This window comes from Microbacterium sp. (genome assembly GCF_035556355.1).
Lineage (GTDB): Bacteria > Actinomycetota > Actinomycetes > Actinomycetales > Microbacteriaceae > Microbacterium.
Genome location: NZ_DATMFG010000009.1, coordinates 1 through 44458 on the forward strand (window position 1 = coordinate 1; position 44458 = coordinate 44458).

At 70.8% G+C, this 44458-nt stretch carries 38 protein-coding genes; 19 read left to right on the forward strand and 19 right to left on the reverse strand.

All coding sequences use genetic code 11. The features are described from left to right. From VNR19_RS01770 to VNR19_RS01790, 5 genes are all read left to right on the forward strand, one after another. The coding region (locus tag VNR19_RS01770; RefSeq protein WP_325723313.1) for an ABC transporter permease at positions 1-961 on the forward strand (961 nt) is incomplete at its 5' end. Between the two features lie 29 nt (positions 962-990). Continuing rightward, on the forward strand, positions 991-2253 hold the full coding sequence (locus VNR19_RS01775) for an ABC transporter permease (protein ID WP_325723361.1): 1263 nt from the start codon (positions 991-993) through the stop codon (positions 2251-2253). 74 nt (positions 2254-2327) lie between these two features. Next, complete coding sequence (locus VNR19_RS01780) at positions 2328-2729, forward strand: cytidine deaminase (RefSeq protein ID WP_325031920.1); 402 nt, start codon at positions 2328-2330, stop codon at positions 2727-2729. Then, positions 2726-4033, forward strand: coding sequence for a thymidine phosphorylase (locus VNR19_RS01785; RefSeq protein ID WP_325723315.1), 1308 nt, complete (start codon positions 2726-2728; stop codon positions 4031-4033). Before VNR19_RS01780 ends, VNR19_RS01785 begins: the two co-directional genes overlap by 4 nt. A gap of 107 nt (positions 4034-4140) precedes the next feature. After that, a complete protein-coding gene (locus tag VNR19_RS01790) occupies positions 4141-5256 on the forward strand; it encodes an adenosine deaminase (protein WP_325723317.1) in 1116 nt (371 codons plus the stop codon). Between the two features lie 87 nt (positions 5257-5343). Here the strand turns inward: VNR19_RS01790 and VNR19_RS01795 are convergent, their stop codons facing one another. From VNR19_RS01795 to VNR19_RS01840, 10 genes are all read right to left on the reverse strand, one after another. Then, complete coding sequence (locus tag VNR19_RS01795) at positions 5344-6156, reverse strand: endonuclease domain-containing protein (protein ID WP_325723319.1); 813 nt, start codon at positions 6154-6156, stop codon at positions 5344-5346. Positions 6157-6610: 454 nt separating this feature from the next. Continuing rightward, positions 6611-7639 carry an SDR family oxidoreductase gene (locus tag VNR19_RS01800; protein ID WP_325723321.1) on the reverse strand — a complete coding sequence of 343 codons (1029 nt, stop codon included), beginning with the start codon at positions 7637-7639 and terminating at the stop codon, positions 6611-6613. Then, complete coding sequence (locus tag VNR19_RS01805) at positions 7636-8613, reverse strand: bile acid:sodium symporter family protein (protein ID WP_325031925.1); 978 nt, start codon at positions 8611-8613, stop codon at positions 7636-7638. The genes VNR19_RS01800 and VNR19_RS01805 overlap by 4 nt, the downstream gene beginning before the upstream one ends. After that, positions 8610-9980: a flavin-containing monooxygenase gene (locus VNR19_RS01810; RefSeq protein ID WP_325723324.1), complete on the reverse strand. Its 1371-nt coding sequence runs from the start codon at positions 9978-9980 to the stop codon at positions 8610-8612. The genes VNR19_RS01805 and VNR19_RS01810 overlap by 4 nt, the downstream gene beginning before the upstream one ends. A 190-nt stretch (positions 9981-10170) precedes the next feature. Then, positions 10171-11325 (reverse strand): mannitol-1-phosphate 5-dehydrogenase, encoded by a 1155-nt coding sequence (locus VNR19_RS01815; protein WP_325031927.1) that lies wholly within the window; start codon positions 11323-11325, stop codon positions 10171-10173. After that, a complete protein-coding gene (locus tag VNR19_RS01820) occupies positions 11322-11759 on the reverse strand; it encodes a PTS mannitol transporter subunit IIA (RefSeq protein ID WP_325031928.1) in 438 nt (145 codons plus the stop codon). The genes VNR19_RS01815 and VNR19_RS01820 overlap by 4 nt, the downstream gene beginning before the upstream one ends. A 145-nt stretch (positions 11760-11904) precedes the next feature. Then, the gene (locus VNR19_RS01825) at positions 11905-13479 is read right to left on the reverse strand and encodes a PTS mannitol transporter subunit IIBC (RefSeq protein WP_325723326.1); all 1575 of its coding nucleotides are present in this window, start codon (positions 13477-13479) and stop codon (positions 11905-11907) included. Further along, complete coding sequence (gene ptsP / locus VNR19_RS01830; protein WP_325723329.1) at positions 13476-15200, reverse strand: phosphoenolpyruvate--protein phosphotransferase; 1725 nt, start codon at positions 15198-15200, stop codon at positions 13476-13478. The genes VNR19_RS01825 and ptsP overlap by 4 nt, the downstream gene beginning before the upstream one ends. 2 nt (positions 15201-15202) lie before the next feature. Then, complete coding sequence (locus tag VNR19_RS01835) at positions 15203-15478, reverse strand: HPr family phosphocarrier protein (RefSeq protein WP_325032890.1); 276 nt, start codon at positions 15476-15478, stop codon at positions 15203-15205. A 29-nt stretch (positions 15479-15507) separates the two neighbouring features. Further along, positions 15508-15897, reverse strand: a complete 390-nt coding sequence (locus tag VNR19_RS01840; protein WP_325723331.1) for a PTS sugar transporter subunit IIB — start codon at positions 15895-15897, stop codon at positions 15508-15510. Between the two features lie 190 nt (positions 15898-16087). On the opposite strand from VNR19_RS01840, the gene VNR19_RS01845 reads away from it, so the two are divergent. After that, positions 16088-18046 (forward strand): BglG family transcription antiterminator, encoded by a 1959-nt coding sequence (locus VNR19_RS01845; protein ID WP_325723333.1) that lies wholly within the window; start codon positions 16088-16090, stop codon positions 18044-18046. A gap of 108 nt (positions 18047-18154) precedes the next feature. Here VNR19_RS01845 and VNR19_RS01850 read toward each other — a convergent pair whose 3' ends face one another. The 4 genes from VNR19_RS01850 to VNR19_RS01865 all read right to left on the reverse strand — a co-directional run bounded on the left by VNR19_RS01850 (position 18155) and on the right by VNR19_RS01865 (position 22893). Further along, complete coding sequence (locus VNR19_RS01850; protein WP_325032887.1) at positions 18155-18739, reverse strand: GNAT family N-acetyltransferase; 585 nt, start codon at positions 18737-18739, stop codon at positions 18155-18157. A gap of 40 nt (positions 18740-18779) precedes the next feature. Then, positions 18780-20294 carry an MFS transporter gene (locus VNR19_RS01855; RefSeq protein ID WP_325723336.1) on the reverse strand — a complete coding sequence of 505 codons (1515 nt, stop codon included), beginning with the start codon at positions 20292-20294 and terminating at the stop codon, positions 18780-18782. Between the two features lie 80 nt (positions 20295-20374). After that, a complete protein-coding gene (locus VNR19_RS01860) occupies positions 20375-22063 on the reverse strand; it encodes a phospho-sugar mutase (protein ID WP_325723338.1) in 1689 nt (562 codons plus the stop codon). Beyond that, positions 22060-22893, reverse strand: a complete 834-nt coding sequence (locus VNR19_RS01865) for a purine-nucleoside phosphorylase (protein ID WP_325723340.1) — start codon at positions 22891-22893, stop codon at positions 22060-22062. Before VNR19_RS01865 ends, VNR19_RS01860 begins: the two co-directional genes overlap by 4 nt. Positions 22894-22982: 89 nt before the next feature. On the opposite strand from VNR19_RS01865, the gene VNR19_RS01870 reads away from it, so the two are divergent. Further along, positions 22983-24434, forward strand: coding sequence for an NAD(P)H-quinone dehydrogenase (locus VNR19_RS01870; protein WP_325032883.1), 1452 nt, complete (start codon positions 22983-22985; stop codon positions 24432-24434). Positions 24435-24597: 163 nt separating this feature from the next. Here VNR19_RS01870 and VNR19_RS01875 read toward each other — a convergent pair whose 3' ends face one another. The 3 genes from VNR19_RS01875 to VNR19_RS01885 all read right to left on the reverse strand — a co-directional run bounded on the left by VNR19_RS01875 (position 24598) and on the right by VNR19_RS01885 (position 27829). Further along, entirely contained in the window at positions 24598-25116 is a 519-nt protein-coding gene (locus tag VNR19_RS01875) for a hypothetical protein (RefSeq protein ID WP_325032882.1), read from the reverse strand. 170 nt (positions 25117-25286) lie between these two features. Further along, entirely contained in the window at positions 25287-27053 is a 1767-nt protein-coding gene (locus tag VNR19_RS01880) for an acetyl/propionyl/methylcrotonyl-CoA carboxylase subunit alpha (RefSeq protein ID WP_325723343.1), read from the reverse strand. A gap of 101 nt (positions 27054-27154) precedes the next feature. Next, on the reverse strand, positions 27155-27829 hold the full coding sequence (locus VNR19_RS01885) for a Maf family protein (protein ID WP_325723345.1): 675 nt from the start codon (positions 27827-27829) through the stop codon (positions 27155-27157). Between the two features lie 67 nt (positions 27830-27896). Between VNR19_RS01885 and VNR19_RS01890 the strand changes: the two genes are divergently transcribed. From VNR19_RS01890 to VNR19_RS01905, 4 genes are read left to right on the forward strand one after another with little or no spacing between them, the layout of a single operon-like run. Beyond that, entirely contained in the window at positions 27897-29291 is a 1395-nt protein-coding gene (locus tag VNR19_RS01890) for a class I SAM-dependent RNA methyltransferase (RefSeq protein ID WP_325723347.1), read from the forward strand. 9 nt (positions 29292-29300) lie between these two features. Next, entirely contained in the window at positions 29301-29981 is a 681-nt protein-coding gene (locus VNR19_RS01895; protein WP_325032357.1) for a response regulator transcription factor, read from the forward strand. Then, entirely contained in the window at positions 29971-31236 is a 1266-nt protein-coding gene (locus VNR19_RS01900; protein WP_325723349.1) for a sensor histidine kinase, read from the forward strand. Before VNR19_RS01895 ends, VNR19_RS01900 begins: the two co-directional genes overlap by 11 nt. Further along, complete coding sequence (locus tag VNR19_RS01905; RefSeq protein ID WP_325032355.1) at positions 31233-32321, forward strand: hypothetical protein; 1089 nt, start codon at positions 31233-31235, stop codon at positions 32319-32321. Before VNR19_RS01900 ends, VNR19_RS01905 begins: the two co-directional genes overlap by 4 nt. A gap of 304 nt (positions 32322-32625) precedes the next feature. On the opposite strand, the gene VNR19_RS01910 is transcribed toward VNR19_RS01905, so the two are convergent. After that, entirely contained in the window at positions 32626-32868 is a 243-nt protein-coding gene (locus tag VNR19_RS01910; RefSeq protein WP_325032354.1) for an acyl-CoA carboxylase subunit epsilon, read from the reverse strand. After that, on the reverse strand, positions 32865-34463 hold the full coding sequence (locus VNR19_RS01915; protein ID WP_414684109.1) for an acyl-CoA carboxylase subunit beta: 1599 nt from the start codon (positions 34461-34463) through the stop codon (positions 32865-32867). The genes VNR19_RS01910 and VNR19_RS01915 overlap by 4 nt, the downstream gene beginning before the upstream one ends. Before the next feature lie 154 nt (positions 34464-34617). Here VNR19_RS01915 and VNR19_RS01920 point away from each other — a divergent pair, with 154 nt between their 5' ends. The 8 genes from VNR19_RS01920 to VNR19_RS01955 form a co-directional block, all read left to right on the forward strand. Further along, positions 34618-36831, forward strand: a complete 2214-nt coding sequence (locus tag VNR19_RS01920) for a serine hydrolase (protein WP_325723354.1) — start codon at positions 34618-34620, stop codon at positions 36829-36831. Positions 36832-36851: 20 nt separating this feature from the next. Continuing rightward, positions 36852-37646, forward strand: a complete 795-nt coding sequence (locus VNR19_RS01925) for a biotin--[acetyl-CoA-carboxylase] ligase (protein WP_325723356.1) — start codon at positions 36852-36854, stop codon at positions 37644-37646. Between the two features lie 82 nt (positions 37647-37728). After that, positions 37729-38295, forward strand: coding sequence for a PH domain-containing protein (locus VNR19_RS01930; RefSeq protein ID WP_325034591.1), 567 nt, complete (start codon positions 37729-37731; stop codon positions 38293-38295). A gap of 72 nt (positions 38296-38367) precedes the next feature. Then, positions 38368-39504 (forward strand): 5-(carboxyamino)imidazole ribonucleotide synthase, encoded by a 1137-nt coding sequence (locus VNR19_RS01935; protein ID WP_325034592.1) that lies wholly within the window; start codon positions 38368-38370, stop codon positions 39502-39504. A 117-nt stretch (positions 39505-39621) separates the two neighbouring features. Next, the gene (gene purE / locus VNR19_RS01940; RefSeq protein WP_325723363.1) at positions 39622-40089 is read left to right on the forward strand and encodes a 5-(carboxyamino)imidazole ribonucleotide mutase; all 468 of its coding nucleotides are present in this window, start codon (positions 39622-39624) and stop codon (positions 40087-40089) included. Continuing rightward, complete coding sequence (locus tag VNR19_RS01945; protein WP_325723359.1) at positions 40086-41525, forward strand: LCP family protein; 1440 nt, start codon at positions 40086-40088, stop codon at positions 41523-41525. The genes purE and VNR19_RS01945 overlap by 4 nt, the downstream gene beginning before the upstream one ends. A gap of 47 nt (positions 41526-41572) precedes the next feature. After that, entirely contained in the window at positions 41573-42700 is a 1128-nt protein-coding gene (locus VNR19_RS01950) for a glycosyltransferase (protein WP_325034594.1), read from the forward strand. Between the two features lie 168 nt (positions 42701-42868). Beyond that, the coding region (locus tag VNR19_RS01955; protein WP_414684110.1) for an LGFP repeat-containing protein at positions 42869-44458 on the forward strand (1590 nt) is incomplete at its 3' end.

The following is a 44458-nucleotide window of genomic DNA, read 5'->3' on the forward strand; positions in this document are numbered from 1 at the left end:
CCCGCTCATCGCGGCCGGCCTCGGCGTCGCGCTGACGTTCCGCATCGGCATGTTCAACATCGGCGGTCGCGGCCAGATGCTGCTGGCCTCGGCGGGCGCGGGATGGATCGCCTTCGGGTTCGACCTGCCGTGGGGAATCCACATGATCCTGGCGCTGATCGTCGGAATGGCGGCCGGCGCGCTGTGGGCGGGCATCGCGGGCTTCCTCAAGGCGAGGACCGGCGCGCACGAGGTGATCGTGACGATCATGCTCAACTACGTCGCGTTCTACCTCATCTCGTGGATGCTGCGCACGCCCGGGCTCCTCCAGGCGCCGGGCTCGAGCAACCCGAAGACACCCCCGATGAAGGACACCGCGATCTTCCCCGACCTGCTCGGCCCGCAGTACAACCTGCACTTCGGGTTCATCCTCGTGATCGGCGCGACCGTGCTCGTGTGGTGGATCCTGAGCCGTTCGAGCCTGGGCTTCCAGTTCCGGGCGGTCGGCGAGAACCCGAACGCCGCACGGGTCGCCGGCATCAACGTGAAGAACATGTACATCTACGGCATGCTCATCTCGGGCGCGCTCGTGGGTCTCGCCGGCGTCAACCAGGTGCTCGGCACGATCACGACGGGCTTCACCGCGGGAATCGACGCGGGCATCGGCTTCGACGCGATCACGGTCGCGCTGCTCGGCCGGTCCACGCCGTGGGGCACGTTCGCGGCAGGCATCCTGTTCGGCGCGTTCAAGGCGGGCGGCTTCGCGATGCAGGCGGGCGAGCAGATCCCGATCGAGATCGTGACGGTCGTGCAGTCGCTCATCGTGCTGTTCATCGCCGCACCGCCTCTCGTGCGCGCGATCTTCTTCCTGCCGTCGCCCGAACGCGATCGCCGCCGGGCCGAGAAGGCGCGGTTGAAGGCTCTCAAGGCCGCGACCGAGGCCGACACCGCCGACGCCGAGCTCGAGGGGGCAGCGAAGTGAGCGCGCCGCACGTCGACACCGCGGGCCTCATGCCCGAGACGCCCGTCACCGTCGAGAAGGCGGTGCTGCGCAGCTGGAAGCCGCCGATCGCGCTCGGCATCTTCGCGCTGCTGTTCGGCATTCTCGTGTTCTTCGCGCCGCGCAGCGGAGACACGAACTTCCGACTGTCCACGCAGGCCGACGTCATCCAGCTCGGCGACGTCGCGGTCCCCGTGTTCCTCACGACGCTGATCTGCTTCCTGCTGCTCGCGCTGCTGGCTGCGGGATCCGCCTATTTCGTCCAGAGGTTCGCACGCACGCCGCTGTGGATCATCATCGTGTTCGTGATCGTGGCGGTCATCGGGTTCCTCACGTGGGCCGCCGCCGGTGCGACGATTCCCGTCGCGGGCCTTCTCGCCGGATCCCTCGGCCTCGCGGTGCCGCTCATCTACGGCGCGCTGTGCGGTGTGATCGGCGAGCGCGCGGGTGTCGTGAACATCGCGATCGAGGGTCAGCTGCTCGCAGGAGCGTTCACAGCCGCGGTCGTGTCCTCGATCACGAAGCAGCCGTTCCTCGGGCTATTGGCCGCGATGGTCGCGGGCATGCTCGTGGCGGCGGTGCTCGCGGCGTTCGCGATCAAGTACCTCGTCGACCAGGTCATCGTCGGTGTCGTGCTCAACGTGCTCGTGATCGGCCTGACCGGCTTCCTCTTCTCGCAGGTGCTCGCGCCGAACGCGGCCCTGCTGAACACGCCGGCGCGGTTCGACCGCATCCCGATCCCGATCCTGAGCGACATCCCGATCATCGGCCCGGTGTTCTTCCGGCAGACGATCATCGTCTACATCATGTACTTCGCCGTCGCGCTGGTGTACATCGGCATGTTCCACACCCGCTGGGGACTGCGTCTGCGGGCCGTCGGTGAGCACCCGCAGGCCGCCGACACCGTCGGCATCAAGGTGAACCAGACCCGATTCTGGAACGTGCTGCTCGCGGGCGCCATCGCCGGGCTCGGCGGCACGGTGTTCACGATCGGCGCAGGCATCGCCTTCAACAAGGAGATGACCGCTGGCGCAGGCTTCATCGCGCTCGCCGCCGTCATCTTCGGCCAGTGGGATCCGATCAAGGCGACGCTCGCGGCGCTCCTGTTCGGGTTCGCGTCGAACCTGCAGAACACCCTCAGCGTCATCGGCTCGCCGGTGCCGAGCGAGTTCATGCTGATGGTCCCGTATCTCGTGACGATCTTCGTGGTCGCCGGTGTCGTCGGGAAGTCGCGCGCGCCGGCCGCCGACGGAAAGCCGTACATCAAGGGGTGATCCATGCCTGAACGACGACGCGCGGGCCGGGCCGCCTCCGACCCTCCCGATACCGACCCGAAAGGTGGCCGTTCGTGACCGACATCGACTGGGATGAGCTCCGCGCTGCGGCGACCGACGCGATGCGCCGCGCCTACGCGCCATACTCGCGGTACCGGGTGGGCGCCGCCGCGCTGGTCACCGACGGGCGGATCGTCACCGGATGCAACGTCGAGAACGCCTCGTACGGAGTGGGCCTGTGCGCCGAGTGCGGCCTCGTGAGCGAACTGGCCAATACCGGCGGCGGCAACCTCGTCGCGTTCGTGTGCGTCAACAACGACGGCCACACGATCATGCCGTGCGGCCGGTGCCGACAGCTGCTGTACGAGTTCGCGATCCCCGGAATGCTGCTGGAGACCGTGTCGGGCATCCGCACGATCGACGAGGTGCTGCCCGACGCATTCGGTCCGCGAGATCTCGAGGAGGCTGCGAGATGACCAGCCCCGAGGCCGGCCGAGTCGAGCCGTTCGACGCGGTCGACGTCATCCGCGCGAAGCGCGACGGCGGGGCGGTGCCCGAAGACGCGCTGCGTTGGATGATCGACGCCTACACGCGCGAGTACGTCTCGGATGCGCAGATGGCCGCGTTCGCGATGGCCGTGCTGCTCAACGGCATGACCCGCGACGAGATCCGTGTCATGACCGACGCGATGATCGCATCGGGCGAGCGCATGAGCTTCGAGGGGCTCGGCAAGCCGACCGCCGACAAGCACTCGACGGGCGGCGTCGGCGACAAGATCACCCTCCCGCTCGCACCGCTCGTCGCCTCGTTCGGGGTCGCGGTGCCGCAGCTTTCCGGCCGTGGCCTCGGGCACACGGGCGGCACGCTCGACAAGCTGGAGTCGATTCCCGGGTGGCGCGCCTCGCTCACCAACGACGAGCTCTTCGCTCAGCTGCGCGACGTCGGCGCCGTCATCTGCGCCGCCGGCACCGGCCTCGCCCCGGCCGACAAGCGCCTCTACGCGCTGCGCGACGTCACGGGCACGGTCGAGGCCATTCCGCTCATCGCGTCGAGCATCATGTCGAAGAAGATCGCCGAGGGCACGGGCGCGCTCGTGCTCGACGTGAAATTCGGCTCAGGCGCCTTCATGCGCGACGTCGACCGCGCACGCGAGCTCGCGCGCACGATGGTCGAGCTCGGCACGGACTCGGGCGTCGCGACCACCGCACTGCTCACCGACATGAACACGCCGCTCGGGCTTGCGATCGGCAACGCGAACGAGGTCCGCGAGTCGGTCGAGGTGCTCGCCGGCGGCGGTCCCGCCGATGTGGTCGAGCTCACCGTCGCGCTCGCCCGTGAGATGCTGGCCCTCGCCGGGCAGCCCGACGCCGACGTCGAGGAGGCGCTGCGCGACGGGCGCGCGATGGACACGTGGCGTGCCATGATCCGCGCGCAGGACGGCGACCCCGATGCCCCGCTCCCGACGCCTCGCGAGACGCACACGGTCACCGCGCCGACTTCCGGCATCGTCACCCGCATGGACGCCCTCGCGTTCGGCATCGGCGCGTGGCGTCTGGGCGCGGGCCGCGCCCGCGCGCAGGACCCCGTCGTCCACGCGGCCGGCATCGATCTGCACGCGAAGCCAGGCGACGAGGTGACCGCGGGTCAGCCGCTGTTCACCCTGCTCGCAGACGATGAGGCGCGGTTCGCGCGCGCCCTCGAGGCCGTCGAGGGGGCGTGGGAGATCGGGCCGGATGCTCCGCCGCCCGCTCCGCTCGTCCGGGAGCGCATCACGGGCTGAGCGGAGTCGCCAGATCGACTAGCGTCACCAGTGGCTCACCGACCGCCGCAGCGCCGCACATCCGCCGTAGAACGTCCTTCACACCAATCGCCGCAGAGGAGCACCACATGCCCATCGACCAGCACGGGGACGCGGTCCTCGACGGTGTCTCGATCCGGAGCCTTCCGAAGGTGTCGCTGCACGACCACCTCGACGGCGCCGTCCGTCCCGCGACGATCATCGAGCTCGCCGACGAGATCGGGCTCGATGTGCCCGAGACGGATGCCGACGCGCTCGCGGACTGGTTCGCCGACAGGAGCGACTCGGGCTCGCTGGTCGAGTACCTCAAGACGTTCGATCTGACGACCGCCGTCATGCAGACGCGCGAGGGCCTCACGCGCGTCGCGCGCGAGTTCGTCGAGGACCTGGCCGAGGACGGCGTCATCTACGGCGAGGTGCGCTGGGCGCCGGAGCAGCATCTGGCGCGCGGCCTCTCGCTCGATGAGGCCGTGAAGGCGGTGCAGGAGGGGATCGAAGAGGGCGAGGATGCGGCGGCGGCCGCCGGCCGCGACATCCGCGTCGGCCAGCTCATCACGGCGATGCGCCACACCGACCGCTCCCTCGAGATCGCGCGTCTGGCCGTCGACTGGCGCACGCGCGGCGCTGTGGGCTTCGACATCGCGGGTCCGGAGGACGGCTTCCCGCCGTCGCGTCACCGCGAGGCGTTCGACTACCTCGCGTCGGAGTTCTTCCCGACCACCGTGCACGCGGGCGAGGCGGCAGGGCTCGACTCGATCCGCTCGGCGCTGCTCGACGGGCGCGCTCTGCGCCTCGGGCACGGCGTGCGCGTCGCGGAAGACCTCGAGATCGTGTCGCGCGAGGGCGAGGAGGTGCTCGTGCAGTTCGGAGACCTCGCACGCTGGGTGCGCGATCGCGAGATCACGCTCGAGCTGTCGCCGTCGTCGAACCTGCAGACCGGCGCGATCGCCGCGTGGGGCACGACCCTCGAGGACCACCCATTCGACCTTCTGTACCAGCTCGGGTTCTCCGTCACGGTGAACGTCGACAATCGCACGATGAGCCGCACGTCGCTCACGCGCGAGCTGGCGCTGCTCGCCGAGACCTTCGACTACGGGCTCGACGACCTCGAGGAGTTCCAGCTCAACGCCGCCGCGGGCGCATTCCTCCCCGTCGAGCAGCGCGAGGAGCTCATCGATCTCATCTCGGAGGGCTTCAGCGACTGACCCGGGCCGCGGGGCTTCGCGCCCGCGCGGGGTGTGCCGAACTCCGGAGAATTCGGCCCGCCTTACGGCGCGGCGCCGGATCGCCGGTCATCGCGGAACCGACGTCGCGAATTCTCCGGAGTTCCGCACGGATACGGGTCCGCCCGGCCCGCGCGCGATGATCTCCCGAAGCGCCGACAGCACGGCGTCGCCCCGCCACATGACGTCTTCGGCGAGCAGCCGCACCGTCGAGTAGCCGAGTCGGGCCGCGGCGAGGTCTCTCCTCCGATCGCGCTTCTGCGCCTCCCAGTCGGAGTGGAACTGCCCGCTGTCGCACTCGATGATGAGCCATCCGTCGACCACGAAGTCGACCCCGCCGACGCCCGCGAGCTGCACCTGCACGTCGAAAGGACAGCCGATCGCGCGGAGCATGAGCCGCACGAACGTCTCGGGCCCGGACTCACTCCGATCGTCGAGAAGTCGGCGGAGCACACGGTGGCGACGTGGCAGTCTCGAGAAGATCACCGCGAGATCGCCTTCGTCGATGAGGCGGAGGTGCCACGCGCTGTCGAGTGTCGCGACGGCGGCTCGAAGGTCCTGGCACCGGGTGGCCCGTACCAGCGCTTCCACGACAGGTGTCGCGAGGGCCTCGCTTGACGCGCCGGTCGGCCGCCAATGCCGAACGACGTCGTCCGGACGAGAGGGCACGCGGCTGGCATCCGGCTCCATCTGGATGTGGAGGTGAGGCGCGTCGCGGACGAACACACCAAGGCGCTGCAAGAGGGAGAGGCAGTCCACCCGCCCGCCCAGGCGTGCCGCTCGAACGAACACGGAGTCGGTTCCCGCCCTCACGTACCGCCCCTTGCGCACGCGGATGAGGCTGCCGTCGGCCACGGCGCTCGCGAGCCGGCGTCGAGTCATGCCGCGCTCGATCAGCGCCCGTGTCGAGAGCAGGGTCGGCGGTCTCGGCCGCACCGGCCGTGTCGTCGTTCGCACCGTTCCACGGTGGGTGCGCGCGCCCGGCGCCGCGCCGCGAAGCCGCTCGGATGTGGAGAGTCGGCGACGAGCGGGGCGTGGAGGAGGAGCGGAGGGGAGCGGAGGAGCGGAGGGGAGCGGAGGGGAGCGGAGGAGGAGCGGAGGAGGAGCGGACGGAACTCCGGAGAAAGTCGCTCGAAGGCCGTCGTCGGGCCCGGAACTGCTCCCTCTACGCCGGATTCTCCGAAGTTGGGCACGCGCGGCGCGGTGACCCGCGGCCCCGAGCCGAGCCGCGCGCGGCGCGGCCGAGCCGCGCCGCGGCGCGCGCAGGCCGAGCCACGCGCCCGGCCAAAACAACGCGCGGCCGAGCCGCGCCGCGGCGCGCGGCACCCTGCGCGCGTCAGCCCCGCACGACCTCCGGGTGCGTCGCGACGTAGGCATCGAACGCCTCGGCCGACGTCATGCGGGGGGTGTAGCCGAACTCCTGCTTGAGCGCGTCGTTCGCCAGCACGGGCCGGTAGCGCAGGAAGCCGACCTGCTCGGGCCCGTGCACCGTGAGGCGCAGCGCGCGCCCGACGCGGAGCGCGAACGCGAGCACGCCCGCCGGCACCGTGAACACCCGCTTGCCGAGCCGCGCCGCGAGCTCGTGCACCGTGACCTTGCCGTCCCCGGCGACGTTGTAGACGCCCGGAGGACCGTCCGTCGCGCCGCGGGCGATCGCTGCGGCGACGTCGTCGACCCACACGAACACGAAGGGCGAATCGGAGCCGCGGATCGCGAGGATGCGGCGCCCCTTCCACAGGGCTGTGATCTGGTTCTCGACCGTCGGGCCCAGGATCGTGCCGATGCGGAAGACGACCTGCTCGAGCTCGGGGTGGGCGAGGCGGTAGCCGGCGAGCATCTGCTCGACGAGCCGCTTGTGCTTCGAGTAGGGGAACTCGTCGTTGCCGCGCACGGGGTCGCTCTCGCGCAGCCACTCGGGGTTGTCGGGGTGGTAGCCGTATGCGGCCCCCGACGATGACACCACGATGCGCCGCACGCCTGCCTCGACGCACGCCTCGAGCACGTGCCGCGTGCCGTCGACGTCGACGCGGTATTCGAGATCGTGGTCGCGGCCCGGGTTCACGATCGCGGCGAGATGCACGACCACGTCGATGTCGTGGCGGCGCATCAGCTCGACGAGCCCGTCGGGACGCGTGACGTCGCACTCCTCGTACTGCACACCGTCGATCGGATGCCCCGGCCGCCGCACATCGCCCGCGACGACGAGCGACACCTCGGGTCGCGCCCCGAGCGCCTCGGCGACGTGCGATCCGAGGAATCCGGCGCCGCCCGTGATGAGCACGCGCACGTCCTTCACCTCCGTCGTGTCGCGCCCGCGCGCGGCGTTCCGCGCGATGGGCCGGACGTCGTGTCCGTCGATCGTCATGATGTCGCCTCCGCCGCGGCATCCGTCGGCTCCGTCGGCTCGGCGTGCCGCGAAGCGTCTCCCTTCACCGAGCCGGTGCGCCGCTTCGTGTGACGCGCCCACAGTGCGGCGACGATGAGGCCCGCGATGATGTCCCAGATGCCCCACCATCCGGCCACGATCGCCATGCCGCCGAGCCCGCCGAAGAACGTGAAGACGAGGCCGAGGCCCAGACCCGCGTTGCGGATGCCGACCTCGAACGTCATGGCCTTGCGCTCACGCGTCCCGAGGCCGCCGACGACCGCGGTGCTGTAGCCGATGGCGAGTGCGACCGCGTCGTGCACCGTGACCACGAGCACGATGATCCCGAGGAACGCGACGAAGTACGCCCAGTTGCCGGCAAGGGCGGCGACGATGAATCCGAGCAGCGCGATGAGCGAGAACCACTTCACGAACGGCTGCACCTTCGCCGCGAATTTCGGGAATCGTGCGCGCACGACCAGGCCGATCACGAAGGGCAGACCGATGATCAGGAAGATCTCGAGCAGCATCTGCCACGGGTTGAGCGACACCGCCTCGAGCAGCTCGCGCGCGGTGGGGTGCAGCGACCCCCAGAACGCGATCGACAGCGGCAGCATGAAGATGTAGATCGCGTTGCCGACGGCGGTCATCGACACCGACAGCGCGACATTTCCGCCCGCGCGGTGCGTGAGCACCTGCGAGATGTTGCCGGGCGGACAGCACGCCACGAGGATCATGCCGAGTGCCATCGACGGCGTCACCGGCAGGATGAGCGTCAGCCCGAACGTCACCGCCGGCAGCACGACGAGCTGCGCGAGGATCGCGATCACGAACGGCTTCGGCTTGCGCACGACGACCTTGAAGTCCTCGGGCGTCGTGTCGAGGGCGATCCCGAGCATGATCAGCCCGAGCACGACGTTAAGGATGATGAGCGTTCCGGGCGTGAAGTTCAGGACGACGTCGTCGGGGTTCATGCGGTCACCTTCTCGGGTGCGCGGCGAGCGTGGGAGGACGAACGGATGCCGCGGCCCCCACCCGCGACGTCGCCGCGCAGTTCGGCCGTCGCCTCGCGCACCGCGCGCCGGTATGCGTCTTTGTTGACGTAGTACGACATGCGCTCGAGGCCGAGGTACCTGTACCCCGCGGTCAGGTCGGGCCACGGGGCATCCGTGATCCGTCGCCGGAAGGCGGCGCGCCGGTCGGGCGTCGCGGTGAGATAGGCGGCGATGAGCTCGGCTTGCTCGTAGCGGCCCTGCCACCCGATGCCTGATGCCTCGATCATGCCCATCACGAAGAGCCCGTTGAAGGCGCCGTCGACGGGCGGCGGGAAGATGTTGAGGAAGAGCTTCGGCGCCCACCCGCTCCAGTTGAGCTCCTCGCGCGCGACGAACGGGTAGTCGAGTGTGTAGCCGGTGGCGAGCAGGACGAGGTCGTATTGTCCGATCGTCCCGTCGCGGAAGTGCACCGTGTCGCCGTCGAACCGGTCGACGTCGGGGCGGATGCGCAGGTCGCCCTGTCCGAGGTGGTTCAGGATGAGCGTGTTGACGATCGGGTGCGACTCGTAGATCTTGTAGTCCGGCTTCGGGAAGCCGAACCGCGTCGGGTCGCCCGTGAAGGCGCGCAGCACGCGGGCGTCGATGAACTGCTTGATGGGGCGGGGGAGCGGGCGGCCTTGGTTGAGCGTGTCGGACGGCTTGCCGAAGATGTAGCGCGGCACGAAGTAATAGCCGCGGCGCACGCTCATGTCGACGGATGCCGCGTGGTGCACGGCATCGACGGCGATGTCGCACCCCGAATTGCCCGCGCCGATGATGAGCACGCGCTTGCCGGTGAGCTGCGTCGCGCGCTTGTACCTCGACGTGTGCATGATCTCGCCGGTGAACTCGCCGCGGAACTCGGGCACGTTCGGCTCGGCGAGCGTGCCGTTCGCGAGGATCACACCGTCGTACCTCGCCTCGATCGGACCGTCCGGTCCGTCTGCGCGCAGCGTCCACAGGCCGTCGACTCCACGTTCGAGCGCGGTGACCTTCGTCTCGAACGTGAAGTGCTCGGTGAGGCGGAAGTGCTCGGCGTAGTCGCGGAAATACTCGATGAGCGTGCGGTGGCTCGGGTAGTCGGCATCCGTCTTCATCGGGAACTCGGCGAACTCGGTCGTCGTGCGCGACGAGATGAGGTGCGCCGACTCGTACATCGTCGAGCGCGGGTTCTCGATGTCCCACAGGCCGCCGACGCCGCGGGAGGCCTCGTAGCCGTCGAACTCGATGCCCGCCTTCTGCAGCGCCCGCGCCGCGGAGAGTCCCGATGGCCCGGCGCCCACGATGGCATAGCGGTGCTGTTGCATTTCTCCCCAGACTCCGTCGTCCCGGTGTTTCGGCCTTGGATACCCTACGGCGTTAGAGGCCGCTAACCGAAATCATCCGCCCACAGGGTGAGCGCGCTCCGTCTCGTCGCGCCGCTCCTCGCTCGGCGTGCGGAAGGACACGGAGACGGAGCGGGCGCAGCGGACGACGCCCCGCCCCGACGGGGGACGGTCAGCCCGCGATCGCCGCCTGCCGCTTCTCGACCTCGGCGCGCACCTTGGCGAACAGCGGATGCTCCGGCTCGAGCCCCGTGACCTCGGACGTGAAAGCGGCCGCGTCGAGCTCGCGCAGCATCCGCTGCATGTCGACCGACTGCGGGTCCTCTTCGTCTTCGAACGCGAGGGCCGCGCCCATCGCCGCGACCAGAGCGTCGACGGGGAGACCGCGCTCCGCCGCCTCGGCCGCGGGTCCGACGAACCGCTCGTGGCGCGAGAGCTTACGCAGCGGCTGACGACCGACGCGCCACACGGTGTCGGGGAGCGCGGGATTGCGGAACCGCTTGAGGATCGTCTCGCGGTACGACCCGAGGTCGTGCGGATCGAGCTCGTGCTTGGCCACGAGCAGCTCCGACGTCTCCTCGAGGGTCGCTGCGACCTTCGCGGCGATGTCGGGGTCGGCGAGGGCGTCCGAGATCTTCTCGACACCCGCCTGCGCGCCGAAGTACGCCGTCGTCGCGTGGCCGGTGTTGACGGTGAAGAGCTTGCGCTCGATGTAGGGCGCGAGATCGTCGACGAAGTGCGCGCCCGGGATGTTGGGCGGATCGTCGCCGAACGGCGGCCGCTCGATCGCCCACTCGTAGAAGGGCTCGACCGTGACGTCGACGCCGGCGCCCTCGGCCTGCGCCGGCACGATGCGGTCGACCGCCGTGTTCGCGAACACGGCGCGCGCGGTGATCGCATCCCACGCGTCGCCCGCACGCTCGCGGATCTCGTCGCGCAGCAGGTCGGTCGCGTTGATCGCGTTCTCGCACGCCATGATCTGGAGAGGCGGCGATTGCGGGTCGCGCAGTGCGAGCCCCGACAGGATCAGCGGCGCGACGAACTTCAGCACGGTCGGCCCGACCGCGGTGGTCACGACATTGGCGCCGGCCACCTCTTCGATGACGTGATCCGGATGCTCCGCGCTGTTGATCGCGCGGAACCCCGTCACGACGATGTCGCGGCCACCCTCGCCCACCTCGTGCACGGTGTACGAGTCGACCGCGTTGATCGCGTCGACGAGGGGCGCTGCGACGTCGGAGAAGACGAGCTCGTAGCCGCCCTCGTGCAGCAGCAGGCCGACGAACCCGCGGCCGATGTTGCCCGCCCCGAAATGAACGGCCCTCATGACACTTCTGCCGAGACGAGGGCGAACAGCTCCTCGGGGGTCTCGGCCTGCTTGAGCTTGGCGACCTCGTCCTCGTCGGAGAAGAGGATCGCGATCTTCGACAGGATCTCGAGGTGCTCGTCGCCCTTGCCGGCGATGCCGACCACGAACGTGACCGGATCGCCGTCCCAGTCGACGCCGCCGTCGTATCGCACGACCGACAGGGCCGAGTCGAGGATCGCGTCCTTCGTCTCGTTCGTGCCGTGCGGGATCGCCAGCTCGTTGCCCATGTACGTCGACACCGTCTGCTCGCGCTGCTGCATCGCGTCGAAGTACGCCGACGTGACCGCGCCCGCCGCCTCGAGGATGTCGGCCGCCTCCTTCATCGCCTGCTCGCGCGTCGCGCTGCCGGAGTGGATGCGCACCTGCCCGATGCTGAGGACCTCACGTGCCATGTCAGTCGCCTTTCTCTGTCGATGCGGATGCCGCGGACCGAGGGCCACGGGGTGGGGGGCTGTCGCCCGCCCCACCCCGCAGCGGTCATGTGTTCTCTTCTGTCGCGGGGGATCGCGCGACGACGCGCTGGGCTCAGCTCGTCGCTTACGGTGCCCCGCCCTCCGAACCATCCTCGTGCTGCGCACGCACGAGGTCTACGACCTCGTCGTACCTGGGGGAGTTCATGAAGTTGTCCACAGACACATGGATGGCGTCGGGTGCCGTCTGGCGCGCCCGGTCGGTGAGCTGATTCTGCGTGATGACCAGGTCGGCCGACGAGTCGAGGGCGGCGATGGCCTTGTTGGTCACCGTGACGTCCTCGATGCCCGCCTTCTTGATCATGTTGCGCAGAACGCTCGCGCCCATCGCCGACGAGCCCATGCCCGCGTCGCACGCGAACACGATGTTCTTCACCTCGCGCTCGGTCATCGTCGCGGGCTCGATTCCGCCGTCCGCCTGGGTGGCCGCGCCGCCGCGAAGCCCTGCGAGCGTGTCGGAGGACTTGCCCTTCGCGGCCTCGGTCTGTGTGATCGCCGCACCGAACGCGTCGTCGGTCGCCGCCATCGCCTCCAGATCCCGCTTGCGCGACGCGCGCAGGATCGCCCACGAGATGAGGAAGGTGACCGCCGCCGACAGGACCACCGACAGGATGACCGCGAAGTACGCGCCGGGCGCGGTCTGGAGTATCACCGCGATGATGCTGCCCGGGGCAGCCGGTGCGCGCAGCGCGCCGCCCAGGAGCATGTTCGTGGTGACGCCCGTCATGCCGCCCGCGATGAGCGCGAGGATCAGGATCGGCTTCATGAGCGCGTACGGGAAGTACACCTCGTGGATGCCGCCGAAGAACTGGATCACCGCAGCACCGGGAGCCGATGCGCGCGCCGCTCCGAGCCCGAAGAACGTGAACGCCAGGAGGAGGCCCACACCGGGGCCGGGGTTCGCCTCGAGCAGGAACAGGATCGACGAGCCGTTCTCGGTCGCCTGCTGGATGCCGAGCGGGGTCAGCACACCGTGGTTGATGGCGTTGTTCAGGAAGAACACCTTCGCCGGCTCGATGAGGATGCTCGTGAGCGGAAGCAGGTTCGCCTCGACGAGCCAGTTGACCGCGTTCCCGAGGATCTGCATCAGGCCGTTGACGAGCCACGCGATCGGGTAGAACCCGATGATGGCCAGGACGAAGCCCCAGATGCCGGCCGAGAACATGTTGACGAGCATCTCGAAGCCCGCGCGGATCTTGCCCTCCCACAGGCTGTCGAGCCACTTCATCGTGTAGGCGGCGAGCGGGGCCATGATCATCGCGCCGATGAACATGTGCACGTAGCCGAGCCCGCTGTCACCCTCGGGGAGGGTCGCGTTGAACTTGTCCACGAGCAGGTCGGACCCGACGATCGCACCCATCGTCGCGATCGATGCCACCACGCCACCGCGGATGCCGTACACGATGTTGCCGCCCGTGTACGCGATGAGGATCGGCAGCAGGTAGTGGATGAACGGGAACACGATGGTCGCGAGGTCCGCGTTCGGGGTCCACCCCACCTCGATGAAGAACGCCGTGAAGATGCCCCACGCGATGAGCGCGGGGATGTTCGGCATGATCATGCCGGACAGGAACGTGCCGAAGCGCTGGACTCCGACGCGCGCCTTGCTCCCGCCCTTCGTGGGCGTAGACGCCGTTGTCATTGCTCTGTCTCCTTCTCTCGGGTCGCGGCCGCCTCAGCCGCGGGGGAGCTGGTCGAGGCCGCGGCACTCTGGGCTGCGGCCCTGGCCGAGGCCGCGTCGTTCGCGGCCAAGGCGGCTTCGGCGATGGCCTGCGCCTCGCCGAGGGTGTACTGCAGAAGGGTCGCCCGCACGTCGGCGAGCGCGGTCGGCGCCATCGACAGGCTGGTGGCGCCGAGTCCCACGAGCACGACCGCGAGCATCGGGTCGGCGGCGGCTTCGCCGCAGATGCCGACCGGCTTGCCGTTGGCGCGTCCCGCCTCTCCGACCTCCCGCACGAGGCGGAGCACGGCCGGGTGCCACGGGTCCTGGAAGGCCGCGACCGAGCCGAGCAGCCGGTCCGCCGCCATCGTGTACTGGGTGAGGTCGTTCGTGCCGATCGACGCGAAGTCGGCGACGGCGAGGATGCGGTCGGCCAGAAGCGCCGACGACGGCACCTCCACCATGACGCCTGCGGTGCGGATGCCGTACTCGCGTGCGATCGAGGTGAAGTACTCGGTCTCCTCGACGGTGGCCACCATGGGGGCCATGACCCACAGGTCGGCGCCGTCGCCCGCGGCGCGGGTCGCCGCATCCGCCTCGGCCAGAGCCGTCAGCTGCTCGCGCAGGATGTCCTCGCTCGCGCGCAGCGCGCGCAGGCCGCGGAGCCCGAGGGCCGGGTTCTCCTCGTGCGCGTCGTTGAGGAACGGCAGGGGCTTGTCGGCTCCCGCGTCGAGCACGCGCACGACGACCTTCTTACCCGGGAAGGCCGCGAGCAGCTTCTCGTACACGACGCGCTGCTGCTCGACGGTCGGCGCCTGGCTCGAGCTGAGGAAGAGGAACTCGGTGCGGAACAGCCCGACGCCCTCCGCGCCGAGCGCGACCGCCTCGGCCGCGCCCTCGGCGTTGCCGAGGTTCACGAGCAGCGGAACCTCGAAGCCGTCCTTCATGGCGCCCGGCGTGATGGGGGCGGATGCCGCAGACGCACGTGCGTCCGCGCGATTCTTCGCCCGCGCGAGCTCCTCGTCGGTCGGCTGCGTCACGACGACGCCCGCCGCCGCGTCGACGATCACCGTCTCGCCGTCCTTCAGGCCCGCCGCATCCGCGACGCCCACCACCGCGACGATCGCCTTCTCGCGCGCGAGGATCGCGGTGTGCGACGTCGGGCCGCCCTCCGTCGTGACGAGGGCGAGCACCTTGTCGAGGTCGAGGAGCGCCGTGTCGGCGGGCGCGAGATCCTTCGCGACGAGCACGAACGGATGGCCCGGGTCGGGCACGCCCGGAGCCGGGAGCCCGCGCAGCCGTGCGATCACCCGCTGCGCGACGTCGTCGAGGTCGGCCGCGCGCTCGCCGAGGTATCCGCCCAGCGCCGTGAGCTGCTCGCGGAACGAGGCGAACGCGTCGTAGACGGCGAACTCTCCCGTCTTGCCCTTCGCGATGCGGTCGTCGACCTCTTGCTCGAGCGTCGGATCCTCGGCCATCATGGCCTGCGCCTCGAGCACGTCCCGCGCCTTGCCGCCGGCTTTCTCGCCCCGCTCCTCCAGCTCGCGCGCGACGGCCGAGACCGCTTCGCGCACGCGGGCCGTCTCCTCCTCGACGCTGCGCGTGCTCTGCTCGTCGGGCGGCGGGGGCAGGGGCTCGGCCATGCGGGCGACGGGGCCCTGCGCGACGCCGAGGCCGATGCCGACTCCTCTCAGCTCAGGCATCCTCACTCCGCGTCGTGGTCGGTCGTGAGCAGTTCGCTCAGCTTGTCGAGCGCCGCTTCGGCGTCGTCGCCGTCGGCCGTGAGCGTGACGTAGTCGCCCTGCTCGACGCCCAGCGCGATGACCCCGAGGATGCTCGCGGCGTTCACGGGCGAGCCCGAGTCCTTCGCGATCGTGATCGGGATGCCGGCGTCCTTCGCCGCCTGGGCGAAGATCTTGGCGGGTCGTGCGTGCAGACCGTGCGACGATCCGATGCGGACCGTCCTGGAGACCTGGGGCATGTCTTGACCTTTCTCGATGTCGATCGGACTCACGTGTCGACGTCTGCGGAACCCTGCCTCTCGACGGGGGTCGTCGTGTGCGGGGGAGCCCCCGCGGCCGGAGAAGTCCCCCCGGAATCTCCGACCGCGTCGCGGACCAGTGTGAGGGTCCGCGTGCCGTCCAGGTCCGAGAAGACGTCGGGCGGCAGCAGAACGACGGCGGTGCCGCGCAGGGCGGCGTCGCGCTTGATGCGCGCGACCGAGTCGGAGAGGTGCGGGCCGACCAGTACGACGTCGGCGGCGTCGAGGTCGATGGGCAGCGACTGCTCGGTGCCGGCGAACGCGGTGTACGGAAGACCCTGGTCGTGCGCGGCGTGCCGCACGCGCTGAGCGACGAACGTGCTCGATGCGCCAGCTCCGCAGACCACCAGGATCCTCATCGACCCGCCTCCTCGTCTTCGCCATTCTTGTGAAAACGCTGAGAGGCGACAACCACCCCTTCTTCCGCGGGGGAGGAAATCCGCGACAGGCGCTCCCGTCGGGCGCAACGGGGCGGCCCCGCCCGTCGCGGCTCGTGGTTGACTGATTCGAAGGGCGGCGCGACGCTGCGCCGGTTTCGGAGGGGACGGCGTGACGCGAGCGAGACAGGACCGGCTGCTGGGCCTTCTCGTGCGCGACGGAGACTGGGTCACGGCCGCCGCGCTGGCCGACTCCCTTGGGGTCACCCCGCGAAGCGTGCGCTCGTACGTCACCGCGATCAACGCGCGGGTGGCGCCCTCCGTCGCGGTCGAGTCCGGGCCGCGCGGCTATCGGGCGACGACGGATGCCGCAGCCGCGCTGCGCGCGGGTCCCGCCGACGAGGGCACCCCGCGTGACCGCCTCCACACGCTCGTGCGCCGCCTGCTCGACGACCCCGACGGCATCGACGTGTTCGAGACCGCCGACTCGCTGTTCGTGAGCCCCGCGACCCTCGACGCCGACCTCGCTCGCGTACGCGGACTGCTCGGCGGGACGGAGCTCACCCTCGAGCGCTCGCAGTCGCGCGCGCGGCTGGTCGGCACCGAGGTCGCGCAGAGGCGGCTGCTGAGTCGTCTCGCGCACGACGAGATGGACGCCGGCTCGTTCGACCTCGCCGCGCTGCGCCGCTCGCTGGGCGAGGACTCGGTCGGGGCGCGCGCGTTCGGCCCGTTCAAGACCGAGCTGGTCGAGAGGCTCGGCGGGCTCGGGTGGTTCGTCAACGAGATCGGCATCGCCGATGTCGTGATGCACATCGCCATCGCGGCAGACCGCGTCGCCCACGGGCGCCCGCTCGAGAACGCGGGCGCCGCCGACAGCGCGCCGCAGGGCGAGGTCGCCGACATCATCGGCGCCCTCGCCGAGAAGCACCTCGGCGTGCGGCTGGGCCGGGGCGACCTCCAGCACCTCTCGACGCTCGTGCTCACGCGGGTCGTGGCGCCCGGGGCATCCGGCTCGGCACCTGGAGAGCGCGCCCGCGCGCGGGTCGATGCCGAGATCGAGGCGGCCGTGCGCGAGGTCGTGGAGCGGGCGGCCGCGGAGTTCCTCGTCGACATCGTCCACCCCGACTTCGTGCTGCGGCTCGCGCTGCACGTGCAGAATCTCGCGCAGCGCGCCCGCGAGCGCGCGTGGTCGCGCAACCCGCTCACCAGGTCGCTCAAGTCGACGTACCCGATGATCTTCGAGGTCGCGGTGTTCATCGCGGTCGGCCTGCAGGAGCGCCTGGGCATCCCGCTGCCCGACGATGAGATCGCGTACATCGCGATGCACATCGGCGGGCAGCTCGAGCGCAACCGCCGCGCCGAACAGCTGCTGACGGCCACGATCGTGTGCCCCGGGTACTACGAGCTGCACGAGCTGCTGCGCTCGAGCGTCGACCGTTCGCTCGGCCGCGCGGTGGAGGTCGTGGGGGTAGAGACGCGCGTCGACCCCGACTGGGACCGCATCGACTCGGACATCGTCCTCACGACGATCGATCCGCCCCCGGGCCACGGGGAGCGGTTCGTGCGGATCAAGCCGTTCCTCACGGAGGCCGACATCGAGCGCGTGCAGACGGTGGCGAGCCGCATCCGCCGTTCCCGACGCCTGCGGCGCCTCCGCGCGGAGCTCGAGCGGTACTTCGAGCCTTCGGCGTTCCTTCGGCTGCCCGACGACCTCGACCCGGATGCCGCCGAGCGCGGCCCGCGCGAAGAGGATGTGATCCGCGCGCTCGGCGCACGCCTCGTCACCCTCGGGGTCATCGACGACGAGTACATCGAGCGCTCGATCGAGCGCGAGCGGCTGTCGTCCACAGCCTTCACCGACGCGCTCGCGGTGCCGCACGCGCTCGCGATGACGGCGGCGCGCACGTCGATCGCGATCGGGATCGCCGAGCCGTCGATGCCGTGGGGCGAGGGGCGTGTGCAGGTCGTGGCGCTCGTCGCCTTCTCGGAAGCCGACCGCGAGGCGTTCCAGACCGTTTTCGAGCAGTTCGTCGAGGTGTTCAGCGAACGCGACAGCGTGCAGCGGATCGTCCGGCGTGCGACCGACTTCGGCGGCTTCCTCGACGAGCTCGTCGCCGTGATCGACGGCTGAGCCGCCGCATCCGGACTCGTGTTGTTCGGGGCGCGTTCCCGGCTTCGGGGCGCAGGATATCCGCCCCGAAGTCGGATATCCGCCCCGAACGGCGGAATCACGAAGGGGCTACCCGCGACGGAGCCGCTCCTGGAGACCGCGCCGGACCGTCGGCCACTCGTGCGGGAGGATCGAGAAGACGACCGTGTCGCGCAGCGTTCCGTCCGGGCCGAAGCGGTGGTTGCGCAGCACGCCGTCCTGCTTCGCGCCGAGCCGCGCGATCGCCTCGCGGGACTGACGGTTGTGCCAATGCGTGCGGAACTCGACCGCGATCGCGTCGCACTCGTCGAACGCGTGGCCGAGCAGGAGCAGCTTCGCGGCCGTGTTGACGGCGGTGCGCTGCGCCGAGAGCGCGATCCACGTGGAGCCGATCTCGACGTGACGGTTGGGCTGGTCGATGTGGCAGTACGTGGTCATGCCCACGACCCGGCCCGTCTCGAGCCGCCGGATCGCCCACGGGTTCATGTGCCCCTCGGCGTGCCACGCGAGCCGCTGATCGATCTCGGCGTGGACCTCGCTCGGCGCGGGGACCGAGGTGTACCAGGCGCGGTCGAGGCCTTCCGCGGCGACGGCGAGATCGGCCGCATGGTCGTGCGAGAGGGGCTCCAGGCGCACGAAGTCGTTCTCGAGCGCGATCGGGGTGTTCAACAGCACGAATCGAGCCTAGAGCCGACGGATGCCGCACCCAGCCGCATCACGGATCGGAACGCATCGCCGCCTCGGCGGCCGCGGCCCCCTTCGCCGGGTCGCCGGACGCGGCCGCCACGCGCGCGGCGGCGAGCGCCCGCCGGCCCGCGGGCAGGCCCACCGCCGCGCCGACGGCGACGAACGTCAGGAGGCCCGCCGCGACCAGCAGCGCCTCGATCGAGACGACATCGGCGAGCGGCCCGAACACGAGCATGCCGATCGGCATCGCGACGGCCATGACGATGCCGACGAACCCGAACACTCGTCCCTGCCGCTCGGGCTCGACGGTCTCCTGCAGGAGCGTCATCGACGGCGTCGAGAAGAACGGCACGGCGAGGCCCACGAGGAACATGAAGCCGAAGAACACCCACACGGTCGGCGACAGCCCGAGCCCCACCGACAGCACGCCGAACACGAGCGACGAGGCGACGATGAGCCGGATGCGACTGCGCTTCGCGAAGAACGACGCCACGAGGATGCCGCCGAGCATCATGCCGATGCTGAAGGCGACCTCGAGGATCGCGAGGTTCACGACGTCCTGCGTCTCGCCCGCGGGGAACGAGCGTACGATCATGAGCGGCGTGAGGTTCGAGGGCGCGACCATCAGCAGGAAGATGATCGCGAACAGCACGAGCAGCCACCGCACGAACGCGTGGTGGACGATGTAGCGCACACCGTCGACGAGGTCGGCGAAGTAGCCCACGTGCGCGTCGGCAGCGCGGCGGATCGTCGGCACCGGGATGAACGCGAGGATGCCGATGCCGATGACCGCCGTCACGACGTCGATGAAGAAGATCGGCACGAGGGATGCGGCAGCGCCGTCCGAGGCGGCGGACGCCCACGCATAGATGCCGCCGGCGGCGGCCGGGGCGAGCAGCGCGAGCGCCGACTGGATCGACCCGTTGATGCCGTTGACGCGGATGAGGTTGCGCGTCGGCACGATCTGCGGCACGAGCGCCGACACGGCGGGGAGCTGGATGCCCTGGCCCACCGAGCGGATCGCGAGCGTCAGGAAGATGAGCCACACCGCGTCGTAGCCCGTCATCATGATGAGCGCGAGGGCGAGCGTGGAGGCGGCTATCGCGGCATCCGCCCCCATGATGATGAGCTTGCGGTTGTGCCGGTCGGCCCACACGCCTGCGAAGATCGACACGACCGCCTGCGGGAGGAACCCGAACACGGCCGCGAGCATCATGATGAGCCCCGACTGGTATGTGATCGTGAGGTACCAGAACACCGCGTACTGCACGAGCATCGACCCGAACAGGCTCACCGTCTGGCCGCTCAGGAACATGACGATGCGCCGCAGCCAGTGCGGCGGATCCGGCTGCTCCGGCTCGTCGGACCGCTCGGACTGCTCCGGCGGCTCGACGGTCGGCGTCGCGCCGGTCTCGGCTGCCACCGCGTCCGGTGCGCCGGCCAGGGCCGGGGCCGTCAGCGGGGACTCGGGTGTCGCGGGCGGCCGGTCGTGCGAAGGGCGAGCGGATGCAGCATCCGGGTCGTCATCTCGTTCCGTGACCATCGATTCGCTCTCTTGGGGACAATCCGAGGTCAGTCACGATATATCGCGTTTTGTCCATTGCGCAACTTCGGCGCGCTGCCTCACGAGAGATCGTCGAGCAGGCTCTTGACACCGGCCGCGAGCGCCGCGATGCGGGCCCGCGCATCGTCGGCCGACTCGCCGCGCGCGTCGAGGTAGAGCTTGAGCTTCGGCTCCGTGCCGCTCGGCCGCACGACGAGCCGTGAGCCGTCGGCGAGCGTGTACCGCAGCACGTCCGCGGGCGGCACGCCGTCCGACCCTTCGAGCAGGTCGTCGACGCGCTCGACGTCGACATCGCCGATGGACGACGGATGCTGCGCCCGCAGCGCCCCCATGATGCGACCGATCACCGACAGGTCGTCCACGCGCACCGACACCTGGTCGCTCGCGAAGAAGCCGAACGTCTCGTCGAACTCGTCGAGGAGGTCGGAGAGGGTCTTCCCCCGCTCGCGCGCTTCCGCCACCATGCCGAGGAGCGCGACCGCGGCCGAGATGCCGTCCTTGTCGCGCACGGTCTCAGGGTTCACGAGGTATCCGAGCGCCTCTTCGTAGCCGAACACGAGACCGGGCGCGCGCGAGATCCATTTGAACCCCGTCAGCGTCGCGTGGAAATCCAGCCCGTAATGGCGCGCGACCACCTCGAGCCCCGGCGACGACACGAGCGAGCATGCGAGTGAGGCACCGTCGATGTGGCCGGACTCGGCCGCGAGGCGCGCCGCGCGCCAGCCGAGCAGCAGTCCGACCTGGTTGCCCGTGAGGCGCCGCCAGCCGCCTTCGGCGGACTCGTCGGGGACGGCGACGGCGAGCCGGTCGGCGTCGGGGTCGTTCGCGATGATGAGCTCGGCGTCCGCTTCGCGGGCCGTCTTGTACGCGAGGTCCATCGCACCCGGCTCCTCCGGATTGGGGAACGCGACGGTAGGGAACGTGCCGTCCGGCTCGAGCTGCTCCGGGACGGTCGTCGGCTGCGGGTAGCCTGCTGCGTCGACGATGCGCGAGAAGGTCTCCCACCCCACGCCGTGCATCGCGGTGTAGACCCACGTGAGTCCGTCCGCCCCCGCGGGCGCGGGCGCGACCGCGGCGGTCGCCTCGACGTACGCGTCGACGAGCGACTCGGGCGCCGTCTCGAATGCGACCGAGCGCGGGAGGGATGTGATGTCGCCCTCGGCTGCGACGCGCTCGATGTGCGCGGAGATCTCGGCGTCGGCGGGCGGGACGATCTGCGCGCCGTCGTCCTCGCCTCCGAGGTACACCTTGTAGCCGTTGTCGTCGGGCGGGTTGTGGCTCGCCGTGACCATGACGCCCGCCGCGGCTCCGAGCTCGCGCACGGCGAACGCGAGCACCGGCGTCGGGAGCTTGCGCGGCAGTATCACGGCGCGCAGCCCCGCACCCGTGAACAGCTCGGCCGAATCGCGTGCGAACACGTCGGAGTTCCGCCGCCCGTCGTAGCCGATGACGACGAGCGGGGGGTCTGCGGCATCCGGATCCGCCTTCTCGAGCACATAGGCGGCAAGGCCCGCCGCCGCCTGCGCGACCAGCACGCGATTCATGCGGTTGCTGCCGGCGCCGAGCGCCCCGCGCAGCCCCGCCGTGCCGAATTGCAGGCGAGTTCCGAAGCGGTCCTCGAGGTCGGCGATCGCGTCGGAGTCGCCCGACTCCGCGCGCTCGATGATCTCCCGGAGCTCGGCGCGGGTCTCGCCGTCCGGATCCTGCGCGAGCCACGCCCGCGCCTTCTCGAGCACCGACTCGTTCACAGCGCCCCGACGATTCCGGCCAGGAGCTTGGAGATGACCGGCTCCGCCTGGCGGCCCGCCTCGATCACCTCCTGGTGGCTCAGGGGAGTGGTCTGGATGCCGGCGGCCATGTTCGTGATGAGCGACATGCCGAGCACCTCCATGCCCGCCTCTCGCGCCGCGATGGCCTCCAGCGCGGTCGACATGCCGACGATGTGACCGCCCATGGTCTTCGCCATGCGCACCTCGGCGGGGGTCTCGTACTGCGGGCCGCGGAACTGGCAGTACACGCCCTCGTCGAGGGTCGGGTCGATCGTGCGCGCGAGGTCGCGCAGACGGATCGAGTACAGATCGGTGAGGTCGACGAAGGTCGCGCCCTCGAGCGGGCTCGCGGCGGTCAGGTTGATGTGGTCGCTGATGAGCACGGGCTGGCCGGGACGCCACGTGCTCTTTACACCACCGGCGCCGTTGGTGAGCACCATGATGCGTGCGCCCGTCGCGGCGGCCGTGCGCACGCTGTGCACGACGCGCCGCACCCCGTGGCCCTCGTAGAAATGCGTGCGCGATCCGATGACCAGCACGCGCTTGCCGCGCGGTGTGACGATGCTGCGGAGCGTGCCGGCGTGACCGACGACCGCGGACTTCCCGAAGCCGGTCACCTCGGTGGCAGGGATCTCGACGGTCGTCTCGCCGATGAGGTCCGCCGCCTTGCCCCATCCGCTGCCGAGGGTGACGGCGATGTCGTGGCGCTCGACCCGGGTGAGTCGCGCGATGTCTCCTGCGGCCTCCTCGGCCACGGCGAACGGATCGGCGGCGGGATCGTCGAGCGGATTGTCGATGGTGTTCGGCATGCCCTTACGGTAGCGCCGCGGACCGCCCCGGGCCACGGATGCCGCCCCCGCGGTCGTGGCGACGCGTCGCGACTGAAAGAATGGTCGTCATGTCTGTGAGCTTCGAGCGCACCCAGAGCGTCGCGATCATCGGCGGCGGCCCCGGCGGCTACGAAGCGGCTCTCGCCGCAGCCCAGCTCGGAGCGGAGGTCACCGTCGTCGAACGGGCCGGTGTCGGAGGCTCGGCGGTCATCACCGACGTCGTGCCCTCGAAGTCGCTCATCGCCACCGCCGACGCCGCCGTCGCGATCGCGGGAGCGAGCGACCTCGGCGTGCAGCTGTTCGCCAAGGGCAAGGACGGAAAGCCGCTCAAGCCCGAGATCGCGATCAACCTGGGCGCGGTCAACCGGCGGCTCCTCTCGCTCGCGCGGCAGCAGTCCGACGACATGCGCGCGTCGCTCGTCGAGGCGGGCGTCCGCATCGTCTCGGGCCACGGACGCCTCGAGGGCCCGCACGCGGTCGTCGTGTCGACCGGCCCGGGCGGCACCGACTTCGACCGCATCGAGGCCGACACGCTCGTCGTGTCGACGGGCTCGTCGCCGCGCATCCTGCCCAGCGCGGTGCCCGACGGTGAGCGCATCCTCACGTGGACCCAGCTCTATGACATGACGGCGCTGCCCGAGCACCTCATCGTGGTCGGCTCGGGCGTCACGGGAGCCGAGTTCGCGGGCGCCTACATGAACCTCGGCGCGAAGGTCACGCTCGTGTCGAGCCGCGAGCACGTCCTCCCCGGCGAGGACCGCGACGCGGCGGCCGTGCTCGAGAAGGTCTTCAAGCGCGGAGGCATGACCGTGCTCGGCAAGTGCCGCGCGCAGAGCGTCGAGCGGCACGGCGACACCGTCGTCGTGACGCTGTCGGACGGTCGCACCGTCGAGGGCAGCCACTGCCTCATGGCCGTCGGCTCGATCCCCAACACGCAGGGGATCGGCCTCGAGGAGGCGGGCGTGCAGATGACCGAGTCGGGCCACATCCAGGTCAACCGCGTCGCGCGGACGTCGGTGCCGAACATCTACGCCGCCGGCGACTGCACGACGTTCATCCCGCTCGCGTCGGTCGCCTCGATGCAGGGCCGCACCGCGATCTTCCACGCTCTCGGTGACGCCGTGATCCCGCTCGAGCCGCGTCGCATCACGTCGAACATCTTCACCGCACCCGAGATCGCGACCGTCGGCTGGCAGGAGAAGGACGTCGACGAGGGCCTCATCAACGGCGTGGTCCACAAGCTCCCGCTCGCCGCGAACGCGCGCGCGAAGATGATGGGCATCAAAGACGGGTTCGTGAAGATCATCGCCCACTCCGGCAGCGGCACGGTGGTCGGCGGTGTCATCGTCGGCCCGCGCGCGTCGGAGCTCATCTACCCGATCGCGATCGCCGTCGAACGTCGCCTCACCGTCGACCAGGTGTCGCGCGTGTTCGCGGTTTACCCGTCGCTGTCGGGCAGCATCACGGATGCCACGCGCGCGATGCACATCGTCGACCAGACGGGCGCGGTCACCGGCTGACGCGGGGTGCGGATGCCGCGGCATCCGTCTCGTCGAGGTTCGGACCTGTGCGGCCGTCTCGCCGATCGTTCGCCGCGGCCGTCGAGATCGCGCGAATGACGCCCGCCCGGTGCGCACGATCGTCATTTGCGCAATCTCGGCGCGTGTGGGCGAGGAGCCGGGACTACGGCAGCGTGAGGTTCGGCTCAGGGTCGATGCGCACCATGTAGGCCCCCGCCTCGCCGTGCGGGTCGACCAGGACCGCGATCCCGGGGCGTGCGGTCGTCAGGTCGAGGGCGACCCCTCCCGGGCACTCGAGCTCGTAGGTCTCGGAGGGCTCGGCGGGCTCGGACCCCTCGTCGTCCAGTCCGGAGAGCGTGATGGTCACCTGCTGGGGGCCGCCGCAGTCGACGATGACCAGGTGTTCGCCGGCGGGGAGGGTGGCGTCGCGCGTGTCGGACGCGGCGACCGTCCCCGGGTCGCCGAACGAACCCCAGAATCGCGTTGTCGCGGCCGCTTCGTCTCGCGCGGCGAACTCGGCGAAGTGGGTCACCCAGTCGTCCGCGGGTCGCTCGTAGGGCGCGTCGGACGCAGGCGGTGTTGCGGCGAACACGGGCGTCGGCAGGCTCTCGGGGGTGGCGGCGGAGCATCCGACGAGGACCATGGCGGATGCCACGACGAACGGCAGGCGACGGGGGGTCATGCACGCAACCTATCGGTTCCCCCGCGCACCGGACCGCCCGCGGCGCGCCGAGATTGCGCGGACGACCGCCCCCGCGCCGTCGCGATCGGTGTTCGCGCAATCTCGAGGGGTCCCGACCCGGGGACCGGGGTCGGATCCGGCGAAGCGGATGCCGGGCGAGGCGCGGCGCGTCAGGTGATCGTGAGCAGCTGGTGACCGGCCGACACCGTCGCGCCGGGATCGGCGTTGATCGAGCCGATCACGCCGTCCTTGTGCGCCTGGATCGGCTGCTCCATCTTCATGGCCTCGAGCACGACGACCAGGTCGCCCTTCACGACCTGCTGGCCCTCCTCGACGGCGACTTTCACGATCGTCGCCTGCATCGGCGCCTTGACGGCGTCGCCGGATGCTCCCGCGACCACGGTCGGCGCGTGCGAGCGGCGCGAGGGCGGAACCGCTGCGGGGCGGCCGGCCGCGGTCGGCGTCGTCACGATGCGGTCGGGAAGGCTCACCTCGAGCCGCTTGCCGGCGACCTCGACCACGACCGTGTGGCGGTGCTCGGTGGGCTTGGGTGCCTCGAGCTCGCCGTCCCACGGCGGGATGTCGTTCTCGAACTCGGTCTCGATCCAGCGCGTGTACACGCCGAATCGACCGTCCTCGGTGGTGAATGCGGGGTCGCGCACGACGCGGCGGTGGAAGGGGAGCACGGTCGGGAGTCCCGCGACCTCGAACTCGTCGAGTGCGCGGCGGGCGCGTTCGAGCGCCTCGGCGCGGTCGCGGCCGGTCACGATGATCTTCGCGAGCAGCGAGTCGAATGCGCCGCTCACCGAGTCGCCCGCCGTCACGCCGGAGTCGAGGCGGATGCCGGGGCCGCCGAACGTCTTGAACACGTGGATCGGTCCGGGCTGCGGGAGGAAGTTGCGCCCGGGGTCCTCGCCGTTGATGCGGAACTCGATCGAGTGGCCCTCGGTCGCAGGATCGTCGTAGCCGAGCTCCTCGCCTTCGGCGAGGCGGAACTGCTCGCGCACGAGGTCGATGCCGGTGACCTCCTCCGACACGGGGTGCTCGACCTGGAGACGCGTGTTCACCTCGAGGAACGAGATCGTGCCGTCCGCGCCGATGAGGAACTCGCACGTTCCCGCGCCGACGTAGCCGACCTCGCGCAGGATCGCCTTCGACGACTCGTAGAGGATGCGGTTCTGCTCATCGGTCAGGAACGGCGCGGGCGCCTCCTCGACGAGCTTCTGGTGGCGGCGCTGCAGCGAGCAGTCGCGTGTCGAGACGACGACGACGTTGCCCGCCGCATCCGCCAGGCACTGCGTCTCGACGTGGCGGGGCTTGTCGAGGTACTTCTCGACGAAGCACTCGCCGCGCCCGAACGCCGTGATGGCCTCGCGCGTCGCGGACTCGAACAGCTCGGGGACCTCGTCGAGCGTGCGGGCGACCTTCAGACCGCGCCCGCCGCCGCCGTACGCGGCCTTGATCGCGATCGGCAGCCCGTGCTGCTCGGCGAAGGCCACGACCTCGCTCGCGTCGGCGACCGGTCCGGGCGTGCCGGGGGCGAGGGGGGCGCCGACCTTCTCGGCGACGTGACGCGCGGTGACCTTGTCGCCGAGGGCCTCGATCGCCTCGGGCGAGGGTCCGATCCACGTGAGGCCCGCCGCCATGACGGCGCGCGCGAACTCGGCGTTCTCGGCGAGGAAGCCGTAGCCGGGGTGGATGGCGTCGGCGCCGGAGCGGCGCGCGACCGACAGGATCTTCTCGATCGACAGGTATGTGTCGGCGCTCGTGGAGCCTTCGAGGGAGTACGCCTCGTCGGCGAGGCGGGCGTGGAGCGCGTCGCGGTCCTGGTCGGCGTAGACGGCGACGGATGACTTGCCTGCGTCGCGTGCGGCGCGGATGACGCGTACGGCGATCTCGCCGCGGTTGGCAATGAGAACCTTGGCGATTCGAGGCATGGATGCCAGCCTACCGAGCGGCAACCCGCGCGATTTGGGTGCATCGCACAAGAACGGTCGAAAAACGTGGGCGTCCAACTACAAGGGGTTTCGCCCCTGCGTCACCCCTCGTGCGAGCCGCCCGACGGTGAGCTGCGCAGCCAGAGATCCGTCCATTCGATTCCGAGCTCTCGCACGAGCCGTCGCAGCCTCGACAGTGACATGCCGACCACGGTCGACGGGTCGCCCTCGACGCGATCGATGAACGGTCCGCCGAGACTGTCGATCGTGAAGGCGCCGGCGACGTGCAGGGGCTCCTCCGATGCGATGTACGCGTCGATCTCGGCATCCGTCAGATCACCGGCGAAGAAGACGGATGCCTCGGCCACCCCGTGCGCCTCGCGAGGCGACTCGCCCGGCCGAACGCGCACGACGGCGTGTCCGGAGTGCAGGACCCCCGAGCGCCCCCGCATCGCATGCCAGCGCTCGCGCGCCGCCTCGGGCGTGTAGGGCTTGCCGAGCACGGCGCCCTCGAAGAGGAACATCGAGTCACCCCCGATGACGATGCCGTCGAAGTCGGGATCGTCATCGGCGAGGCGCGCGGCCACGTCCGCCGCCTTGCGCCGCGCGAGCAGCAGCACGTGCTCGTCGGGGTCGAGTGTGCGGCCCTCGGCGGCCTCGACCGCCGCGATGACGGCGTCTTCGTCCACGTCGGGCGAGAGCGTCAGGGGTTCGATCCCCGCCTGCCGAAGGAGCATGAGCCGGGCGGGCGAGGTCGAGGCGAGGCACACGCGCATGCGCCCACCGTACCGGCGGGCGGGGCGTGTGCCGTGTCGCGGGCCCGCGTCATGAAAGGGTTGGAACGTGCAGTCCCCCGACCTCATCGATCTCGACGTCACCGGCGTCGCCCACGGCGGCGTGTTCGTCGCCCGGCACGAAGGTCGCGTCGTTTTCGTGCCCGACGCGATCCCGGGTGAGCGCATCCGCGCCCGCCTCACCGAAGCCGGACCGGATGCCGACAAGCGGCGCTACTGGCGCGCCGAGGCGATCGACGTGCTCGAGCCGTCGGCCGACCGGCGGCCCCACGTGTGGCGACAGGCCGACATCGACATCCCGCCCGAGAAGAGGCCCGGCGGAGCGGACTTCGGACACATCCGCCTCGACGCGCAGCGCGCGCTGAAGCTGCAGGTCGTCCAGGACGCGCTGCAGCGCATCGGCGGGACGGACGTCCCCGTCACGCTCCAGGGCGCGCTCGCGGAGGTCTCCCCGCAGGGCGAGGTGATCGGCGAGGAGACCGAGGACGGCACCGGCTGGCGCACGCGCGTGAGCCTTCACGTCGACGCGGACGGGCGCATCGGGCCGTACGCCGCGCGCAGCCACCGCGTGATCGAGGTCGAGGACCTTCCGCTCGCGACGCCGGACGTCGAGCGCGTCGCCGTCGAGCTGCGCGACATGCCCCCTGGCCGGGTCGACCTCGCGCAGCCGGCGGACGGCCGCGTGCGTGTGATCCCGCGTCCCGAGCGTGCGCCGCGCGGGGCACGCCCCGGCGGGCGACGCGGTCGTGCGAAGGCGGGCGGGGCGCGGCATCCGTCACCACCTCCGGCCTCCGCGAAGCGCGATCCCGCACGCGAGGTCGTGGTCGAGCGCGTCGGCGGGCGCGAGTTCCGCGTGGACGCGGGAGGGTTCTGGCAGGTGCACCGGCTCGCGGCCCACTCGCTCACGTCGCTCGTGTCGTCGCTCCTGCGCGAGACGCGTCCCGACGGCCCCGCGATCGACCCGGATGCCTGGCACCTCGACCTCTACGGCGGGGTGGGCCTGTTCGCGGCGACGCTCGGAGAGCTGGGCGGCGCCTCCACGCGCGTGACGAGCGTCGAGTCGGATGCGCGCGCGACCGAGCACGCGGGCGAGAACCTCGCGGAGTGGGTGGGTGCGCGCGCCGAGACCGCGCGCGTCGACCGCTGGATCGCGCGGCTCGCCGACGAGGCGTCCGCCGCCGAGCGTGAACGCCTGTCGCGCGGCGTCGTCCTGCTCGACCCGCCGCGCTCGGGGGCGGGGCGCAAGGTCGTGGAGGGCATCGTGGCGCTGTCGCCGGCGACCGTCGTCTACATCGCGTGCGACCCGGTCGCGCTCGCGCGCGACCTCGCGACGTTCCGCGTGGGGGGCTATGAGACACCCGCCGTGCACGCGCTCGATCTGTTCCCCAACTCGCATCACGTCGAGGCGGTCGCGGTGCTCTCCCGTGCCGATTCTCGCGGTTAGGCTGTCGCCATGACGCGCGTCGCGCTCATCGATGACCACGAATCCGTCCGCCTCGGACTCGAGGCGGCCTGCGCACGGGATGCCGACATGACCGTCGTCTTCTCCGGCAGCACCGTGACGGACTACCTCGACTGGCGCACCTTCAGCGGCTCCGCGCCCGCCGACGTCGTGGTGCTCGATCTCACGCTCGGCGACGGCACGACGGTGACCGAGAACGTCCGCCGCGTCGTGAGCGACGGCTCGAGTGTCATCATCCACAGCGTCGCCGACCGTCCCGCGGCCGTGCGCGAGGCGCTCGCCGCGGGGGCCGCGGGCGTCGTGAGCAAGGCGTCGCCGATCGACGACGTCATCGCGGCGATCCGCACCGTCGCGTTCGGCGAGCCCCTCAACAACGTCGAGTGGGCGAGCGCCGTCGAGGGCGACCGCGCCTTCGCCGACGCGCAGCTCTCGGCGCGCGAGCGCGACGTGCTGCGGCTGTACGCCGCCGGGCTGCCGCTCAAGGTCGTCGCCGATCGGCTCGGCGTCGCGTACTCGACCGCGAAGGAGAACATCACGCGCGTGCGGGTGAAGTACGTGGAGGTCGGACGCCCCGCACCGACGAAGGTCGACCTGCTGCGCCGCGCGCTCGAGGACGGGATCCTTTCGGAGTCCGGAGACGACGCGACCACGGGTGGAACGCGTGACCGCTGACGCGGCGGGAGTCGCCCTCGACGAGGCTTGGGGGCGCATCCCGCAGACGCGCGAGACGACGGGGGGCTTCGGCTCCTTCACGAGGCAGCGCATCGAGCGCGTCATCTCCCTCGTCATCGGACTCGGATGCCTCGTGCTCGGCACCCAGTCCTTCATCAACGCGCTCGCGCCCAGTGAGGAGATCGCCGGGTGGCATCTGCCGCTCATGATCCTCGCGTTCGTGCCGCTCGCGGTCATGCTCGTCGCGTGCGCGATCGGTCGGGGCGTTCGCCTGTTCGCCGCCCTCTACCCGATCTCGTACTGCCTGGTCCTCCTGCTGTGGCCCGCGGCGACGGCGGGTGTGCCGGTGACGTCGCCCACGGAGCCATGGATCTGGTACCTCGTGAATGTCGCGACGGTCGCGGCGATCCTCGGATACCCGCTGCCGTGGCAGATCGCATGGACCGTGCTCGTGCCGCTCCTGTTCGGCGCGGTGCGGCTGCTGCAGGCCGGTGTCGTCGACGTCGCGTTCGACGTGTGGTTCACGATCGCGCTCGACGTGTCGTTCGCCCTGATCCTCGGCGGCGTGCTCGTGACCCTCGGGTGGGTGTTCCGCTCGGTCGCGTCGAATGTCGACGAGGCGCGCGCCCTCGCGGTCTCGTCCTATGCGCGGGCGGCCGCAGCGGATGCCGCGGAGCAGGAGCGCGTCGCCGTCGCCGCGCTCATGCACGACAGCGTGCTGGCCGCGCTCATCGCGGTGGAGCGGGCGCACACGCCGCGCGAGCGCGCCCTCGCGTCGACGATGGCGCGCGAGGCGCTCACGAGGCTCGCGAACACCGAGCACGGCTCGGAGGAGGGCACGGACGACCCGAAGGACGCCGCCGTGATCGTCGCGGAGATCGAGCACGGCGCCGCCGAGCTCGGACTCGACCTCTCCGTCGCACACGATCTCGATCCCGCGACGGGCGCCCTCCCGGGCCGCGTCGCGCGGGCGCTCTCGCTCGCGGCGACACAGGCGATCGCGAATTCGGTCCAGCACGCGGATGCCGCGGGGCTCACCGTCGAGGTGAGCTCGTCGGCCAACCCCACGAAGCTCCGCATCGACGTGCGCGACACGGGCAAAGGGTTCGACATGGAGCGCGTACCCGACGACCGCCTCGGCATCCGCGGCTCGATCATCGCGCGCGTCGGCGCCGTCGGCGGCACCGCGAGCATCTCGTCGGGACCGTCCGGTACGAGCGTGCGGCTCGAATGGCCGGGGGAGGACCTCGCATGATCAGCGTGCGCAATGTCCTCGCCGGGCTCGGAGTCGCGTTCACCGCCTACCTGGCGGTGCGCGGACTCGTCTGGACGGCGCCCGTCCCGTCGCCGCTGCTCATGGTGATCACGTTCGCGGTGTATCTCGTGGTGACGTGGCTGTGCATCTTCTTCGAGCCGCGCCCCGCGCAGGCATCCGGGCCCGCGGGCAATGAGGACGTCCCGCTCACGGCGGGCCCGCGCGGACCGGTCAAGCTTCCCGCGTGGGCGGCCACGGCGGCGCTCGTGTGCGCGGTCGCGGTGCCGACGGCGGTGTCGATCGCCGTGGGGCCCCAATCGCGGTCCGCGACGTTCGCGACGTGGTACCTCGGCGGCATCGGAGCGCTCATGGTGATCGTCATGGTGCGGCGCCGCCCGTGGGTCGCGTGGGCCGGGATCGCGGCGCTCGCGATCGGGTCGATCGTGTGGATGGGCCCGATCGACGCGCTCTCGCTCGGGCTCGTCGGCTCCGCCGTGTGGGTCGCGGCGGCGCAGCTGCTGCTCCTGTCGATGGACCGGGCCGCGCGCGACACGTCGCGGCTCGCGGGGCTGCAGCGGGCGGCATCCGCGTGGCAGGCATCGCAGTCGGTGCGGCAGCGCGAGCGACGCGTGCAGGTGCAGCGCGCTCTCGTCGTCGCCGGCCCCGTGCTCATGCGCGCCGTCGCGACGGCGGGGGAGCTCGACGAGAACGAGCGCCTGCAGGCGCGTGTCGCCGAAGGACGCCTTCGTGACGAGATGCGCGGTCCTCGACTGCTCGACGACGCCGTGCGCGCCGAGCTCGAGCGGGCGCGCCGACGCGGCGCGACCGTGACGGTGCTCGACGAGGGCGGTCTCGAAGACGTCGACACGTCCGCGCTCGCCATCATCCGCGCGCAGCTCGCCGACACGCTGCGCACCGCGCGCTCCGACCGCATCTACATCCGCACGTCGCCGCACGAGCGCGTCGCGGTCACGGTCGTCGGCCGCTCCGCGGCGGGCGCGGGCCTGTCCGACGAGGACGCCGTCGACCTGTGGGAGGAGATCCCTCTGCCGCGAGCGGGCGAGGGTGAGGGCGAAGGCGAGTAGCAGCCGGCGCGGCATCCGGCGCTCGGCCCGCGTCTTGTCGCAGGGACAAGCACGCTCCCCGTCCCGGCGGGGGAGGGGAGCCAGGGCGGGGAGCGGAGAAGAAGAGGCGAGGGGCGGCGAAGCCGCCCGCCCCTCGCCTGCGGACGGTTACCCGAAAACCGTCCGCTCTGGCCGAACCTGACCGACACCGAGAACCGGAGGGCAGGTCAGCCGAACGCAGAGCGTTCCAGCACTTCAAGTATCCGACCCGTCAAGTGTCCCGTCTGTAGGTATTTCGGGGGACAAATCCAGGCTTCACGGGGCGTCAGCCCTGCCAGCACGGCAGGGCGCGCGACCATCCCAGCTCGCGCGGCAGCGGCCTGCGCAGGGCGCGCTGCGAGACCGACCACGCCGAGCGCGTCGGTGGGTCTTCGGCGACCGCGTGCCTCGCCTCCTCGGCGTACGCCTCGGTGACGACCGCGACGAGCGCCGCCAGTTCGTCCTCGGTCGGCTGCCCGCGCAGCACCTCCACCGAGATCGCGTGGTCGTCGTGCTCTGCGAGGGTCACAGCGGAATGTTCCCGTGCTTCTTGGGCGGAAGGCTTGCGCGCTTGCCGCGCAGCGCCCGCAGCGCCTTCGCGATCGCGACGCGGGTCTGCGCCGGCTCGATGATGCCGTCGAGCTCGCCGCGCTCGGCCGCGAGGAACGGCGAGGCGACGTTGTACGTGTACTCCTTCGCGAGCCGCGCGCGGACGGCGGCGACGTCTTCGCCCGCCTCCGCGGCGCGCTTGATCTCGCCGCGGTAGAGGATGTTGACGGCGCCCTGACCGCCCATGACCGCGATCTCGGCCGTCGGCCATGCGAGGTTGATGTCGGCCCCGAGCTGCTTCGAGCCCATGACGATGTAGGCACCGCCGTACGCCTTTCGCAGGATGACCGTGACGAGCGGGACCGTCGCCTCGGCGTACGCGTAGAGCAGCTTCGCTCCGCGTCGGATGACGCCCGTCCACTCCTGGTCCGTGCCCGGCAGGTAGCCGGGGACGTCGACGAGCGTGACGATCGGGATCGAGAACGCGTCGCAGAACCGCACGAACCGGCTCGCCTTCTCGCCCGCGTCGATGTTGAGCGTGCCGGCCATCTGCGACGGCTGGTTCGCGATGATCCCCACGGACCTGCCCTCGATGCGTCCGAACCCGATCACGATGTTGGGCGCGAACAGCGGCTGCACCTCGAGGAAGTCCTCGCCGTCGACGATCCCGCGGATGACCTGGTGGATGTCGTAGGGCTGGTTCGGGGAGTCGGGCACGACGTGGTTGAGCGCGCGGTCGGCATCCGTCGTCTCGAACTCGAACTCCGTCTCGTAGACCGGCAGCTCCGACATGTTGTTGTCGGGGAGGAAGCCCAGGAGGGTGCGAACGTAGTCGATCGCGTCGTCCTCGTCCTCGGCGAGGTAGTGCGCGACGCCCGAGCGGGTGTTGTGCGTGTGCGCGCCGCCGAGCTCCTCCATGCCGACGTCTTCGCCGGTGACCGTCTTGATGACGTCGGGACCGGTGACGAACATCTGGCTCGTCTTGTCGACCATCACGACGAAGTCCGTCAGCGCGGGTGAGTACACCGCGCCGCCCGCGGCGGGGCCCATGACGATCGAGATCTGCGGGATGACGCCCGAGGCCTGCGTGTTGAGGCGGAAGATCTCCCCGTACTTGCCGAGGGCGACGACGCCCTCCTGGATGCGCGCACCGCCGGAGTCGAGCATGCCCACGACGGGGATGCCGTTCCGGAGGGCGAACTCCATGACCTTGATGATCTTGTCGCCCGCGACCTCGCCGAGCGAGCCGCCGAAGGTCGAGAAGTCCTGCGCGTAGACGGCCACCGTGCGCCCGTGGATCGTCGCGACGCCCGTGACGACGGAGTCGCCGTAGGGGCGCGATTTGTCCATGCCGAACGCGGTCGTGCGGTGGCGCACGTACTCGTCGAGCTCGACGAAGCTGCCCGGGTCGACCAGGAGCTCGATGCGCTCGCGGGCGGTGAGCTTGCCCTTCGCGTGCTGCTTCTGCTGCGCCGCCTTCTCGGCGTCGACCACGGCTTCCTGGTAGCGCGAACGGAGGTCTGCGATCTTGCCGGCAGTCGTGGAGAGGTCGGGCGCTTCGGTCACGCGTTCCACCCTATCGGCGCGTTTCGCGCCGCCGTTGGAGGGATCGCACAAGCGCCTGTCCGATCCGCTGTCCGATTCGGCGGAGAGACGGATGCGGCGCCGCGTTGCGTTCTCATCGGGATCTCATTTCCCTCGCGCGGCCTCCGGGTTATGGTCGGAGGCAGTGATTCATCCACGGGGGCAGCGCAGGTGGTGGTCGCGAGCACTTCTCGCGATCGCGCTGACCCCGGTCGTGCTCCTGGCGCAGGTGGCGCCCGCGACCGCAGGAGCAGACGACTCCGCGTCGGGCTCCGCGGTCTCGAACGAGGCGCCCGCCCCCGACTCGACGGAAGCGCCGGCTCCTGAGCCGAGCGAATCGACGCCGACACCGAGCGACTCGACCGAGCCCACACCGACGCCCGATCCGTCTCCGACGGAGATCGAGACTCCGGAGCCGGTGCCTTCCGAGGAGCCGACCCCGGAGGCCGACCCGGACGAGGAGCCTGACGATCCGTCCGCCGACGCCCGCTTGTTCGCGGCCGGCACCCCCGGAACGATACCGGCGGGAACTCGGGTGAGCCTCAGCACGAACATCTACACCGCGAGCGTCGCGGCCACCACCGCGACCTTCCCGAACGGGTCGGACGTCGTCGTGCTGACGGGCGGCTCGGCGCCGATCATGGGAACGATCGCGGCCACCCTCATCGCCAGCACAGGAGGCGCGCTGCTCCTCACGCAACCCTCGGCGATGCCTGCGAACGTGTGGGCCGAGCTCCAGCGCCTTGCGCCGTCGAGCGTCTACATCGTGGGCGGGTCCGGGGTCGTCTCGGAGGCGGTGGCCGATCGCGTCCGGTCGATCGTGCCGAACGTCCAGCGCATCGGCTCCAATTCCGCAAGCGACACCGCGCGCCTGATCTTCGAGGCCGGGACGGTTGCCGCGGACACGGTGTATCTGAGCGGCGGCATCACGCACGACGACGCACCGCTCGCGACGGCGGCCGGCGCCCGTGCCGGGAAGCGCACGCTCATCGTGAACGGTCAGGCGGCGGCCGTCGAGCCGGCGACCCTGGCCGCGCTGCGTGCAGTCGGCACCACCCGGATCGTTCATGTGGCAGGCACCTCGCGCGTGAGCGCGGGTTACGAGGCGTCGTTGCGTGCGGCGGGGTTCGACTTCGTCGTGCTCACCCACTCCAGTACGTACCATCTGTCGGCACGCGTCGCATCCGAGCCGGGGTCCACGCCGCAGAGGTCCCTGGTCGTGAATCCCGCCCGGCCCTCCGACCTCGCGGTTGCGGCGGGCATCGCCGCGGCGACCGGGCAGCCTCTGTTCTACTCGCTTCCAGAGTGCATCGCGGACGCGATCGCTGCTCAGATCTCTGCCTCCGGGGCGCGTGTGCTGGCGCTCGGCGACACGGAGAAGCTCATGGCACCGGCGATGAACAACGTGCCGTGCACGGTGGAGAAGTCCAATCGACAGGCGGCCCTGACGTCGGCGATCCGCTCGACACTGAGCCAGTACCCGGGCACCTACACCGTGACTGTGCGGCAGATCGGCGGTCTCAACGAGATCGCTCAGATCGGAGGCGGCACCCGCATGGAGCCCGCCAGCATGATGAAGATCTTCGCGTCGTGGGCTGCCTTGAAGCTGATCGACCAGGGGCGCGCGACGATCAACACCCGGCTGCCGTCCGGCATATCGCTCGGCCTGTGCATCCAGTTCATGATCCACGTCTCCGACAATTACTGTCACACCGACGTCGTGCACTGGATCGGGATCCCCCGGATCAACCAGATGATCCGGGACGCGGGGTTCACGAACACGTACTACGGCAATGTGCCCGCCGGGGTGAGCGTCCTGTACGCAGGAAACCGCACCTCGACCAACGACATCACCTGGATGATGCAGCGGCTGGCGAACCGTTCGATCCTGTCGAAGAAGTGGGCCGACCATCTGATCATCCTCATGCGCTCGCAGATCTGGCGCTCTCGCATCGCCTCGGGCATTCCGCCCGGGATCGGGCAGGCGAGCAAGCCGGGCGCGCTGTGGCTGACATCCGGCCTGCTCCAGGCCGACACGGCGATCGTCAATGGGACGCGCTACAGCTACATCATCTCGATCATCGGCGACAACGGCCCGCCGCAGGAGGCGCTCCGCGCCGTCTCGCGCACCGTCTACACGCACTTCAACGGGGCATTCGGGGCCGCCGCGACGTATCCGATTCACCAGATGGTCACGCGTACGCCCTCGTTGCTGCGCGCGTCGCCCAACGGCGCCATCGTCACGACGATCCCCGCAGGCGTGCTGATACAGGTGCTCGACGCGCAGCGGATGTGGTACCAGATCCAGTGGGGCCAGCGGAAGCTCTGGGTGTCGTACACGGGCCTGAAGAACCGGTGAGCCGTCGGTAGTGTGACCCCATGACGGCTGCACCGAACGCCTACCCACTCACCGAATCGGTCGCAGCACGGCTCGAAGTCCTGGTGTCGACCGGGTCGACGAACGCCGACCTCGCGCACGCCGCCGCGGATGCTCCGAAGGAATGGCCGCATCTCTCGGTGATCGTCACCGACGACCAGCGCTCGGGCAGGGGCCGGCTCGACCGGTCGTGGGTGGCGCCGCCCGGCTCGGGCCTCGCGGTATCGGTGCTCGTGCGCGTGGGCGCGCTGCCGACGCGCAGCCGCGGGTGGATCCCCCTCGTGGCGGGCGCTGCGATGGCGCGAGCGGTGGCGGCGCAGGTAGTCGGCGCGGGACACGACGCGCGCGTCAAGTGGCCCAACGACGTGCTGCTCGACGGCGCGAAGCTGTGCGGGATCCTCGCGGAGGTGGTGCCGGGGCATCCGGATGCCGTCGTCGTCGGCGCCGGTGTCAACACGCGCATGACGGCGGAGCAGCTCCCGGTTCCGACCGCGACCTCGTTCGCGATCGCGGGGCTCGAGGCGGACGAGGACCGTCTCCTCGCCGACTACCTCACCGCGCTCGACGAGCAGCTCCGCGCGCTCGAGACGGCGCACGGCGACGCCGCCGGCGCGGGCGTCCTCGCCGAGGTCGAGGCGCTTTGCGCGACACTCGGACGCGAGGTCGCGGTCTCCCTGCCCGGCGGTACGACGCTCGAGGGGCGTGCGCAGCGCATCGATCCCGATGGTCGGCTCGTGGTGGTGACCGGTCTCACCGAGACCGCGGTCGCCGCGGGCGACGTCGTGCACGTGCGCTGACCGTCCCGCTGCGCGACGCGAGGTTACGCGGGATCACGCGTGAAATGCCGTCCCAGCGGGGCGGTGCCGGGAGAATGGAGGCATGACGCAGCCGATCGGGTACGGCGGGAGGCCCATCACCCCCGCCCCGGGCGCGCCGACTCCCGAGCTCCGAGTCGCGCGCTTCCGCGGGCACGCCCGCCGGCTCTTCTGGTCGGCCCTGGTCCTCATCGCGGTCGCGGGAGCCGTGGGCTACTTCTACGGCAACCTGCCGGCGCCGTTCCAGAACTGGATGCTGCTGCTCGCCGCCGCCGCGATCCTCCTCGTCGCCGTCGTGCTCCCCTTCGCCGCGTGGTGGTCGCGCACGTACCTCATCACGACGCGTCGCGTGATCGCCCGCAGGGGACTGTTCCGCCGCGCGACCCGCGAGCTCGAACACGTGCGCGGCTACTCGATCGACCTGCGTCGCGGGATCCTGCAGCGCATGTGGGGCGCCGGCACCCTGACGCTCTCGAACGGCGTGGACGAACCGCTCCGCATGGTCGACATCCCCAGTGCCGAGCTCGTGCACGAGGTCCTCGTCGATCAGGTCGAGGTCAACCAGATCCTCGCGCACCGCGATGCTCAGCCCCTGCCGCTCGCACCCGACTCGCCTCCCGAGCGCGGCTGACGCGGCATCCGCATCACCCGGCCCGTCGCACGACGGGCCGCCTGGAATGATGGGTGGGTCGAAAGGAACCCCATGGCGCTTCGAGTCGGAGTCGTCGGCGGCGGACAGCTCGCCCGCATGATGATCGCCCCCGCCGTCGAGCTCGGCGTCGAGCTGCGCGTTCTCGCCGAGCAGCCCGGCATGGCCGCCGCCCTCGCCGCGACGGCGGTCGGCGACTATCGCGACGCCGACACGGTGCTCGCGTTCGCGCGCGACGTCGACGTGCTCACGTTCGACCACGAGCACGTGCCGCAGGAGGTGCTCGCCGTCCTCGTCGACGAGGGCATCGCGGTGCGGCCGGGGCCCGGGGCGCTGCGATTCGCGCAGGACAAGCTCGCGATGCGCGCCCGGCTCGACGAGCTCGGCATGCCCCAGCCGGAGTGGGCCGCCGTCACGAGCGCCGCCGGTCTGCAGGAGTTCCTCGACGCGCACGACGGCGCTGCGGTCGTGAAGACGCCGCGCGGCGGCTACGACGGCAAGGGCGTGCGCGTCGTGCGCTCGGCGACCGAGGCCGAGGACTGGTTCGCGACCCTCGCCGAGGACGCCCGCGGCGGCGCGCTGCTCGTCGAGGAGCTCGTCGACTTCCGCCGCGAGCTCGCCCAGCAGGTCGCGCGCCGCCCCTCCGGCGAGGTGCGCACGTACCCCGTCGTCGAGACTGTGCAGCGCGACGGCGTGTGCGCCGAGGTCGTCGCACCCGCGCCGCATTCGCCCGAGCGCCTCGACGAGGTCGCCGCGTCGATCGGCGTCGGGATCGCCGAGGGCCTGGACGTCACCGGCATGCTCGCGGTCGAGCTCTTCGAGACGATCGACGAGCGGGTGCTGGTCAACGAGCTCGCGATGCGCCCCCACAACAGCGGCCACTGGACGCAGGACGGCGCCGTCACGAGCCAGTTCGAGCAGCACCTGCGCGCCGTGCTCGACCTTCCGCTCGGCGACCCCTCGCCGCTGGCCGCGTGGTCGGTCATGGTCAACATCCTCGGCGGGCCCCAGAAAGCCTCGATCGACGAGCGGTTCGCGTCCGCGATGGCCGAGCACCCGACGGCGAAGATCCACACCTATGGCAAAGATCCGCGTCCGGGCCGCAAGGTCGGCCACATCAACGTCGCGGGGGACGACCTCGACGACGTCGCATACGAGGCGCGGGCCGCAGCGGAGCACTTCGCGGACTGATCGGCGACGCACGCCGCAAATCCCGCGCCGTTGCGGGGTTCTTCCAGCCATCGCCAATAGCCTGGTCGGGTGACCCGACCCCTGCATTCCTCCGATGCGCCCCTCGTCGGGGTCGTCATGGGCTCCGATTCGGACTGGCGCGTCATGAGCGACGCGTCTCAGGTGCTGAGCGACTTCGTCATCCCGCACGAGGTCGAGGTGGTCTCCGCCCACCGCACGCCCGACAAGCTCATGCGCTACGGCCGCGAGGCGCGTGAGCGCGGCATCCGCGTCATCATCGCCGGCGCCGGCGGCGCCGCACACCTCCCGGGCATGCTCGCGTCCGTGACGTCCGTACCCGTCATCGGCGTGCCGGTGCAGCTCGCGACGCTCGACGGGCTCGACTCCCTGCTCAGCATCGTGCAGATGCCCGCCGGGATCCCCGTCGCCACCGTGTCGATCAACGGGGCCAAGAACGCGGGGCTGCTCGCCGTCCGCATCCTCGGAACATCGGATGCGGCGACCGCTGACCGGGTCGAGGCGTATGCGCGCGAGCTCGAGCAGCAGGTCGAGGAGAAGAACCGGCGGCTCAAGGAGGCGCTGTGAGCGTCATGAGCCCTCCGCGTGCGACTGCTGCCCCTCCGCCGGCCCGTGTCGTCGAGGAGAGGCCGCTGCGCCACCCCGACGCGTCGTCGCGCGCGATGATGACGCGTCGTGGCTGGTGGCTGGTCCTGCTCAACTTCCTGCTTCCCGGATCCGCGCAGATCCTCGCGGGCAACCGCAGGCTCGGGCGTCTCGGGCTCGCCGCGACGCTCCTGATGTGGACCGTCGTGATCCTCGGCGGCCTGTGCGCGCTGCTGTGGCAGCAGGTGTTCATCACGATCGCCACGAACTGGTTCGCTCTGCTCGCGGCGCAGGTCCTGCTCATCGCGTACATCGTGCTGTGGGTGGTGCTGACGTTCGACACCCTGCGGCTCGTGCGGCTTGTCAAGACCCGCCCGGGCGCACGGTTCGGCATCGCAGGTCTCTCGGTCGTGCTCCTCGTCGTCTCGGGAGGCGTCGCCGCGTACGCGGCGAACTCCGCGGGCGTGCTGCGCGACACGATCGGGCTCGTCTTCGGCGCGAGCGGGCCGCCGGTGCCGCCGTCGGACGGCTACTACAACATCCTGCTGCTGGGCGCCGACAGCGGCGACGGACGCGATTCGATGCGCTTCGACTCGATCTCGGTCGTGTCGGTCAACGCAGACACGGGCGCGGTCACGATCACGGGCATCCCGCGCGACATGCCCAACGTGCCGTTCTCCGAGGGCCCGATGCGCGACCGCTATCCGAACGGACACCAGGGCCACGCCGACCCGAACTGCGGATGGGGGAGCGGCATCAACCAGCTGCGCACCGAGGTCGAGGTCTGCCAGGACGGCGACGCGCTCTACCCCGACGCGCGTGCGAACGGCTCCGCCCCGGCGATCGAGGCGACGAAGGACGCCGCCGAGGGCGTGCTCGGGATCGAGATCCCGTACTACGTCTTCCTCGACATGCACGGGTTCGCGGCCCTCATCGACGCGCTCGGCGGTGTCGACATCACCGTCGAGCAGCGCCTGCCGAAGGGCGGCGGGCCCTCGTACCAGGGCCAGCCCGCCGAGGAGTGGGCGATCGGCTGGATCGAGGCGGGCCCGCAGCACATGGACGGCGACACGGCGCAGTGGTACGCCCGCTCGCGGTACACGACGAGCGACTTCGACCGCATGAAGCGCCAGCGCCAGCTGCAGCAGGCGATCCTCGAGCAGTTCACGCCGCAGACGGTGCTGACGCGCTTCCAGGACGTCGCCACCGCGGGCGCCGCCATCGTGCAGACCGATCTGCCGCAGTCGCTCCTGCCGTACTTCGTCGAGCTCGCGCTCAAGGCGAAGGAGCAGCCGGTCACCACGATCGAGCTCACCCCGGAGGGCGGGATCGACGAGCACGAGCCGGACTTCGCATACATCCAGGAGCTCGTGCGCAACGCGCTGCATCCGCCGTCTCCTTCGCCCTCGGCCGACTGACCCGGTCCTGCGGCTGTATCCCCGCTGCCGCGGGTACTCTCGACACCATGACGGCGACGTTGCGGGTGATCCTCGATCAGCTCGTGGCGCCCACGGATGCCGCGCTCGCCGAAGCCTCCCGCGATCTCGCCCGCGCGCTCGTGATCGCGTCCCCCTCGGGGTGCGAGGTCGAGGTCGTCGTGCCCTCCGGGCCGTCGCGCGACATCGAGGCGGAGGTGCCGGGCGTCGCGAGCATCCAGCGGTCGGGGCTGCCCCGCCGAGAGCTCGCCGCGGCGCTGCAGCTCGGCATCCCGACGGGCATCAGCGGGGGCATGGTCCACTCGCCGACGATGTTCGCGCCGCTCGTGAAGCACGACCGCGTGCACGACCACGACCAGACCGTCATCACGGTGTGGGACCTGCGGGCCTGGGCGCACCCCGGCGAGCTGCCACGGGCCGAGGCCGGCTGGCAGCGCGCGATGCTCAAGCGCGCGGTCAAGCACGCCGACGCCGTCGTCGTGCCGACGCATTCGATGGGGGAGCGGCTCGCCGAGGCGGCGCCCCTGGGTGACCGCATCCGCGTCATCGCCGGCGCCGCACCGACCGGGTTCGCCGTCCCCACCGACGAGGTCGGTCGACGCCGTGAACTCGGGTTGCCGGAGGGCTACGTGCTGCTGGCCGGCGGTGCGGCGGAATCAGACGGTCTCGACGACGGCTTCGCCGCCGTCGCGCGCTCGCAGCTCCAGGTGCCCGTCGTCGTGATCGACGCGGGAGACGGCGAGGAGCCGGTCCTGGCCGACCGTGCCGCCGCCGCAGGGCTCCCGGAGCGCCTGCTGCACGTGCGCGGAGCGCTCCAGGCGCACGACCGGGCGGCGGTGTTCGGCGCGGCCCTCGCGCTCGTGGCGCCGTCGCGCCGCATGGCGTTCCCGTGGCGCGTGCTCGAAGCGCTCGCGCTCGGTGTTCCGGTCGTGGCGGCGGGAACCGACGTGCATCGCGAGGTCGTGGTCGACGGCGGGGCGCTCGTCGAGCCGGATGGGTCCGGCTCGTTCGCCGACGGTCTCGCGGCGGCCCTCGCGGAAGCCCTCGCCTCGACGGCATCCGCCGAGCGCTTCGCCGTCCTGGCGTCTGACCGGGGGCGGGCGTTCTCCTGGCGCGAGGCGGCCGATCGCGTGTGGCAGCTGCACGCGGATCTGTAGCGTCCCGAATTCGCTCGTTTCCGAACGAATTCGCCATCTCAGGTTGGCAAACGCTTTCACTTCCGACACACTGTTCACATGAGTACCGCTCCGCGGCGGGGGGGCCCGCGCGAGCGCAGACAGAAGTTCGCTGCGCTGTTGGCGTCACTATCGGTGATAGTGGCGGGGATGATCGCGACGCCCACGGGCGCCGCACTGGCACAGCCGGATGCCGCGTCAGCGGCGGCGTCCGTCGCGGCGGCACCCGCGGCGGCCGCCGATCCGGCGCCCGCTGCGGCCGGTATCCGCACGACCGCGAACCTCGCGAACTTCCGCGCCGGGAACATCATCAGCGACGCGGTGTTCTTCAACCGGAACGCGATGACCGAGGCTCAGATCCAGGCGTTCCTCCAGGCCAAGGTGCCGAGCTGCCAGTCCGGTTACACATGCCTGAAGGACTGGTACGACACGTCGCGCTCGACAGCGGCGGACGCGATGTGCGGCGCGTATTCCGGCGGTGTGCGCGAACGCGCGTCGCGCATCATCTACAAGGTCGCGCAGGCGTGCGGCATCAACCCGCAGGTGATCCTCGTCACGCTTCAGAAGGAGCAGGGGCTCGTCACGCATACGTGGCCGAGCGAGTGGCGGTACACGATCGCGATGGGGCAGGGCTGCCCCGACACGGCCGCGTGCGACACGCGCTACTACGGCTTCTTCAACCAGGTCTACGGCGCAGCGTGGCAGATGAAGCGCTACGCGAACCCGCCGAGCACGAGCCAGTACTTCACGTGGTACGCGCCGGGCAAGACGTGGAACATCCTCTACAACCCCAACCGGGCGTGCGGCTCATCGCCGGTGTTCGTGCAGAACCAGGCGACCGCGAACCTCTACTACTACACGCCGTATCAGCCGAACGCCGCCGCCCTGGCCGCCGGCTACGGCACGGGTGACGGATGCTCCAGCTACGGCAACCGGAACTTCTACAACTACTTCACCGACTGGTTCGGGTCGACCGATTACACGGTCACGGGGGCGATCGCGACGGAGTGGAACCGACTCGGTGGAGCGACGGGCCGAATCGGCAATGCGACGAGCGCGGCGGTGCGCTCGTCGGCAAATGGGGGCGGCTACGTCCAGCAGTTCACCGGCGGCACGATCTGGCTCAAGACCGGGTCATCGACCGCTTACGGCATGCTGAACGGTGCGTTCCGGACGAACTACTACGCGGCGGGCGGCGAGAGCGGCAGCTGGGGCTGGCCGGTCGCGGCGGCGGCGTGCGGTCTGCTCGACGGCGGCTGCTCGATGAAGTTCCAGTACGGCACCGTCTACTACTCGCCATCGACGGCGTCGCGGATCGTCCCCACCGGACTCGACGCCGGCTACGCCGCGCTCGGTGGGCCGAGTGGGCCATACGGCTACCCGTCTGCGAACTCGCAGAGCTCGAGCGGGAAACACGCGCAGACGTTCCAGAAGGGGACACTGACCTACTCGGCGGCGACGGGAACCGTCCCGCTGGCAGCGCCCTTCCTGACGGTCTGGTCGGCCGCGGGCGGCGTGACATCCAACCTCGGCGTGCCGAAGGCAGCTCCGGTGTCGGTGGCTGCGAATGGCGGCGGGTCGGTGCAGGAGTTCACCACGGGGACGATCTGGTCGTCGCCGGCGGGTGCGTTCGCGATGTCGGCGGGCCCGTATCGGGCGAACTATCTGGCTGCGGGCGGCCCGTCCGGGCCGTGGGGATGGCCGACGGGGGCTGCCGCGTGTCGTCTCGCGGGGGGCGGG

What these genes read in the sequence shown, in the direction of transcription:
- VNR19_RS01775 (WP_325723361.1), top strand. Translation starts at nt 991, where the DNA reads ATGCCCGAGACGCCCGTCACCGTCGAGAAGGCGGTGCTGCGCAGCTGG.
- VNR19_RS01785 (WP_325723315.1), top strand. Translation starts at nt 2,726, where the DNA reads ATGACCAGCCCCGAGGCCGGCCGAGTCGAGCCGTTCGACGCGGTCGAC.
- VNR19_RS01790 (WP_325723317.1), top strand. Translation starts at nt 4,141, where the DNA reads ATGCCCATCGACCAGCACGGGGACGCGGTCCTCGACGGTGTCTCGATC.
- VNR19_RS01795 (WP_325723319.1), bottom strand. Translation starts at nt 6,156, where the DNA reads ATGACTCGACGCCGGCTCGCGAGCGCCGTGGCCGACGGCAGCCTCATC.
- VNR19_RS01800 (WP_325723321.1), bottom strand. Translation starts at nt 7,639, where the DNA reads ATGACGATCGACGGACACGACGTCCGGCCCATCGCGCGGAACGCCGCG.
- VNR19_RS01805 (WP_325031925.1), bottom strand. Translation starts at nt 8,613, where the DNA reads ATGAACCCCGACGACGTCGTCCTGAACTTCACGCCCGGAACGCTCATC.
- VNR19_RS01810 (WP_325723324.1), bottom strand. Translation starts at nt 9,980, where the DNA reads ATGCAACAGCACCGCTATGCCATCGTGGGCGCCGGGCCATCGGGACTC.
- VNR19_RS01815 (WP_325031927.1), bottom strand. Translation starts at nt 11,325, where the DNA reads ATGAGGGCCGTTCATTTCGGGGCGGGCAACATCGGCCGCGGGTTCGTC.
- VNR19_RS01820 (WP_325031928.1), bottom strand. Translation starts at nt 11,759, where the DNA reads ATGGCACGTGAGGTCCTCAGCATCGGGCAGGTGCGCATCCACTCCGGC.
- VNR19_RS01825 (WP_325723326.1), bottom strand. Translation starts at nt 13,479, where the DNA reads ATGACAACGGCGTCTACGCCCACGAAGGGCGGGAGCAAGGCGCGCGTC.
- ptsP (WP_325723329.1), bottom strand. Translation starts at nt 15,200, where the DNA reads ATGCCTGAGCTGAGAGGAGTCGGCATCGGCCTCGGCGTCGCGCAGGGC.
- VNR19_RS01835 (WP_325032890.1), bottom strand. Translation starts at nt 15,478, where the DNA reads ATGCCCCAGGTCTCCAGGACGGTCCGCATCGGATCGTCGCACGGTCTG.
- VNR19_RS01840 (WP_325723331.1), bottom strand. Translation starts at nt 15,897, where the DNA reads ATGAGGATCCTGGTGGTCTGCGGAGCTGGCGCATCGAGCACGTTCGTC.
- VNR19_RS01855 (WP_325723336.1), bottom strand. Translation starts at nt 20,294, where the DNA reads ATGGTCACGGAACGAGATGACGACCCGGATGCTGCATCCGCTCGCCCT.
- VNR19_RS01865 (WP_325723340.1), bottom strand. Translation starts at nt 22,893, where the DNA reads ATGCCGAACACCATCGACAATCCGCTCGACGATCCCGCCGCCGATCCG.
- VNR19_RS01870 (WP_325032883.1), top strand. Translation starts at nt 22,983, where the DNA reads ATGTCTGTGAGCTTCGAGCGCACCCAGAGCGTCGCGATCATCGGCGGC.
- VNR19_RS01875 (WP_325032882.1), bottom strand. Translation starts at nt 25,116, where the DNA reads ATGACCCCCCGTCGCCTGCCGTTCGTCGTGGCATCCGCCATGGTCCTC.
- VNR19_RS01880 (WP_325723343.1), bottom strand. Translation starts at nt 27,053, where the DNA reads ATGCCTCGAATCGCCAAGGTTCTCATTGCCAACCGCGGCGAGATCGCC.
- VNR19_RS01885 (WP_325723345.1), bottom strand. Translation starts at nt 27,829, where the DNA reads ATGCGCGTGTGCCTCGCCTCGACCTCGCCCGCCCGGCTCATGCTCCTT.
- VNR19_RS01895 (WP_325032357.1), top strand. Translation starts at nt 29,301, where the DNA reads ATGACGCGCGTCGCGCTCATCGATGACCACGAATCCGTCCGCCTCGGA.
- VNR19_RS01905 (WP_325032355.1), top strand. Translation starts at nt 31,233, where the DNA reads ATGATCAGCGTGCGCAATGTCCTCGCCGGGCTCGGAGTCGCGTTCACC.
- VNR19_RS01925 (WP_325723356.1), top strand. Translation starts at nt 36,852, where the DNA reads ATGACGGCTGCACCGAACGCCTACCCACTCACCGAATCGGTCGCAGCA.
- VNR19_RS01930 (WP_325034591.1), top strand. Translation starts at nt 37,729, where the DNA reads ATGACGCAGCCGATCGGGTACGGCGGGAGGCCCATCACCCCCGCCCCG.
- VNR19_RS01935 (WP_325034592.1), top strand. Translation starts at nt 38,368, where the DNA reads ATGGCGCTTCGAGTCGGAGTCGTCGGCGGCGGACAGCTCGCCCGCATG.
- purE (WP_325723363.1), top strand. Translation starts at nt 39,622, where the DNA reads ATGGGCTCCGATTCGGACTGGCGCGTCATGAGCGACGCGTCTCAGGTG.
- VNR19_RS01950 (WP_325034594.1), top strand. Translation starts at nt 41,573, where the DNA reads ATGACGGCGACGTTGCGGGTGATCCTCGATCAGCTCGTGGCGCCCACG.